Consider the following 44,251-nt stretch of genomic DNA (forward strand, 5'->3'; position numbering starts at 1 on the left):
CGCATAGCGTCACTTTTGAATAGCCGTCTCTCAATCGCCGGATCGCATTCAACAACCACTTCTTTAGTTTATCTTTCCTGTCTAACGATCACGCATGCGGCGATCAGCCATTCAAACCCTCATCATCGCCCTGATTTTTTCGGGGGCACCATCGCTGGCGCAGGAAGTGAATTTCGCGATCGTGAAAAGCGCATCCGAAAACATGAGCACACAAGTGCTCAACATGACACAGGACGCTCAAGGGTTTCTCTGGTTTTCTACACAACGCGGGTTGTTCAGATACGACGGTGCGTCCTATGTTGGCTATCACCACGAACCGTCCAACCCACATTCGCCGGCACAGGAAACCATTGAGTGCCTCACGGCAGACAGCGCGGGTTTCATATGGTCAGCGCCACAGTGGATGGGCCTTGATCGCCTCGATCCCGCATCGGGCACCTTCCGTCATTTCCGACACGACCCAACCAACCCGGCCAGTCTGGGCAACGATTCGGTCATGGCGCTCCTCACCGATCGTGAGGGAACGTTGTGGATTGGAACCTATCAAGGTCTCGACAGGCTGGACAAAGGAGCATCCGATTTTGTGCACTACCGCCACGATCCTAACGATCCTTCATCGCTGAGTTTTAATGCCGTGCGATCGCTCTATGAAGATCGACAGGGAACACTCTGGGTCGGAACGGGAAGTGTTTTTAATCAGGGCAATCCGCGATTCAAAAGTGCCGGCGGCCTGAACAAGCTCAACAGAGCTACGGGCAAGTTCACGCGCTATGTAAACGACGCTGACGATTCCCTTACGTTGACCGACAACCGCATCCGAACAATTTTTGAAGACAGCCGTGGCACGTTCTGGGTAGGCTCCGCCGGTGACGGACTGCACACGATGGATCGTGAAAAGGGGACTTTCAAAAGACATCGTTTCGACCCGTTGCATCCTGATAAACTTAGCAGACCTGCGCTGAAACCTGCCTTGTTCTGGTCGGAAGATCACATCGCCTTCATCACCGAAGATCACACGGGCAAAATATTGATTGGAACATTTTCGGCGGGCATCCATGTATATGATCCACTAACTAAAAAGGTAGCATGGTATGGTACAGACAAGAAGGCCTCCGGCAAACTTGAAGACGAACTTTTTTGGACAGCCTACAAAACGCGCGACAACACCGTGTGGATCAGTTCGTGGGGATCCAACCTCTATAAAATTGCGTCCGGACAAAATCCGGTGTCCTACAACAACACAAATAGAATAACCATAGGCTTTGTTGAAGACGACGACCACAATCTGTGGATCGGCACAAATGAAGGACTGTTCTGCAAAGACAAGACGGGCAACGAAGTGCAATACCTGGTCTCGCCACAAGATCCAACGTCGCTCACCAACCTCACGTTTCCCATAGACAAAGACGGCGACAGACTTTTGGTACAATCCACCTTCGGCCTCTATTTTTTCGACGTACAGAAAAGACAGTACACCAGGTTTCTCCATTACGATCCCAACAACCCAAACAGCGTTCCTTCCGACACGATTCCCCGCGTCAGAAAAACCACCGAAGGCAATTTGTGGATTGCCACCTATAAGGGGCTCGCATTTTGGAATGCAACGTCGGGGGCCGTCAAACGTTTTTTGAACGATCCACACGACAGCACCTCACTCATCAACAACCAGGTTGTGTGGATCGAGTTCGACAGCAACAAAAATCTTTGGATCGGAACAACGGGTGGGCTGTGCAAGCTTGAAACGAGTACAGAACGTTTCAAACGATATCCCGCTATTGTGGGTGTGCTCAACATCATGGAAGACAGCAAGGGAAATCTCTGGGTGGGTGGTCAGGATGGGCTTTTCAAATACGATGCCGGCAAGGATGTGTTCACCAAATTCAAAGACGAATTCTTCATCCTGCCGCCGCAGTTGCAGGCCGGCTGGCTCATGGAAGATCAGCAAAACAATTTCTGGATGGGCACATCCGAAGGCATCGTTCAACTGCGCACGGGCAACAACCTGAGGCCTGTAGTGTTTGGGAAACCATTTGGCGTGGATGGTCTGCGCCTCACGGGCGGCTATGTTCGCCAGGATGGAACGTTGGTGTTTGGCGAAGCCGCTGGCTATTTCGAAATAAACCCTGCCCTGCTCACACCAAACAACTCTTTTCACCAGGTTGCCATAACACATTTTTCACTCAACAACGAGCCCATGCTGCCCGGCACCGGCATACTTTTCGAGGCACTGGTCAACACGAAGGAAATAAAACTTGCTCACAATCAAAACACGTTCGCGTTCGAATTTGCCGGCATCGATTTCAACAGCGAACGCCAGGCACCTCATCTTGTATACATGCTGGAAAACTACGACAACACCTGGCGCAAGGCCGGCAGCGAAAAAACGGGCCACTACTTCAACGTCCCCGCAGGAACCTACCGCTTCAAGGTCAGGGCCTTCGATGCCATTGGAAATGCAGTGGAGAAAACCATGGTGATTATTATCACACCGCCGTGGTGGCGGAGCTGGTGGGCCTATAGTCTACTGTTCATTGTGATGGGCACCACGGCCTATGCCGCATACAGTGGCCGCGTGGCAAAACTGAAAGAACAGCAGGCAACACAGATTCGTGTCATGGTGGCCACACAGGAGCAGGAACGCAAACGCATTTCAAGAGATCTTCACGACGGCGTGGGCACCCGGCTGTCGGCACTCAAAATGTTTGTTTCCACGCTGCACGAAAAAGCCGCCCTGCAAAACGACAAAGAGATGACCACCCTTGCCAAAAGCTCGGAACAATTCATAACCGAAGTGATCTCCGACGTCAGAAGCCTGTTGCTGAATCTCAGCCCCTCCGTGCTTGAAGAGTTTGGCTATGTCACGGCCGTGGAAGGATTAATCAACAAACTGAACGAGACAAAACAAACATCTTTCTCACTAACCCTGTTTGGCATGGAGAACCGTCTGCAACAGGACTATGAACTTGCCCTCTACAGAATCACGCAGGAACTTATCAACAATGCACTGAAACACGCCGAGGCAAAACATGTTACCCTTCAGATTGGCCGCCGCGACAACAAGATCATTCTCATGATTGAAGACGACGGAAAAGGTTTCGATGTCACGGCCCACCGTCACGGCTACGGCTTGCAAAACCTGGCTGCCCGAACAAAACTCATGCAGGGCATCATCACCATCGACTCCATTCCCTCGAAAGGCACAAGTGTATCCATAGAGATCCCATATGAATTTAACACCCCATGAGCAGCTATACGTTTTCGTTGAACATATTGATTGTAGACGATCATCAGATGATAACGGATGGGCTGTCGCAAATCCTCCGGTCCGAAAAAACAATCGACCAGATCCACATGGCAAAGAATGGTTATGAAGCGATTGACATCGCGCGAACAGAAGCCATCGACATCATCATTATGGACATCAACATGCCGAAGCTCAGCGGCGCAGAAGCCACAAAAATCATAAAGGCAGAATATCCCGCCATCAAAATCATTGTGGTGAGCATGCTGGGCGAAGCGCCGGTGGTGAACAAACTCCTGAAGGCGGGCGCAGACGCATTCATCCACAAAGACGCCGGAAAAGCAGAGCTCATCAAAGCGATCGACAAAGTGATGCACAACGAAAAATATGTGAGCCCCGAAATTTCGATGAACCTCTTCAACCACCTCAACGAAACCGGAAAAACCGCCGCCACCGAAAAACACCTCACAAAACGCGAGCTTGAAATTATTGGTCAGATCTCCAATGGACTTACCAATAACGAAATCGCCGCAAAACTATTCCTCAGCAGCGTCACCGTCGACACCCACCGAAAAAACATACTCGCCAAACTTGGCCTCAAGAACACAGCCGCCCTCGTGCGATACGCCGTGGAGAACAAGCTGATCTAAACTGTTCCGTCATTTTATTGCTGATTGCCTCTTGGTGCTACTCCTTTTGGAGTAGGCGATAATTACACCAAAAGGTGTATTGAAACCCCTATGCCAACGCGACACCTTTGAATGTCTTGTTCAAGCATCCGAAGGTTATCTGCACAAAACGTCGCGCCGTTAACGTGTGACCCTTTGTCATCATGAACGTGTCCGCTCATGAGTGACTAGCCGGCGTGTACAGCACAAGCATCCTCGTAAAAAAAACAAAACCAACCACTCAGAAAATGAAACGAATTCCTGGCATCCTTTTCCTGATCGCACTGAGCGTTTCACTAAACGCCCAACCCCTGTCCACACAAGACCAACACGTTGTCGACAGCATCATGAACGCAAACTATAAACCCGATGAACCGGGCGCCGTTTTGCTGATTGCAAAAGCCGGCAAGCCCATCTACAGGAAAGCCTTTGGGCTGTCTAATCTGGAGTTTAACGTGCCAAACAAACCCGAGAACATTTTCCGGATCGCTTCCATGACCAAACAATTCACCGCAGTTTGTGTGCTGCAACTGGCGCAACGCGGAAAGCTGAATTTGCAGGACGACATTAAAAAATATTTGCCCGACTACAACAGCCACGGCCGGCGCATAACCATCGAACACTTGCTAAGCCACACCAGCGGCATACCCGACTTTGCAGAGAAAAAAGATTTTCCCGCCCAAATGGTCCTGACCCAATCGCCCGGCGAACTCATGAATTTTTTCATGAACGACTCGCTCACCTTCGAACCCGGAACAAACTGGGGCTACAGCAATTCAGGCTACGTGGTGGCCGGCCTGATTGTTGAAAAAGTTTCGGGCCTCCCGCTAAACGAATACATCCGGGAAAACATTTTTGCACCGTTGGACATGAATCACTCTGCAATAGGCAACTATGATAGCCTGGTGCGGAATGCGTCCTATGGCTACATCAATGCCGCCAGCGGAAAATACATGCCGATTCTCTACATGAGCTGGAGTTGGCCCTACGCGGCCGGCAACATCATCAGCAACGTAGACGATCTTCTGAAATGGGACAACGCGCTGTATACTGAAAAAATTCTGAAGAAGGAATGGACCGAAAAAGCCTGGCGATCGGTGGTGTTGCCTGACGGACAAAACGCCAACTACGGTTTCGGATGGACCAGCAACAACTATAAAGGCATTCAATTTATTGACCACGCCGGTGGCATGGCCGGTTTCAGTTCCGATGCCATACGCATCCCTTCAAAGCAGTTATACATGGTCATCCTTTCAAATAAACCCATTTGGACGGTGCCGGTCTTGTCGTCAATAGCCTTGCAACTGATACATGCACCAAGGCAACCCATCAACCACCTGACTCAAAAAGCACTCAACGACTACACGGGCGTGTATGCCATCAGCCAATCGTTCTATGCCAAGGCCCCGGGCGAAACCTTGTATCAATATTTCACGGTGCGTGATGACACGCTGTTTGCACAATCGCCGGGTTATCCCAAAAGCGTATTGGTCAATGTGGGCAAAGATCTTTTTGCATGGGCATGGTGGAAAAATTCGTATTGCGAATTCCGGCGCGACAAGAAGGGCAAGGTGATTTCGGCGGAGTTCTATAACGAGCCCGTCCAAACCGGTCCACGCAACGTGCAAAAGAAAACCGACCTTCCCCTTCCAAAAGCAAAACAGGCCGTCACCCTGGCCGCTGCAAAACTGGCGTTGTTCAGTGGCAAATATGATTTCACAGGCGGACTTGTTTTGTCTATAACAACTGAAGGAGACCGAATCTATTTCCAGATGCCCGGCCAGCAAAAGGAAGAGTTTTTTGCCGAGAACGAAACCAACCTGTTTTCAAAAGCCACAGACAGCACCATTGAATTTACCGAAGACAAAGGCAAAATATCCGGAATGGTCTTTAAGGTTCAAGGCACCCAATATCCCGGCAAAAAGATGGAATGACAGGCTTCGCCAACTACTGACCAAATTGATCTAACTTGATACTACCTGAGAAACAATGTTGTCGGATTTTTAAACCCTCAATCCTATGAAAAATAGTACCTTCCTGCTCACGTCCCTCTTTCTCTTGTTCGTCGGGTGCAAAACTGCCGCCGACAAAGCCGACGTTGCCACACCCGAGTCGCTGGGCATCTCGTCGCAAGCTATTTTGAATTTTATTGAAGCCGCAGAAAAGGAACGCAAAGATGAACTGCACAGCTTTGTGCTGTTGCGTCATGGACAAATTGCCGCGCAAGGATGGTGGAACCCCTACAACCCCGACACACCACAACAGCTTTTCTCTCTAAGCAAAAGCTTTACCTCCACCGCCATCGGCATTGCCCAGGCAGAAGGTTTATTAAACATCAACGACAAAGTGATCTCCTTCTTTCCCGACGAAACCCCGAAAGAACCTTCCGACAATCTGAACGCCATGCGCATTCGCGACTTGCTGACGATGACCACGGGCCACAACGACGACGCCACCGACCGGATGATGCAAGACACAACGGGCTGGCTCAAAGGATTTCTATCACTTCCCGTCGAGCACAAGCCCGGAACGCACTTCGTCTACAACAGTGCGGCCACCTACATGCTCTCGGCCATCATTCAAAAAAAATCCGGTAAAACCCTCTTCGATTACCTAACACCCCGGCTCTTCGAACCCATGGGCATTGAACACGCCTCCTGGGAAACTTCGCCCGCAGGAATCAACATCGGTGGCTGGGGCCTGAAGGTGCGCACCGCCGACATTGCACGACTCGGTCAGCTCTATCTGCAAAAAGGGATGTGGGAGGGAAAACAACTTGTGCCGGCGGCATGGGTGGAAGACGCTACAAAAAAACAGACCTCAAACGGCAGCAACCCAGACAGCGATTGGGAGCAAGGCTATGGCTATCAGTTCTGGCGTTGTCGTCATGATCTATACCGGGGCGATGGAGCCTTTGGGCAATATTGCATTGTGTTTCCTAAACAGGATGCAGTGCTGGCCATCACATCCGGCACCAACGACATGGGTGCCATCATGAACCTCGTGTGGGACCACCTGCTGCCGGCAATGAGTGAACAGCCCGTAGCAGAAAATACAAATGCCTTCACGGCCTTGCAAAAAAAACTTGGCGATCTAAACCTCTCCATAATAAAAGGAACGGCGGTTTCGCCACATATCGAAACCATGTCCAACCACGCCTACACCCTGCAACAAAATCCCGACGGTTTTGCCAGCATCACATTCGATCTCAAACCCGATGCTCCGGTCATCACGTTTAGCATGCCCGATAAATCTTTTACCATCCCCGTCGGAAACGGCGCATTGAAGACCGGCACATACATCGTTCCGTTTGTTGGAGAAACTCCCGTGGCATCAAGCGGTGCCTGGATATCGCCCGACACGCTGCTGTTCCGCACCTATTTCTACGAAACACCTTTATACTTCACACACAAGGTTGCGTTCAACAAAAACGACATAACCATTTTCCGCACGGGCAATCTGGAGTTTGGTCCGCTAACAAGAGTGGAGATGAAAGGGACACTGAAATAGCACCGTCACGAGTCGTCACGACAACTTGCGATAGAGAATCACTTCTCTTCGGTCTTTGTATTTTCTGATAGCGATCGCCATGAAGCTAGCGTGTAACGATGAAGTTGTTCAGAAAAGCCTCGTCGATGTCGCGGAGGAAGTGTGGTTCGAGATTAGACAACTGCTCAAAGCCCTCCGCGGCTTCCGGTTTTTGTCCAGAAGCGCAAATCTTTTTCCGCACGACCTATGTGTAATTCGAACACTTTGAGTATATTCGTTTCATAGAGCCCATCTATTCTGCAATCGACATTGCAGAGAGATGGGCTTTTTCATTTTCCTAAACCTGTTGATCCACCATGTTGTTTCCACCAATCCCGATCTGCTCGGGTGTCGCCGCTGATTTTAATGTCCATCGCTCATCCATTCCCTCCGAAACGCTCCCTGTTTTGAAAACCGGCACAACGGTCCACTATTCGCCGCGGCGTCTAAACTACTCCAACGATACTTTTATCAATGCATTAAACACCTAAACCAAACACCCTTATGAAAAAAAGTTTTTATTCACTCCTGGCGATGGCCACAGTATTCATTTTCATGAACTCCTGCGACATGGAAATGGTGGCACCCGAAAGGGACTCTACAGGAAAATCACTTACCGCCGACGGAGACATTTTAATACAGCCGCTGGCGTTGCCGGCCGTGGGGCAATCTAAAGTTGCCTACTATGCTTTTGATGCCACCCCCTCCGGCCAGGGAATTCTTCCCCTAACAACGTTTACCGACAATGCCAACGTAGTGATTGTGTTCGAAGGAACGTTGTGGGAACTGGCCGATACCGTTCACTACAACTCCGGCTGGATGAACAACGCCTACTATCACAGCAAACGACAAATTCTGGCCGACATCCAAACCCTGCGCGCACGGGGCGTGAAGGTGCTCATGAATGTTGACGACGCCGCGTCATGGAGCACGGCAACGCCCTTCACCACCTACAACGGAACGGCCTACAACGCCACACAGTTTGCGTCATTCATCAACACCTGCGTCACAACCGTCGGCTTCGATGGCATCTCGCTGGATGTGGAACACGGCGCAACGGCCAACACAAACTACCGGAATTTAATCGCCGCACTGGGCGCCTACTTTGGTCCGCTCTCCTCAAGTCCCAATGACAAAATGTATACGGCTGCCGTCTACTCCGGTGGCGCACCCGGCCCTAACTTCAGAGAAGTGTCCATGAGCCAGTATCTCAACTTTGTGATGGACATGGCCTACAGCACCGACAACTTCACCTACTGGTCTGCCACGCTCGGCAACTCGAGAGTGATGGAAGGATATTCGCATCAGCTCAGCCCCCTCAACACCGCCATTGCCAATGCACAATGGCATCCCACTCCGGAGAAAGCCGGCATCATGGTCTTTGCCGCGAACGTGAGCAAGTCCTATACAGACGCCATCTTTGCAGCCTTGAGCGGCGGCGGAACCACACCTCCTCCTGCCGGATCCGACATCACAAACTACGCCGGCACGCTCACCGCACAATACCAAACCGGTTCACCTTCGGGCGAGGACTACACCAAGGTGATCGACAACAGCACGGGAACAAAATACCTCACGTCACACAGTGCCGCATGGCTTCGGTTCCAACCGGCTACCGCAGCCGTTGTTGTGAAATACACCATAACCTCGGCGAACGATGTTCCGGCACGCGATCCCAAAAACTGGACACTCCAGGGCTCAAACAACGGAACGTCGTGGACCACCCTGAACACGCAAACCAACCAGACGTTTGCCACACGCCTGCTGACCAAAACCTACACATTCACCAACACAACATCCTATGCTTACTACAGGCTCAACATCACTGCAGTAGGCAGTGGCAGCATCATGCAAATGTCGGAGTGGGAACTGTTCAGAAACTAGACAGCGATATGCGTAGCTTGATCACGTAAAAAAAAACAAGCACTTCAAAAAAAGCCGGGTGATGAACCCGGCTTCTTTTTTTTACGGCGCGGGCAAACAACTACGCTGTCGTCATCCACCCTCCTTTTGTCGCAATAGCACTCGCCGCATGTTCGTGCAAGCCGATACTTTTGTTACGCTGAACACCTGTAAAAAAATTAGTATGAACACAACACTCAAAAGCATCGGCGCCGTATTAGCAGGCCTGATTTTCATCGTCATCTCACACACGGGCACAGATGCCATTCTCGAAAGCGTCGGCGTTCTTCCGAAAGGACATTTAAACGTAGGGCCAGCACTCATTCTCCTGGTCATTTTCTACCGCACGGTGTTCAGCATCGCGGGATGTTACATCACCGCCAGGCTGGCTCCTTCCAAACCCATGAAGCATGCATTGATCCTTGGCTCTATCGGCGTGTTGCTCAGTGCAGCGGGAGCCATTGCAACAGCCAACATGCAGCTGGGGCCAGCGTGGTATGCGTGGAGCCTCGTGGCCATTTCGCTGCCTGCAGCATGGCTTGGCGGCAAGCTCCATCAAGCCAAGGACTAGGGAGTTTGTTAAGAGACGATCGAAGCATTCCGTTGGAAATCCGGATGCGTCATCAATGCCGGGTTCGGCAGTTAGTTGAGAACAATATCATTCGGCCGATAATGGTTTTTTAATAATACCCTAACGAAGCAAGCTCAGCGTCCGGTTTGCTCATGCAAAATCATAGTCTCCGGAAAAAAGGTCACGGTTCCGATCGAAATGTCGTGCATGCCGCCGATAATACCTATTTGTCCCTTTTCTATCATTTCTTTTAAGATTGTACTTCTCTCCACAATCGATTTCACTGTCCGCTTCACATTGATGATGGCCACGTTTTCTACAAACTCTGCGTTGGTCGACGTGCGATTTTCTTTGGTCGTGGTTTCATCATCCACGGCCGGTCTGATTTTGGTGAGCAATGCGGTGAGGTTACCCATCTCAACATGATCGCAGGCACCTTTCACGGCCCCGCATTTTGTGTGTCCTAAAACAACAATAAATTTTGCTTCTGCCACTTTGCAACCAAATTCCATGCTGCCCAGAATGTCTTCGTTAATAATGTTGCCCGCAATGCGCACACTGAAGATATCACCCAGCCCCTGATCAAAAATCAGTTCAGCCGACGTGCGGCTGTCAATGCAACTGAGAATAACGGCAAAGGGATGCTGACCATCGGATGTTTCGTTGGCTTGCTGCAACAAATTCCGGTTCACTTTCAGATTGCTGACAAATCTTTTGTTCCCCTCCTTTAAAAGAGCCAATGCCGCAGTCGGCGTGAGGGCAGCCTGTATTTCCTTTGTCAGCGTTTTCATTTCTCCTTTGGTTTCAGATTCCATGGTCGATTGTCGAAAAAGTATGCATAGCCGAAGCCGATTTCTTTGCTCAGAGCAACGGTCAGCTACGTTCATACGGTCGCCATCGTCACATAATGGTCCAAATTACGCGCGGAGGTCATTACAAACAAAATACAGGCAAAGGAATTTATTCTTGCTTCAGGCACTCGGTCGGGTTTGTGCGCGATGCCCTCACCGTTTGAAGGGCTACCGTAAACAACGCAATCAGCAGGGCAAGACAGCCCGATCCGGCAAAGAACCACCATTCAAGCTCAATCCGATAGGCAAACCCCACCAGCCATTTGTGCGTGATAAAATAACTGAGCGGCAGGGCGATCACGATGGCAACGAGAATGGTTCTGATGAAGTCGCTTGAAAGCAACCGCACAATTCCGAAATCGCTTGAGCCGAGAATTTTGCGAATGCCGATCTCTTTTATCCGGCGTTGTGCCGTGAAGGCCGCCAACCCAAAAAGTCCGAGACAGGAAATAAGAATGGCAAGACCGGCAAAATATTTTGAAAGTGCGGACACGCGCTGCTCCGACGTGTAGAGTGCCTGGTATTCGTCGTCCAGAAACGTGTAGTCCAGAGGGAAGCCGGGATTGTAAGTCTTATAGAAGGCAGCAAGCCGTTGCAGGGTTTCTTTTTCCTTTCCCGCTTCCAGGCGTGCCATGATGAGGCTGGGCGGTGCAAAATGTTTACGGTGCATCACAAAGAGCTGCGGCTTCACTTCCTCGTGGAAAGATTCAAGGTGAAAATCTTTCACAACGCCAATGATTTCAAGATCCCCAAGGCCTTTCACATGTTTGCCGATCGCATTGTCGAACCCCATCGCCTTGGCGGCGGCCTCGTTCACCACCACCCGCGTGGTGTCGCTCACAAAATCGTTAGAGAAGAACCGCCCTTCCTTCACTTCAAGACCCACTGTTGAAAGAAAATCAGAATTCACGGCCATCAGCTCGGCCCGTGCCTTGTCGTCGTTTGCTTTGCCTTCCCAATTGAGGCCCACCGACCAGTTGTGCCCCGTCATGTCGCTGGTGGTGCTGGCCGCATTCTGTATGCCGGGAATTCGTTTTATCTCCGAAAGAAAAGTCTCTGCATTCTCCTTCACACGTCCCTCAATTTCAAAATAGATCACGTTGTCTTTTTCGTATCCCAGGTTTGTGTTTTGCACAAACTCAATCTGCTTATACACCACAAACACCGACACAATCAACACGATCGACAACGTGAACTGGAAGGCCACAAGTCCTTTGCGAACCCATAGCTCTCCGGTGGAAGTCGTCAACTTCCCTTTCAACACGGCAACGGGATTGAAGCCCGACAAGTACATGGCCGGATAACTTCCCGCCACCAGCCCGGTAACAAGCGTGATGCCCGTTAGCGCCACAACAAGCTGCGGCGTCAACGTGAACGCCAGTTCCTTCCCGGTTATGATATTGAATTGCGGCAGGGCCAAGACAACCAGCCCGATCGCCACCACCAGCGACACCAAAGTCATCAACATAGATTCGCCGATAAACTGGATCGCCAGTCGTTTCCGGCCCGCACCCAAGGCCTTCTTCACGCCCACTTCCTTTGTGCGCACAGCCGCCTTCGCCGTAGACAGGTTCATGAAGTTTATGCTCGCGATAACGAGTATGAACAGACCAATTGCCGAGAACAGGTTCACATAGGCAATGCGTCCTCCCGACTGCACACCATTTTCAAAATTGCCGTGCAGGTAGTTGTCCGAATAGCGCGTAGCGAGCAACTGCGGTGCGTTCTTGTCGCCGTTGTTCCGCGCCTGAAAGAAGGTTTTAAGTTTAGCATTAAAGGCAACGGGATCTGTGCCTTCACGCAGCACCAGGTAGGTGTGCGGCCCGAAGTTATCCCACTCCTTATACCAGGGTGTCACATCCAGATACGTATCAAAAGGAAGAACGAAGTCGAACCGAACCGACGACGCTGTCGTTGTCTTCGCGAATACCCCCGACACCATGTATTCCCGTTCGTGATTGATCGCAATGGTTTTGCCCACCAGCCCCTCGGTTGTGCTGAACAGCTTCATGGCCAGCTCGTCTGATATAACGATGGAGTTTTTGTCGGTTAACACCTGCTTGGCTTCGCCTTGCATCAACCCGTAGGAGAACATTTGGAAGTAGTCTTTCCCAGCATACTCTCCGGTGGCTTTTATATTTTGTTTATCGACCGTGAGAATAAACCCATCAAACCCGCGCCAGTTGGGAGGCGCCACGGCTGCCGCATATTCAATCTCGGGCATCTCTTCGGCCAGTGTCTGGGCAAGTGGTCCCGGTGTATCCACTACGGTATTCCATCCACCGTTCGCCGGCACGTTTGTCATCACTTGAAAAAGCCGCTCGTTCTTCTCGTGAAATTTATCGACCGACAATTCATCGTTGACCCACAGAAAAATGAGCAGCGCAGAGGCAAGCCCAACGGAGAGTCCGACCAGGTTGATAACAAATGTTCTTTTGAAGCGAACAAGTCCGCGGAAGATGATAACAAGGTTGTGCCGTAACATAGGGTTTGGTTTTGGACCTGGAGTAGCAATAAGGCTGCCCGAATAGAAAAGTCGCAAATCTGCCCGTGCCGGGAGGTGTGTGCTGTGTTGCATGTTCATTCATGCACAAGATTCGTCTGAAACTGAACAGTGCAGTTCGTTGTCACAACCACAGGCCGGGCATCAACAATCACGTGAATTATTCCCGGTGTTTTTATTTTCTTTTCATCTTCTTGTTTATTCTTGCTGTTCAATTCAAAGACCAGGAATATCACCGTGTGCCCCATCCTAACTTCACCCTTAAGAATCATGAATTTCAAACGTATTCTGTTTTCACTGGCGTTCTTTTCAGTGACAATAGCATCCTTGGCGCAGCAAGTGCTGCCCTATAAAAACCCCACCCTCCCCATCGACGCCCGCGTCAAAGACCTTCTGGGCCGCATGACGGTGGAAGAAAAATCGTGGCAACTTTTTATGATACCCGGCGACCTCGACAACGCCACGCCCGATCAGTATAAAAACGGAATCTTCGGTTTTCAAGTCAGCGCCGGATCGCAGGGCACAGACAACACACAGCAACTCCTCAAATACAACACCTCCGAAAATGGCGTGGCCCTTGCCCGCAAAATAAACGCGGTCCAAAAGCATTTCATTGAAAATACACGGCTCGGAATTCCCATCATCGCCTTCGACGAAGCCTTGCATGGACTGGTGCGCGAAGGAACAACCTGCTTTCCCCAGGCCATTGGCCTGGCCGCCACATTCGATACCACCCTCATGCGGCACGTGGCAAGTGCCATCGCACAAGAAGCAAGCATACGCGGCATCCGTCAGATCTTGTCGCCCGTTGTCAACATTGCCACCGATGTGCGGTGGGGTCGCGTGGAAGAAACCTATGGCGAAGATCCTTTTCTCACATCCGAAATGGGTGTCGCCTTTGTCACTCCGTTCGAAAAAAGAAACATCATCACCACACCCAAACATTTCATCGCCAACGTTGGCGACGGCGGCAGAGACAGCTATCCCATTCACCTCAACAATCGCTTTCTGCAAGAAATCCATTTCCCGCCATTCATAGCCTGCATCCGGCGCGGCGGTTCACGCTCAATCATGACCAGCTACAACACCATAGATGGCACGGCCGCCACCCTCAATGATTGGCTGTTGAACAAAACCTTAAAACAGGATTGGAAATTTCCCGGCTTTGTCATTTCCGATGCAGGCGCAGTGGGCGGATCGATTGTTCTGCACAACACCGTCGCAGACTATCCCGCCTCCGGCGAGCAGGCAATCAACGCCGGACTCGACGTGATTTTTCAGACGCAATACAAACACCACGCCCTGTTCAGCCCCGCCTTCACCAGCGGACACATCGATCCAAAAAAACTGGACGAAGCCGTGAGCCGCGTGCTCAAAGCCAAGTTCGAACTGGGCCTGTTCGAAAACCCCTATGTGAGCGAAGCAACGCTGACCGCACCCCAGGACAGCCGTTCTCACAAAACGATTGCCCAAAACGCATCCCTGGAGTCGATCGTCCTGCTCAAGAATGAGCGTCAGGTTTTGCCAATCGGCAAAAACATTAAATCGATTGCCGTCATTGGCAGCGAGGCCACGGCGGCACGACTAGGTGGCTATAGTGGTCCCGGAAACGGCGTCATCAACATAGTGGACGGCATCCGTCAGCGCGCCGCGGGCGTGCCAGTGTCTTATGCCGAAGGTGTTGGGCCAACCACAGTGGAATGGACCGTCATTCCCTCTCAATATTTAACCGATGGAAAACAACAAGGCCTTACCGGAAATTATTTTAACAACGTGACCCTGGCCGGAACTCCCGCGCTCACACGCTCCGATGCACAAATAGATTTTCTCTGGACCTTGTCTTCACCCGACAACGCCATCACCAACGGCTTCTACTCCGTGCGCTGGACCGGCGAAGTTCGAGCACCACAAAGCGGCACCTTCAAAATCGGACTGGATGGCAACGACGGCTATCGTATGTTCATCGACAACAAACTTGTCGTAGATCGTTGGAGCAAACAATCCTACAGCACACAGCTCGCCGACTTTCGGTTCGAAAAAGACAAACGCTATTCTATACGCATAGAGTTTTATGAGCCCACCGGCAATGCACACCTGAAGCTCATTTGGAACGTAGGCGTAGCAAACGACTGGCAAACTAAAATAGAGCAAGCCGTGAACACCGTCCGCAAAGCCGACCTTGCCATTGTAGCCGTGGGCATACAGGAAGGAGAGTTTCAGGACAGGGCCATGCTAAGCCTTCCCGGACATCAGGAAGAACTCATTCGCCAAATCGCAAAAACCGGAAAGCCCGTCGTTGTGCTGCTTGTTGGCGGAAGCGCCATCACCATGACAAACTGGATAAATGATGTCTCCGGCATTGTCGACATCTGGTATCCCGGCGAAGAAGGCGGAAAATCCGTGGCGGCCGTACTCTTTGGCGACTACAATCCCGCAGGCCGATTGCCCATCACGTTTCCTGTACATGAAGCACAACTCCCGCTCGTCTACAATCACAAACCAACCGGCCGCGGCGACGACTACAACAACCTCAGTGGTCTGCCACTGTTTCCCTTTGGCTTCGGACTCAGCTACACAACGTTTACCTACACCGACTGCCGCCTCGACAAAAAAATCATGACCCGCGGTGAGTCCACTTCGTTACGCGTAACAATCTCCAACACCGGCACACGCGATGGCGACGAAGTGGTGCAGCTGTACATAAAAGACATGCTCGCCAGCGTAGCACGGCCTGTGCTCGAGCTAAAAGGATTTCAGCGGATTCACCTGCGCGCAGGAGAACGCAAAGAAGTTGTTTTCAACATCACACCCGACCTGCTGCAGATGCTCAACGACAAAATGGAATGGACCGTAGAGCCCGGCGCCTTCAAGCTCCTTGTGGGCGCTTCCAGCAGAGACATCCGTTTGTCTGAAGCGCTAACCATTTCAAAATGATGGTTTCAAATAGAAAATGAGTTTCATAAGATAATACGTATAGAAATGGAAAAGAGCAACTTGAATTTGAGCGCGCGTTTCACCCGCAACACAAAGGGAAACCTGGCAAGGCTATGCTGTGCATTGATCGTGGGTGTGCTCGCCATGCAATGTTCACCACGCCAACCGTTGCCTGAGGAGCAACCGATAGCCCTCATCCCCCAGCCCATACAGCTGCAACCTGACGCTGGCCAATTCACGCTCAACAAAGAAACCACGCTGCACAGCAAAGGCAAAGAAGCATCCGGTGTTGCCGCATACCTGGCCGACATGATTTCCGATGCTTCCACGTTTGCCCTGAAATCTGACTCTACGGGAGATGCATCACAGAACAATTCAATCCTGTTAGAAATTTCGGGCACGGGAGGACCTGAACACTATTCCCTCACCGTCACCCCAACCCAGATTCATATTCAGGCTTCCGATGCTGTAGGCTTGTTCTATGGTGTGCAGACGCTGCGCCAACTGCTGCCCGCTGCTGTAGAGAAAAAAAATAAAGCAACAGAAGCCTGGTCTGTGCCCGCAGTGTCCATCCAGGATCAACCGGCCTTTGCCTGGCGCGGTATGCACCTGGATGTTTCAAGACATTTCTTTTCGGTGGAGTTCATCAAGCAGTTCATCGATCGCCTGTCGCTCTATAAGTTCAATACGCTCCACCTTCACTTGTCCGACGATCAGGGATGGCGTTTGCAAATCAATCGCTACCCCGAGTTAACCGAGAAAGGTGCGTGGCGGGTTTTGAATAATCAGGATTCGGTATGCCTCGACAAAGCCACCACCAATCCCGATTTTGCCTTACCCGAAGAGTTCTTCAAAACAGAGAATGGCGTGAAAGTATACGGTGGTTATTATTCCCAGGAAAACATTCGCGACATCGTGGCCTATGCCCAGAAGCGCTTCATCACCATCGTTCCCGAAATCGATATGCCGGGCCACATGAATGCAGCCATCCCTTCGTTTCCCGACCTGACCTGTATTGACCAGGGTGGCTGGGGGAAACTTTTCACCGTGCCCCTTTGTCCCTGCGAAGAAACCACCTACGCGTTTGTTGAAAATGTTCTTTCCGAAGTGGCGTCGCTGTTTCCGGGGCAATACATTCACATCGGTGCCGATGAAGTAGACGAGAGCTCGTGGCTGAAGTCAAAACCCTGCGCGGCATTGCTGAAAGAAAAAAAGTGGAAAACATCGCGCGAACTTCATAGCTATTTTGTGAACCGCGTCAATGCCATCGTAACCAAGCTCGGAAAAAAAACCATCGGGTGGGATGAAATTGTCGACGGCAAGGTCGACTCCACCATCACCGTCATGTATTGGAGAGGCTGGGTTCCCAACGCACCCGCCGTGGCCGCCAGTCGCGGACACAACGTCATCATGAGTCCAACGTCGCATTGTTATTTTGACTACGAGCAGGACGAGAAAACAACCGAACATGTCTATTCATTCAACCCCGTTCCGGAACAACTGACGGGAACAGACGCCACCAAAATCATCGGGCTCCAGGCCAACATCTGGACGGAGTATATCCCTACCGTTGCCCGTCTCGACTACCAGACCATGCCCCGCATGATGGCCCTGGCCGAAGCCGCCTGGAACACCACAAAAGACTGGAACAGTTTCAACGAACGTCTGCAACAACACTACAGCCGTCTCGACCAGATGAATATCAAATACCGGCTTCCGGATCTTCCGGCGCTGGAAAAACACGTTGTGTTCACCGACACGGCACAGCTTGCATTAACCCTGCCGGTCGGCGTTGTGGAGACGCGTTTCACTACCAACGGTGGAGAGCCAACCACACGCTATGAGCACCCGATCCGCATCGACTCCACCACCACCGTGAATTTGTTAACGGTGGGTTCCGGAGAAAGACCCGGCAATCGCTACACCATCCGCTTCGAACAACAAACCTACCTGGCGGCTGTCAGCACACAAGACCTCCTGCCCGGTTTGTCATGCCGCTATTTTGAAGGTCCCTCCTACAACTCGGTTTCCAAAATCGATGCAAAGGATTTCAAAAAACAAACTGTTGCACCCAACATCAGTCTCCCCACATATCCAAAAGCAAACAGCTTTGGCCTGATCTTCGAAGGATTTATTGACGTGCCGGCAGAGGGCATCTACACCTTCTACCTCACCTCCGACGACGGCAGCGTGTTGCAGATTGGCGACAGAATGGTTGTGAACGATGATGGATATCACAGTGCCCGCGAAGTAAGCGGCCAGATTGCCCTGGCAAAAGGCGTTCATCCGATCACGCTGAAATATTTTGAAGGTGGCGGAGGTGGCTCCCTGCGCCTGCTCTACAAAGGACCGGGCATCGACAAACAAGGTATCCCCGATGGCGTGCTGAAGCGAAGCAAATAAAAAAAACTCCCGGTTTCAGGCAACAAAACCGCCGTGCGGCTGTCTGTGAGTTTGATGGCGATCGACGCTCGTGGATCGTCATGCAAAAAAAATATTTTTAACTTTGGTTATAGAAGGTTTGGCACCTTCTATAGCCAAAGTAATATCGGAATGACAGATCTTGAACAATACATCAACTCCTACTTTTGGCGTAAGTCAGGACGACGCAAAAAAGATTGCCACTTCCTTTAAGCCACAGGCCATCAGGAAAGGAGTTTTTTTTAAAGATGGGAGAAGTGTGTGAACGAATGAGTTTTGTTGAAGCCGGATTGCTTCGGGTGTTTGTTTGCTTGGGGACTGGCCGTGGGGGCACTCTATTTTTTAGTGAAGAAAGATATTCGAGGAGCACTTGTTGTTGGTTTGGCCGTATTAAGTCATTGGTTTCTTGACTTAATTGTCCATGTCGCAGATTTGCCGCTCACGCCCTTTGGAGACACAAGGGTAGGCTTTGGCCTATGGAATCATGTGGCGCTGACGTTGCTCCTGGAAGGTCTGATATTTTTCATCGGACTCTACTATTACACCTCCACAACAACGGCAAAAAACAGAATTGGAAGCTGGGGACTTTGGTCATTGGTTACACTACTGATTCTATTTACACTATCGGGACTTTTCACACCGCCACCCACAGGACCCTTGATGAATCTTTTTCTCTCCTTCAATACCTTGCTGGCAATTATTGTGGCACTGGCCTATTGGGTCGATGCAAACAGAGTGAAAGCCTGATCTGAATTCGTCTTCCTCTTTTCTAAGTGATGATGTCCTGCCTTTGTTTTTTGTCTATTTCTCATCGCTGGAAGCGCGCAGGCAACGTCCTGTGGCATCGTTTTATGCCCGGCAATAGGTATCTTGCCAGGGCCCATGTGCCCGCACCTGAGGCTAAAATAAAACCAGCGGATGGATCTTATTCTTAAACGATACTTTTCACGTGCCTTCAAACCACTCAGGCGCTATCGCTACATTCTGTTGCTGATTGTGGTGTTGCTGGTTGCAGGTGTTGTTGTTCTCGTTGTTACCCGGCCCACCGATAGTCTGGTTACGCATCAGGTTAAATCAGAAGTCATCCAGGTGGAGTCCATCAATCAGGTGGAGTGGATTCAAAGTCCCCTGGTGAAACCGTTGCTCTACACTCACCTGTCTGGGCTCGACAAGCTGCCTGTGCGTAAAGCCAAGGCAAAATTTATTGCCGCCGTGCTTCCATCGGTGCTCGTGGCAAAGCATGAAGTGGAGCAGCGCCGAAAAAAAATTCTCTGGCTGCGCGATCACCCCGTTTGGACAGACCAGGACAGTGCCTTCTATCTCGACATGAAAGGACGCTATCGGGCCCACGACATAAACGATCTGCTGGTGCGCACGGCCACGCTGCCCACAAGCCTCATCCTGGCGCAGGCCGCCGTGGAAAGCGGCTGGGGCAAGTCGCGCATCTTTCTGGCAGGCAACAACCTGTTTGGGGTCTGGTCCTACAACGCAAAAGATCCGCGCATACCAGCACTGAAGCCCCGAAAAAATAAACGCACCTACCTTCGGTCCTACCTCGACATGTCGCAATCCATTGTCCACTACTTCGAAATCATTGCGCGCTCCAGATCTTATCGCTCGCTGCGCGAGGCGCGGCAGCAAACTGAAAATCCATTCGAATTACTGCCGCATCTATCTCATTTTTCAGAGCGCCGCACAATCTACACGAACGAGCTCAAAAAAATTATCATCAACAACAACCTCACACAGTTCGATACCTACCAGATCGACCCGCTATACCTGGTAGAAAACTAATGTAAAAACATCATGTCTATCGCCCGGTTTTCATATTGCCTGTTTTTCCTGAGCACCTGGCTGGTGCAGGGGTGCGCAGGCAGTCATCGTGATCCGGAAAATCAATCAGCCACGCAACCCGAGAAGGAGGTGTTGTGTTTTATCTACCACCGGTTCAACGACAGTCGCTACCCCACCACCAACACACCGGCCCGCGACTTTGAAACACACCTCGCCTATCTTACCCAGCAAGGATTTACTTTCTACACGTTCACAGACGCCGTCAAATATTTACAGTCAGACGAAGCCCCAAAAAAAATTGCCGTCATCACAATCGACGACGGATACCTCAGCTTCTTCAACCACGGCTTGCCCCTCCTCAAAAAATACCACGCACCGGCCACCCTCTTCATCAACACCAAAACCGTTGGCAGCGGCGACTTCATGACCTGGGCCGATCTGAAAACGTGCATGGACAATCAACTGGAAATTGGAAACCACACACACTCGCACGACTATTTTCTAAACAAACCGGAAGGCACGCGCTACCAGAACTTTCGCGACGAAATAACGCTGAGTCAATCGCTCATCGAAAAACATCTGGCGGTGAAATCAACAGCATTTTCATATCCCTATGGCGAGTTCGACACGCGCATGAAAACGATCGTGAAAGAAGCAGGCTTCATCGCGGCCGCCGCACAGAACTCCGGGGTGATGTATAGCCGTGGAGATTTCTTCCAGTTTCCCCGGTTCCCCATGTCAGAAGCCTATTCCGAAAAGTCCAAGTTCATCGAGAAGGCAAACATGCACGCCATGCCGCTAACGGCAATAGATCCCGACAACACGGCACTGCCGGCAAACAAGCAACCCACACTAACGCTCACCCTCAATCCGGAGAAGCTGCAATTGAAAAGACTGCAGTGTTTTGTGCAGGGAGGCACATGCCGCTTCACCGTGGTGGATAAAAACAAAGGCATCGTTTCCATCCAGGCAACACAACCACTAGCAAAACGGCGCAGGACGTTGTATACCATCACCATCCCCGACAAGGATGGAAAGTGGCACTGGTATAGCCACCTGTGGATCAATCCGAAAATGAAATAATCCCAGCGGATTCGGACGGTATAGAATCAAATTGTGCAATCAAACAATTGCCACATTTGTAGATATTGTGGCAATTGTTTGATAATCCCCCGTCGCTAACCCGAACCGAAAAAACAAAAGCCCAAATATTATTGAACGACAAGGAACGCAGTGATCTCGGCGATTGACACGTTCAACGTTTGTCATTTCAAAAATGACGACTTCGCCTTTCATCAAACAAATTGTTCAACTCACCATAATTTTAATATATTCGAAAGCTAATTCCTTCAATACCATCAAATATCTCCCATCATGCAAAAAAACAATAAACTAAAAGGTGATTTTTCGCGCAGAAAATTCCTCAAACAAAGTCTTGTTGCGTCATCCGTTTTCATAGTGCCCAGGCACGTGCTGGGAGGTGTGGGTTTCACCGCGCCCAGCGATCAGCTTGTCATTGCCGCGATTGGCGCAGGAGGAAAGGGCGCCAGCGACATCAAGAACGCTTCGGTGAACGGACGCGAAAGAGTTGCTGCGTTGTGCGACGTTGACTTTTCAGGATCAGCAAAACGCTCCGTAGAAAACTTCCCGAAAGCCAAGCTGTACAACGACTACCGAATCATGCTCGAACAGGAGAAGGATATCGATGCCGTAACCATTTCCACGCCCGATCACGTGCACGGACCGGCTGCAGCATTTGCCATGCAGCGCGGCAAACACGTCTATGTTCAGAAACCCATGACCCACAACATCCGCGAGGCACGCCTGCTCACCAAGATGGCCCGCGACAAAAAAGTGGTAACACAAATGGGAAATCAAGGCGGCTCAAATCCCTTGCACAGCATGGTGCAGCGCTGGATAGATTCCGGAAGCCTCGGCAAAATTTCGAAAGTACAAATCTGGACAAACCGTCCCGTGTGGCCTCAGGGTTCCGCCATGCCTGCGCCCGACGAAAGCAAAAAACCAAAAGACCTGTACTGGGATCTTTGGCTCGGTCCCGCTGAGTTTAAGCCCTACACCCCCAACCTTCATCCCTTTAACTGGCGCGGCTGGTGGGACTACGGCACGGGTGCGCTAGGCGACGTAGGCTGTCACCTCATCGACATTCCCTTCCGGGCACTCGGACTCAAATACCCCACTGATGCAGAATGCAGCGTGAGCTCCATCTACTCGCAAATGTGGACACCCGACTATCATCCCGAAGGCTGTCCTCCCTCATCGTTCATCACCCTTCACTTTGCGGCAACAGAAAAAAGCAAATCCCCAATCGAAATGACCTGGAGCGACGGTGGCCTCCGACCATCACGGCCCGAGATCATTCCGGCAGACAAAGACTTTGGCGGCGCCAACAGTGCCAACGGTGTGCTCATCATCGGCGAGAAAGGACTGATCACCACAAACATCAACGACAGTTCGCCCATGATGCCCAAACTTTACCTCAACGACGGCACAACGGAGTTCGGTCCCGAGACCGCATCTACGGAAGAGCCCGAATACGGTCACCAACGCAAATGGGTCGATGCATGCAAAGCAGGCTTCGGCAGCAAAGAGCACAAGGGCCTCACGTCATCGTTCGACTATGCCGGACCAATGACCGAAACGGTGTTGATGGGCAATCTTGCCATCCGCAGCTACATGCTGAAAAAACAAACGGGCAATGACGTACAGTTCTACGGCCGCAAAAAGTTGCTGTGGGATGGCGACAACATGAAAATCACCAACCTCGAAGAAGCCAACCAGTTTGTAGGAAGAACCTATCGCAAAGGCTGGGAAGTGTAGCAACAGCGCGGATGGCAGATCATTTCCAACACTGAAAGTATCGCCGCCCGGCATTATTTCGATTTACATCATTCTCAATGAGGTCCTCCCATTTTAGTGTATACTAAAATCGGGAGGACCTCTTCGTTTCTCCCCCTTCCCCATTTGGAATCATCCGGTTGGGCGGAAAATTAACAGACCGTTACAGACTGCTGTTCAACCGCTTACAAAGAAACCGCTCCAACCTCACGATAATTTTTCTCATTTCATGAAACCTCCATAAAATGTGTTCCGTCTAATACATAAGAATATTATGTATTAGACATTTATGCATTCGCCAGAACTACTGAAAGGAACACTACAAACCATAATACTTAAGGTATTAAAAGATCATGGCAAAATGTATGGCTATGAAATCACCCAACGGGTCATGGAGCTATCCGATGGACGCATTTCACTCACAGAGGGCGCCCTCTATCCCACCCTTCACAAGCTGGAGGCCGAAGGCATGCTAAACACCGAAGTGGTTAACATTGGCAAACGCGTTCGCAAATACTACACCCTCACCGCCGCGGGCAACGCCACGGCCAAAGACAGGGTGAGTGAGTTTCTCGATTTCATCGAAACCATGTCGTCTGTCTTACAGGTAAAGTTTTCGTAAGCCAAGGCAATGCCCCAGCTCACCAACGACCATATCGACTACATCATCAAAGACCTGCACTACCGCGGCGTGGTGCTCGATGGATTTCGTGAGGAAGTGATCGATCACATTTGTTCTTCGGTCGAAGCGGAGATGCTAAACAACAAACGTTTCATCGATGCCTATCACCACGTCCTGAAAAAATTTGGCCACACCCATGGCCTTCGAACCACGCAACAGCAAGTTCTTCAAACAGACAATAAAACAGCGAAAATCATGCTTAAGAACTATTTCACCATCGCGCTCAGAAACCTCAGCAAACATCGCTTCTATACATTCATCAACATCACAGGCCTGGCCATCGGCATAGCTTCGTGTTTGATCATCACCCTTTACATTTCACAGGACCTTTCGTTCGACAAACATTTTGCAAACGCCGACCGGATCTACCGCCTCGATTCAGAAACACATTTCAACGGCAACCACTTCAGCCTTGCCGTGGCTCCTCCGCTTGCCGCACCAACCCTGCTGCACGACTATCCTGAAATAGAAGCCACTGCAAATTTCCGTCAATGGGGATGGCGTAGAGTGAGGCGCACAACCGACAACATAAAGGAACAATACACGGTGTTTGGCAGCAATGGAATATTCAAAACATTTTCGTTGCCGCTGCTCCACGGAAACGCGGCCAACGCCCTCACCGAACCCAACACGGTGGTCATGAGCCGAAGCAAAGCCGAACAATATTTCCCCGGCGAAAACCCGATCGGCCAAACCCTGATCATCGACAACAAAGACAACTATAAGGTCACCGGCGTCTTCGAAGATTTTCCCGCCACCACGCACTTCAAATTCGATTTCATCTTTGCCATGCCCGGGCTCGAAGACAGCAAAGACAATTCCTGGCTCAGCAGCAACTTCAACACCTACATACTTCTCCGAAACGGTGCATCGCCAAAAGACCTTGAAGCCAAATTTCCAAAAATGGTCGAGACCTACATTGGCCCCCAGGTAAAGTCATTCTTTGGCAACGATTTTTCGATGCAAGACTTTGCCGCCAAGGGTAACAAGATTCAATACATGCTCACGCCCTTGCTCAGCATACACCTGCATTCCGACAAAACGGGCGAGCTCGGCACCAACAGCGACATAACCTACGTCTATCTGTTTGGTGCGGTGGCTTTTTTCATTCTCACCATTGCCTGCATCAACTTCATGAATCTGTCCACCGCACGCTCGGCCAATCGCGCAAAAGAAGTGGGCGTGCGAAAAGTGTTGGGTTCACTGCGGTCGCACCTGGTGCGTCAGTTTCTGATGGAGTCTATCTTGTTAAGCTTTTTCTCTTTCATGATCGCCCTGGCCATTGTCTACCTGGTGTTGCCGGCCTTCAATGTGCTGGCAGAGCGCAACCTTGTGGTTCCCATAACACCGCTGTTCGTGGCCACGCTGGTGTTGGCCGCCCTGGTCATTGGCCTGCTCGCCGGCATCTATCCTTCACTATTTCTGTCTGCATTCAAACCGGTCAATGTATTGAAAGGCAAAGTGGCGTTGGGCATGAAGAGTGGCGCGGTCAGAAGTTCGCTGGTAGTGTTTCAATTTATGATCTCAATCTTTCTGGTCATCGGAACCATCACCGTGACCAAACAAATGGATTTTATACAGAACAAAAAACTCGGATTCAAGAAAGACCAGGTCATCATACTTCACAACGCAGAGCTTCTCGAAAATCAACACGAAACATTCAGGAACGAAATGCTAAAGGTCGCCGGAATAACCAACGTGTCGGTGGCCGGATTTCTGCCCATTGCAGGATGGGGACGTAACGACAACAGCTTCTGGCCCTATGGCAAACAACCCTCACAAGAGAACCTCATCTCCATGCAAAATTGGGCGGTCGACACAGACTACATATCAACGCTGGGAATGGAGATCGTCCAGGGACGCGATTTTTCAAGAGCATTTCCATCCGACTCCACAGCCATCATCCTCAACGAATCGGCCGTGAAGCGCTATGGATTTAAAGATCCCATCGGCGAAAAAATTGTTACTGGAAACAACGGCGATTTCGGCCACACCATCACCTACACCGTCATTGGCGTGATGCGCGATTTTCATTTCGAATCGCTCAAACAAAACATCACGCCCCTGGGCATTCACCTGGGCAAGAGTGGCTGGAGCATGTCCATTCGTTTTGCATCGTCAAACACAGCCAGTGTCATCCAGGACGTAGAGAAAACGTGGAAAAAATTTCAACCAGGCCAGCCCTTCGAATACACCTTCCTCGACCAGGCCTTTGGCAAAATGTATACGGCCGAAAAACGACTCGAGCGCCTCTTCGGAATTTTTGCCGCCCTCGCCATCATGATCGCCTGCCTTGGTCTGTTTGCCCTCACAGCCTTCACCGCCGAACAACGCACCAAAGAAATAGGCATCCGAAAAGTATTGGGCGCCTCCGTGGCCAGCATTGTGCTGCTACTCTCAAAAGAATTCGGAAAACTGATTGTGATCTCCTTCATTCTGGCAGCGCCCCTGTCATGGTATGCCGTGAACCGGTGGCTGGAGAACTACACCTATAAAACCGAAATCGGCATTGCCGTCTATCTGTTTGCCGGAGCGGCCGCCTTTCTCGTGGCATGGCTCACCATGGGCTTTCAATCCGTGAAGGCTGCACGCAGCAATCCGGTTAATTCATTGAGGAGTGAGTAACGACAACATCCCTTCAAGGAAAATCCGCTGCGTCAGCAATACAAGTTTATACAAAAAACAGCGTCACTAGCTTCCAGCCTGCCGCGGCAACTCCCATGCTGCTGCAGGCTTCAAAAGCTTCATGGGCAAGCTCAAGGCTTGGCACTAGTTGCCCGGCGGCAACAAAAATCCCCCGCAATCAGCACCACCCCAAGTTCTCAGCGGCACCTGCAAGGCCAGCATGGAAGTGTTTGAAAAAAAATCTAACTTGTATGTAATGCATGTACAGGTGAAAATGAGCAATAAAAAGCATGTCCTGATACTGTTGGCGACATGGGCACATTTGCTTTGTAGTGCGCAATCTCAAGGTCTCGTCCCTGAGCAGCTATTCTTCAAGCGGATTTCTACTGACCAGGGCTTACCACAACCATCCGTAAATAGCATCCTCCGCGACACACGTGGCTTTGTGTGGATGGCTACCGAAGACGGCCTGAGTCGTTTCGATGCTGCCGAGTTTCGAACGTTTCGTCACGATCCGTCAGACTCCACTTCCCTGAGCCATAACGTGGTTCATTTCATTCAGGAAGAAGAGGCTACTGGCAATCTGTGGATTGGAACCGTGTCTGGCATAAACTATTTCGATCGCTCGCTTGAACGATTCAAAGTATTTAAAGCAAACAACCCTCCCGGTACAGTCTACACCAATGCCACGCTCGACAAAAAAAGGCAACGCTTGTGGTTGGCCTGCACTGTCGCCGGGTTGAGGTACATCGATCTGTCAAAGCAAGTCATCGTTGATTATAAAAGCCCCGAACTCGACCATGAAACGGTATGGAATGTTCAGCTGGCGGGCGATAGTCTATTGATCGCCACACTTCGCGGTGTAAAAATTCTGAACCTGCAAAACCAACACGTTTATCCATTCTACACCGGGTCGCCGGTGAGGTCGCTGCTGGTCGACAAAAACGATCTGTGGTTCGGAACAGAGGGGCACGGGCTTGGAAGATTTGATCGCGTCACAAAAAACACAATCTATTATAATCGTGAAAATGGCGGAACCAACAACAATGATATCTGGTCGCTTGCAATAGACAAAGACCATAATCTATGGATCGGCACAGATGGAGGTGGACTAAATGTACTCATGCGCGGAACCAAAATTTCCCGCTGCTATGTGCGCTCAGAATTTAACGATCGCAGTCTAAGCTACAACACAATCCGTTCGATCTTCATCGAACCCAATGGAGGTGTGTGGCTTGGCACCTACAACGGCGGTGTGAACTATCATGAAAACAAGCCCATTCAATTTCGTTTGTATCGCGAAGATATCTTTAACGAACATTCATTGCGCAACAACACGGTGTCCGCGTTTGCCGAAGCAAAGGATGGAACAATTTGGGTAGGCACAGACGGAGGCGGCCTTCACTACCTGAAGGATGGCATCGTACATCGGTATTCATTGCCCGCAAAACTGGCAGGTGTAAATGTGATAACAGCGCTGCAAAGTGACGGACAGGGACTATGGGTGGGCTCGTTTCAGAATGGATTGATTTATCTTGATGGGCATGGCGGCTCGAAGCAATTCAAACACAAACCCGGCGACCGCACTTCGGTTGCCGCCAATACCGTGTGGGCCATCCAGAAAGATTCGCTGGGCTACCTGTGGATAGGGACTAATCGTGGCGTCAACCGGTTTGATCCAAAGACAGAAACGTTCCATCACATCGATCACCCGCTGAACGGAAACATCGACAAGCTTTTTAAAGACATTCAGGCGCAAACAATTCTTATCTCTTCCGATCACACCATGTGGGTTGGATCGTATGGTTTGCTCATGGCATACCTGCCGGCATCAGACTCCGTTATCGAGGTCAAAGGACAAGATGAAAAAATACGGTCACTGCCCGATCTGCGGGTAAAAACCTTACTGGAAGATGACGGGAAAATATGGATCGGCACCTACGGAAGCGGCCTCTGCCAATACAACATTGCAACCCACTCCCTCCACGTCCTCGACGAACGCGATGGACTGCCCGACAACATCGTCCTTGCCGTGGAAAAAGGAGAGCCCGGAAGTTTATGGTTAAGCACCAACAAAGGCCTGGTTCACTTCAAGGAAGCAGACACCATTTTCACCGTGTTCGATGCCAACTATGGCGTGCAGGGCACGACCTTTAACCGGAACGCTGCTTTGCGAACATCAGACGGTCGTCTGCTGTTTGGGGGCACACATGGTTTCAATATATTCACACCACGTGCCATCACAGACAATCATAGTTCGCTGGAAGTTGTATTCACCGACTTTAGTATTTTTAATAAACAGGTAAAACCGGGGAGCGATCTGTTAAAACAAAGCATAACCGAGACACAAAAACTTGACTTGCCACACACAGATTCGCGCTTGCTGACGTTCCACTTCTCGGCTTTTAACTTTTCGTCGCCCGACAAAATAATCTACGCCTACAAGCTGGAGGGTTTCAACGACGACTGGCAAAAGGTAGGTAACGATCATAGTGTCACCTTCACCAACCTTGATCCTAAATCCTACACACTCACGGTGAGGGCCTCCTTTAACGGAAAAGTATGGGGACCGGAGAAATCGCTCACCATACATATTCAAACACCCTGGTGGCGCACGGCCTACTTTCGTTGGTCCGTACTTCTTCTCTTTGTTATCGGGGCCTATAGTTTTAATCGCTATCGCATCTATGAACTCAGCCGGCGAAAGAAAGAACTGGAACATCTGGTAAACCTGCAGGGCCAGGAAATTAAAAATCAAAATCACGACCTTGCGGCACAAAACGAAGAACTCATAGCACAAAATGACGAGATGGCTGCCCAGCAGCAAATGATCACCGAGCAGAACATCCAGCTAAGCGAAGCAAAACAACGCCTCCAAACAATCAACCAGTCCCTGGAAGAGGTGGTCGGTCAACGCACGGAGAAGTTAAACGAAACTATCCTTCAACTTAACAAAACCATCAAAGAACTGGATGCCTTTGTCTATAGTGCCTCACACGATCTCATTGCGCCTATGAAATCTGTGACCGGGTTGATCGAACTGGCCCGAAGACAAAATCAGAACCCGGAAGTCAGCATCCTCATCGATCACATGGAACGAAGCGTCAAAAAGCTCGAAGACGTAGTCCTGAACATGATTCAATACTCGCAAAATTCGAATTTGGAAGTAAGCTATGAACCCGTAAACGTCTATGATCTGATCCAGGAAAGCATCGCCGATTTAAAATTCTATCCCGGAATGGAAGCCATGAATTTTGCCATCGATTTCAATAAGGATGCCAGCGTAATGATCGACAGGAAAAGGCTTAAAATCATTTTGAACAACCTGATCGGCAATGCCATCAAATACCGCGACGATCGAAAAGAGTCAAATACCGGACAAATAACATTCGAGAATGGGAAAACGATCTGGAAACTTGAAATCCAGGACAATGGCATCGGCATTGACAAACACTACCTCTGCCGCGTGTTCGAAATGTTTTTTCGCGCCACCGATCGCTCGCAGGGCTCCGGCCTCGGCCTCTACATCGTAAAGGAAACCGTCGAAAAACTTTATGGGGAAATCTATGTCGATTCCGAAAAAGGCAAATGGACCAAATTCACAATAGCCATCCCCCACGAAAACATCTACGTCCGGAAAAAATAAACCCCGAAAGGCATCAAAGACACAAAAACCGCGCGACGTGAATAAACCCTATTCCGAACGGGAAGTATACAGAAAAAAACACAAGAAAGATATGCGGGAAGTTAGGACAAAGCAACATCACAATGACACCACTTGCCAGCGATAGTCGATCAGGGGCGCGATGACGACGTGAGTTGACTTGGGAGGGAGTTTAAATCCTGCGCGCGACATATTTTGCTGCTGCCCTGAATCTTTTTGTGTACCCAAGCCGTTGCAATGAAGAAGAACTTTCTTCACGCAAAAGGCTTCGAATCAAGAGCCGTCACACCAAAATTTTTTCCGATACCAAAAAATGGTACATCGCTAAATTCAGGGATAACTAAAAAGTTTCCAGAAGGTCATCAGATTTCCACAACACCCTCGCCCTTCTTTTTCGACACGCCTTTTCCAGCCAGGAAAAGATACATTCGTTGTGTCGTCCAATTTTTCCGACCAAAGATCGATTAATACGTTGGTGTCGTGACCACATTTCATAATGCGATCCTCAACTCGAAAGAGCGTTTTTCTCAACTCATTTTAGCATACTCAGGTAAAGTTTAAGCAATTCTGCTTTTAGACAAAAAGCCGGATAATGTTACAAGTGCACAACGAATTTTCGATGTGGGGGTTATGTGCCTATATAAACATAAACGCATAATGAGAAGAAGGATTTTTGGTTTGTTAGGGGCTCTGCTCTTTCCGGTGGCGGTTATGGCCCAGAGCGGCTGTAAGTTCACAATTTCTACCGCAGCAACGGAGTGGCAATTTGATGGAGCCGCCAAAGGCGTGAAACCCGGCGATAGAATTTGTTTCAAAGGAGGAACCCGCACCGGCATTAAACTTATAAATATCCATGGCACGGCAGCCCAGCCGGTCATTATATCGAACGAAAGCAACAGCTCGGTCATCATTAACGCGCCAGTGTCTTACGGAAACGTGGTTGAGGTCGATAACGTCACCTACGTGAAGTTCTCGGGGGGCAACAACCCGGCGGTTAAATACGGAATTGAGATCATCGGCGGACAGATGGGCATCAACTTCCAGCAGCTGAGCTCCGATTTCGAAGTAGACCACCTCTATGTTCACAACACGGGTTGTGTGGGCATTGTGGCCAAGACCGACCCCACATGCGACGCCACCACCTGGAAAGGCCGTTTCACCATGAGGAACACATCGTTTCACGACAATCTCGTCAGCAACACCGGATGCGAAGGATTTTACATCGGCAACTCACACTACGACTCGGGCGTAGGCATGACTTGCAGCGGCACCAACCTCACGGTGATGGAACACGATGTGGTGAACGTGAAGGTCTATAATAATACACTACAAAACATCGCCAGCGACGGCATCCAGATCGGGTCGGCCATTTCGGGCTGCGAAGTGCACCACAACTCCGTTACCAACTACGGCACAAGCAATAACTATGGACACACCAATGGCTTCCAGGCCGGCGGCGGCACCACACAGGCAAAAGTACACGACAACATCATTGACACCGGCAACGGCTATTGCTTCTGGGATTCAGGAGGGGGTGGCATCTACTACAACAACATTGCCCGCAACGGCTTGCTGGGAGGTTTCTCCTTAATTGACTATGCCGGCAACTACGCACCCACCGGGTTCATGGTAATGAACAACACCATCGTGAACTGCCCGCAATTCGATATCCTTATGTATAGCGAAGCCCCGGCAACGTCGCGCATTGCCAACAACATCTTTGTCACGAACCAGGCCAGCGGCTACACGTATATCAAATACAACAGCCCCACGGCAAAAGCCCGCACGGTAGAAGCCAATAACCTGATGACAAACAACATTGCCAGCGTCAAGTTTGCCAACGCGGCCGCCATGGACTATCACCTTTTGTCGGGCTCACCGGCCATCAATGCAGGCACAGATTTAACATCCTATGGCGTGACCGTCGACAAAGACGGCAAGGTGCGCATCGGCGCCTACGACCAGGGCGCTTTTGAATTTGGAGGAGCATCCAATCAGTCTCCCGTGGTCAATGCAGGTGCAGATAAAACCGTGACACTGCCCACATCTACGGTTGCCATCACCGGCACCGCCTCCGATCCCGACGGCTCCATCAGTTCCTACACCTGGACAAAGGTATCTGGTGCAACCGCTACATTAACAAACGCCACCACAGCCACCTTGAGCGTGAGCGGCCTGGCAGCCGGCACCTACGTGTTCCGCCTCACCGTGAAAGACAACGCCGGAGCCACAACCAGCGACGATGTGACCGTGACGGTTAGCGCAAACAAAATTCCTACGGTAAGTCTAGGCGCAACACTAAACATCACCACCACAACAGCTACGCTCACGGGCACGGCCAGCGATGCCGACGGCACCATTGCCTCCTATGCGTGGACAAAAGTATCGGGCGGCGCGGCAACACTCACCAATGCCAACACGGCCACATTGAGTCTCAGCGGCCTTGCCACCGGCACCTATGTGTTCCGCCTCACCGTGAAAGACAACGCCGGGGCCACCGCCTACGCCGACAGAACAGTGATCGCCGTCATCACCGGCACCAACGCAGCACCAACCGTTAGCGCCGGCGGAACCAAAAACCTGATGTTGCCCGCCAATTCAGTTGCCCTGGTGGGAAGCGCGTCCGACAGAGACGGCACCATCTCATCCTACACATGGTCAAAAGTTTCCGGCGGCACCTGCACACTTTCCAACACAGCGTCATCAACAGCTTCGGTAAGCGGCATGGCAGAAGGAGCATATGTGTTCCGCCTCACGGTGAAAGACAATGCCGGCGCAGCAGCCAGCGCCGATGCATCGGTGAGCGTTTCTGCAGGCGCCATCACCCGTTTCAGCTTCAGGCCCACGGCAGCCAGCATCAGCGGCTGGATTAGTGTGGCCGGTGCACCCCACGCCAGCGTCATCTCGGCAACCGATCCGTCCACCAAAATCACCGTCAGCAGCGTAGCCACCGGCCAGTGGAACCCCGCCGTCTACGGCACATCAACCAGTTCCTATGCCGGTGGTGTCGCCAACGGCACGATTCAACCGGCTGCCGTGGTGCAGAACAACTGGTTCAACTACAACGCAGCCTATGGCACCACCGTGAACGGCGTGCTGCAAGGCGACAACCTGAAACTGACCCGCCTCAACCCCACTCACAAATACACCATCCAAATGGGTGCATCGCGCGCCTCAGGCAACGGCACCCCCGATCAATACGGCACCTTCGAATACCGCGTAGGCGGCGTGATCAAGACCCTGAACGTAACCAACAATGCCACACTGCAAGTGGAGTATGCATCCCTCACTCCCAACGCCAGCGGCGAGATCGGCATCAGCGCACGCAAGATGGCGGGCAGCGCCATGAACTTTGGCTACGTAGGCTGGGTAGTGGTCATTGACCTGACACAAGAACAAGCGCTTAGCGCCAAAGGCATCAGCGTGGCTCGCTCTTTTGATGCAGACCCCGTTCCCGTAGCGCCTGCAAATGACTACCCTGGGATTGACTCGACAACCACAGTCACCACACCATCGGAAGATGACTTTGTGTTTCTGGACAACCATTATCCCGCTGGTTACGACTACACCGTCGTCATCTTCAACGGCTCCGGTCGTCGCGTATATCAGGGTAAGTGGAGTCCTGAATTGTACACGCAGATTTTTATACCGGGTGAGTTGTATATCTATCACGTTATTCAGAATGGTAAGAGGATAGATACGGGGAAGACGGCGATTGTGAATTAATAGCAAAACGCACGCACCCGAGATTGGGTGCATGGATAAAAGAGTTATCGCGAAAGCTACTAACAGCTTTCGCGATAACTCTTTTTATGGGTAGCTGGTGATAAGCCTAAGCGAATGAAAGGAAGCAAGATTTAATGGGCGAATGCACTTTGTTGTTAGCCGTTTTCTTCATCTCCGTCCTCTCCTTAGAACACCGATTCTGTTAAAGTCGATCACCTTCGTCAGCATCGCGTCCCACAGTTGAAAATTCTTTTGTCCTAGCAATACTTTGATTAAAGTCTTGACTTCGTCTTTGGGTGTTGTCCCGAAGATCGTCTATCGTTGATAAGGTGCAGTGTGGTGAACGTATTGGTTTCGCGGGCGGTCAGGGTGAGCGGGGCGAAATTATCGCGATGGCCTTTAAGGGTCTTTCACATAGCCATCGAGATAATATTTATTGAGGGTGTTATTCGATAAGATTTTGCTTGTTTCAAAAAATCCATTAGATCGACTCTTTAATCCAATTCATAAAAGGTGTCGCCTTAATCTTGCTGACTATTATCGGTTCCGGGGTCTTAAGAAAAAGCTTAGCAATAAATTTTCTTGAGAAATACCTTTCAATTTCCTGAATGCTATTCCGATGAATCAGGTACTGGCGATTGACGCGAAAAAAGGTTGACGGGTTCAACTTTGACTCGAGATCGTCCATCGTTTCCTGGATAAAATACTGCTGTTGATTGAAGAGGTAAACCGAAACAACACCATTGTTATAATACAAGTAAGCTACATCTTCGGCTTTCACCGGCATGATCTTATCCCGCACGTTGATAAGCAAGGTAGTCTGATAGGAAGGTCGGAGTTGTCTTATCAATGCTTCCAGTTGATTAGCTGATGGCTGCCTCTTTGAAAAAGCAGCTTTGAGTTCGTCATATTTGCGGAGACTTTCCTCCACCTTAGCGGGCGTCATCGGTTTAAGCAGATAGGAAATTCCATTCGCCTCAAACGCCTTCAAGGTGTATTCGTCAAATGCAGTGCAGAAGATGATGGGTGATGAAAGGTCTATGTTCTTGTATATCTCAAAGCTCAGTCCATCGGACAATTGGATATCCGAGAAAATGATATCAGGCGGGTCGTTCTGTTGAAACCATTCGGAGGCTTCCTCGATGGATCCCATTGTTTTAACGATCACAATATCTTTTCGGATCTGCTCGAGTATATCCTTCAACTCGTTAGCCGCCTTCGGCTCATCTTCTATAATGACGGCGTTAATCATACCAGCACCGGTAATTTTACTATAAAATGCGTAGCCGTTTTTTCAATCACAATTTCCTTGTTAGCCAGCAATCCATAGCGCTCATGAATATTTTTCAGACCGCTCTGTGATGAATCATTGGGCAGGGAGTGTTTCAATTGAAGATTATTTCTAACCACGATAAACTCATCATTGTCGGTTATTTCAAGGTAGAGTGGTCTGGCGGGTGACACGATATTGTGCTTTACCGCATTCTCCACCAGGGTCTGCAATGCTAGCGGAGGCAGAGAGGTTTTCCGGGTTCTCTCACCAATGCTGATCTCCACCTGCAATCCACTTTCAAACCGTTCGCTTAAGATGTATAAGTACGACTCGGTAAACTTCAGTTCATCCTCCACCGCAACCATGTCGTTCTCTTTGTATTGAAGCAGGTAGCGATATACATTGGATACCTCACCGATATATTCTTTTACCTTCTTTAAAAAAAGATATGGTTCCGGCATTAACTAAACAGGGGTTGAAACAGCGAAGGAAATACAATCTGGCAATCGGGGTGGTTGTATCTCTGTTCATCTCCCTGTTGGCTACCGTTCCCCGGATTTTGAGGACAGAGGAATGCTCAATCTTTGCTCAACACCCACGCAATCATGGCTTCGGCGAGGAACGCGTTTTCCTGGTATTGATTGTAGGGGATGCGTTTTCCTCCTTGCAAATCGAAAGTCAAGATACTCAAAACTCCCGTTTGCGAAGCTTCATAGGTTTCAAATTTACGCTTTAGCGAGTACCCTCCTCGAAGGGTGACCAGCCAATGCCGGGTAAGTTGATATTCGACCCCGCAACCAGCATTCCATTGTTTTTTTTGGAAATAACGGGATTCATAGTCTTTCCTGGACAGTCGGTAGGTAGCATTATCGGGCTTAAGAAAGAAAGTTAACCCAACCTTAGGCCTAAGTGCATACCGCAGTTGGGTATTTAATGGTAGAGGCCCCGTCATCCTTAGCCGTGGGGTAATACGCCAGTGGAAGTCAATGAACGGCGCCACAAGCACACCGAAAAACTGCTTGCTAAAGGCGATGCCATACCACATGGTGAATTTCTCGTGAAGCTTGGTTTTGTACCGCATACCGACCGAGTAACGGAAGTCTTCGTTCGATACATCCTTGAAATCCGAATAGACACCGGCTGAAGCAAAGCCGAGAAGCGCATGCCCGTTGTCAAAATTCCGATTGAAGAGGAATTGAGCTGATATTCCCTGAACACTGAGGTCGCCAATCAACGGGCCGCGGTTTGTCCAGAGTGACTCGTACCCAATGCCGCCACCAAACATACTACGACCCTTCATTTTCAGGGGAAACTTCACGTTGAAATCCACCGCGTGCAGGGCATCGCGCTCGCCATTCAGCATGACGGGCGATATAGAATATTTTACATGAAAAACTTCCTTGTCGAATTGCGCCATGGCATGGGAGGAAAGACAGGAAAGGATCAGCATTAACCTTTTCATTCTATTTTCCAAGTATAAAGAGCAGACCTACCAGCATGGTTTGTTGGGTACTCCCACGGTGCCGCCGCACGCACGAGCGCCGGGTGCTTCCGTTGAAAGGCTTCCGCCAGGAAAAACGCGTTCCCCATGCCCAGGATAAATACCCGCGAGATATCCGTTCTGAAATTTTGCTGAACCTGGAAAATGATTTTTAACAAGAAATTTTCATCCCATCGCAGCGAATCTGCATGATTGCCGGATGCCCATTGGTTTCTTAGTCCCACCGGAAAAACAATCAGTGCTGGCTGGCTTAGTTGCGACCAGTCCAATTTTGCCAAGGCCATGGGAAGTATATGGCTATCGTGCAATAAAATAACCATCGGCAGGTTAGACACTTCCGGCGCGGGAGTCTCCAGCAGGTAGGATCGCGGGAGACTATCGGACTCAATCGAAAAAAAATGCTGTGCTTCTACGGCAAGGTTGCACCCGGAAAGAAAAGTAGCGATGACAAAACCTGCGAACCTCATCGCGTATGCTGATTGACGATGACACCGTCGGACATTTCGATGATGCGGTCAGACTTGGCCGCAAAATCGTTGTCATGCGTTACGGTGATGACAGTCTTCTGCTGCTCCCTGCAAAGTTGCTGAAGCATGTCGAACACAATGGCGGTGTTGCGTGTGTCGAGGTTTCCGGTTGGCTCATCGCCCATAACAATGTCTGGATTGTTGATCAAGGCGCGGGCAATGGCCACTCGTTGCTGCTGCCCCCCGGAGATACGCGAAGCAGTCTTGAGCGCCTGATGTCCCACGCCCAATAGTGTTAACTTTTCATAAGCTTGTTCCTCGATCTGCGCACGGGAAAGCTTCCCAAGCCTTAAGGCGGGAATCATGACATTCTTCAAACAGGAGAAATCTGGCAACAGGTAGTGAAATTGAAATACAAATCCCAGGTGCGCATTTCGAAATGCAGCCAGCGCGTCCTGCTTTTTACCGGTGATATTTTCACCGGCGAGCTGCACGCTGCCGTCATAGGCTGTATCCATCGTGGATAGTATGTAAAGAAGTGTCGATTTTCCACAGCCGGACTTGCCAACAATAGAAACAAATTCGCCTTTCTTCACCTCAAAGGAGATGTCTTTCAATGCTTGAAATTTATCAGGAGCATAGAAGTACTTATTGATGTGATTTGCTTGTAATGCCATGATCATAATTTTTATCCACGAATGATTTCAACAGGGTCAACATGGGATGCACGTAATGCCGGCACATAGCCTGCAAAGAAGGACGTGATGATTCCAAACAGGGCGCCCTGGATATAGTGCTTCGCATAAAAAGATACGGGTAGGTACTCCAGGTTTCCTTTTCCGATATATATCATGGAGCCGGTTTTAGACAGCAGCCAGCCCAGGAGTATACCGGTGAAACTTCCAAGAAGTCCGATAAAGAGTGCCTGGAAAATGAAAATGGCCACCACATGCCTGCCTGCAAACCCGGTAGCTTTCAGGATCGCGATCTCTTTAATTTTCTCATAAATCATCATATTAAGGATATTGTATATACCAAAGCCCGCGACAATGAGGATGGTAATTACTACCGAGTTGGCAATCATGTCTCGAATCATCCGGGCGGCAATGGACTGCTCATTGGCAGATTGCCACGTTTCCACGCGGTAGCCCGTGACCAGCTCGAACTGCTTTCCAATACGGTTGGCCTTTGTATAGTCCTTCAGGTTTACATAGATATCGGTGATGTAGCTGCGGTCTTTTTTTAGCAACTGCTGCACGACTGAAAGGTTGGCATAACATTTTGTTTGGTCCACATTTTTGATGGTGGTCCGGAATATCCCTGAAACGTGAAGCACCTTGGTGGAACCCTTCGACGTGGTTAATGTAATATTATCTCCCGTCTTCAGGCTCAGGTTTTCCGCCATACCAGAGCCGATGATGATACCGTTGGGATCGGTGCTCAGGTCCTTTACCGTGCCGGCGATCATCGTCGAGGTGATGTCGAACATTTTATCCTGCTCCAGGATGTTTACACCCGATACATTCCCGTTCTCTTGGAGACTGCCGTTCGAGCAGATTATCGTGGCCGTAATCTGGGGCGACACGGCCAGAGACGCCGGGTTCGTTTTTAATGCCTGTAACAGTGTGTAGGGGTCGTCTATGCGTTCGTCGCTGTTGACCATCTTCGGATTACTGATGAGATTTGTAGAGGCCTTGCCGAGGAAGTGGTTAAGCCGGTCGCTGTTGCTGATCTGATGATCACGGTACAGGCGGATGTGCGGCGTGGCACTTAACGTCATTTTTTCAAAGTATTCATTGGTTCCGCTGATAAGTGAGTTCATGAAAATATACATGCTGATGCCAAACGTGACACCCAGTGAGGCCACAAGTGTTTGCTTCTTCTTTGCGATGAGGTAGGTCAGTGCAACCTCGGAATTAATGTTGATGCTCATCGTTTAGGAGTGTAGAGGAAACCTATGCTGAATCCGTTACTGTCATGACCGGGGTTTCTGTCATCGCTGGGATGATCCCCGTTTGAAACATGCACGTGCCTGACACCAACGATAAGAGCCAGGGATCTTTCGAGCGTGATTTCTGCGCCAACGCCGTATTTAGGTGACCCATTAAAGTGGGTTCCCATACGCTCGTCCCCGAAAAACCCGGAGGGTTGTGGAAATTCATCCAAGAACACAATAAGGCCTGCACCGCTTTCAAAATACAATCGCCACTTTTCCTGGTGCACCAGGTAGAACCTCACAAATGGACGGAGGCCAAACCCCCAGGTGTCATTCACATTATCGCGTACGTGGTATGCCGAAACCTCACCTCCAAGCGCCATCCATCGCCTGGCAAAAAACAACACTCCGGTATTGTTCTGAAAAACAGACGTTTTGTTGGCATAATAGCCTCGAGAAATTCCGCTTTCGTTGAAATAGGCAAACCGTGCTCTTTGGGTTGAGTCTTGGTGAGTAAATAGCAAAATCGCTGCGGCTGCGATGGCGGGTATCCATAGGCCATTTCCCGTATGAAGAGAAATGGGAGAAACTCCCAACGGATTTTGATACCACTTGGTGAAAGGTGGCAACTGGCCTATTGATGGCTTCGCAGATTGGCCATGCACAAATCCGCTCATCAGAATCAGGAAAATGATGGAGCCGTACCTCAACATATTTAAAATGGTTTTAAGATTTTATCCTCCGGGGTAACTCCGCTGATCACTTCTACCCACTCGGTTGAGATGATCCCGGTCTCCGGCGTAATGGTGTCCCTTACATTTCTACGCAAGACGACTACCTCGCCATTGGGGCCGAGGCAGGGACGGGGCATGAGCAGCGTTTTGGCTTTATGGTTCACAATGATATCGCCCTGAAGTAGAGTTCCTGCGATTGAGCCCGGCAGTAATTCATCAACGCTGGCTTCTACTCTGAAGGATTGTGTTTCAGTATCAAAGTAGGGATAGATGCGGGACACTTTAGCCTGGTAGCTTTTCCCTTTAGCCGTGTTGAGTTCTATCAGCACGCGTTGGCCTAGCTTTATTTTCGAGATACTCCCCTCATCTACGAATAACATCACGATCAAGGAATCGGGGTGACCGAGCAGAGCAACCGCATCGCCTTTACGTACAAGCTCACCCGGTTTCTTGAACACTTGATAAACTCTCAGCCAGTCGGGTGACCGCAAGGTATAGTAGTGATTCCCCACTGAAGAGGATTGATACTGGCTTTGGGCCTGAACGAGCGATTGCTGGAGATTGAGTTGAGTAGCCTCAATATTTTCGCGGATAGACTTTTCATTGTTCACGTCCAGTTCATACTCAAGTTTTGCTTTATCGAGGTCTACCTGGGCCACAGACTTCGTTTCGAACAAGCGATTTAACCGCGCGTACTGCAGCGAGTCGAGGGCACGTTTTTGTTGAGCCGTCTTCAAATCAATCCGTAACTTTTGCAACACCGGAGATTGAGGTGAAGTGTTTTGAACGGTCAATTGCAGATTCTTTTCCGCCGCATCCTCCTCGATCGCTTTTGAACTATTGTCGAGGGTAAATAACACAGCGCCATTTGCTGCCACATCAGACTCTTTCACGAAGGCATGCCGAAGATATCCTTCCGTGAACGAGGTGAGTACTCGCTGCCCGACCGGTTCAAGATGCCCTGTGGCGAAAATTGCTTCCGTGATAGGTGCCTCCCGCGGTGTGACCCATGTGTCTTTCTCCTTGCAGGAATTACAAAAGAGAACCACCAACGGTAAAATAGGGACTAGATAGTTTTTCATGTCAGAAAGTTTTTAATCGAACCTGTACCTGCGCGTAGCGGATGAAATAATCAGATAGGTACTGGAGGTATTGATTTCTGTAGGTGATGTAATCCTGATAAACCTCCAGCCGCTCATCCACTGAAATCTGACCTGCATCCAACCGATGAGCGGCATGGCTGTCATTTAGGTGATACAGTTCCAGAATCTCCTTGGCGCCTGCCAAGGCGGTGTAGGCCTGCGTGAAATCATTAACCAGGTTTACATCGTCAATGGCGGTATTGGATAAAATGCTCTCATATTGCCTTTGCTTTGACTCAAAATCGATTTTAGATCGGTCAAGCTGATACGACCTGGTGTGATGCGCCATGATCGGAATGCTGAGGCGTAGCCCCCAATACTGTTGCGGCAGGCTGTTGGTATTGCCAAACGTCATGAAATCATTGCCGGTCACCTGAGCGTTAAAAGCATAGACTGCGGAAAGAACCGGACTAAATGCAGACCTTGAGGATTGGACCGTATTTCTGGCCGTAGCCATCTGGGCGTAGGCTAGCTTCACTGCCATTGCCGAAGAAGGCTCAAGTGATAGGTCTTCTATGTTTTGTCGTGCGACAGTATCTGCCGGAAGATTTAGTGAATCATCCAACGGCAGTTCCAGCAATTGCTTGAGTTGGTTCAAGGCAGTTTGCCCGTTACTCCGGGCAACATGAAGGGTTAAGGCTGCCGCCTTCACCTGGATGGTTGCCAAATTGAGTGTGACTTCACTTACTTGTCCCAGCGCAAACAAATGAGCTGTGTGTTTCAGGGTCTCATTGGAGGCGGCCAGACTTTCCTGTGCCAACGCCTCCGCCTCGTGCATCAAGTGATAGGTGAAATAGACCTGCGCCGAAAGCTGATAGACCTCCTGCTTGCTGATCTTCCACTGGCTTTCGCTGATCACCTCATTATACCTGGCTCCCCGCACGGTATACCAGTTTGAGGGATTAATCAAATCAAGTTGGGCGTTCAGGCCTGCGGTATAGTTGTAACGCTTTCCGAATTTCTCCTCGACATAAACGCCGGGCTCGCCCCCAAACAATTCGGCCGGAACCAGCGTGGGCTGAATGGTGACATTATCTGTAAATGCTCCGTTAAGGCTGATGCTGGGAAGTAGATTTCCATAAGCCTGTCGCACAGCACCCGCCGCAACCTGCCGCTGGGCTCCGGTGGTGACTACCTGAACATTGTGCTGTTCAGCATACGCCCACACTTCCTCCAGCGATCGGAATACATGTTGGGCGCGAAGCTGACCACACCAAGCCAGCAGGAAAACAAGCAACGCGAACCGTACTTTCATGACCTTACTTCACCCTTGTCCAGTAGACCGATTTTGACATGCCCCCTTTCGAAGCGGTGATTTTTAGTTTATCATCGCCCTCGAAAGAAATCACACATGACAGATCACCTCGGGCAGGCGTTACCGCAGTGCCGTGAAATTTCTTTCCGTTCCAAACGAGTTCTTTGAAAAGCAGGTCACCCGCTTTCAATTTTGAATCATCGGACACCCATACCAGCTTTCCAAAATATTTACCTTCGACTTCATAAAAATCTGTTTTGCGCGTGCCCTGCTCATTGGTCCAGATACCCTTTAATTTCTCTGGGACCTGAGAATGGCCTTGAAGTGCCGCCATAGACATCAGCCAGGTCAGACCAGTGGTAATGAGGTAATTCTTTGCTATCATTTTCATTTCTGTTCAGTTTTTATGCAAGTGTACGGCACCGGTGGCGGCAGATTCCGGAGAACCTGTATGAAATGGACAATGTGCCGGATGAAAAGGACAGGCCGTCAAAAACCATAGTGGTAGAGAAAACAATCGCAACACTCAACGCCGCCGTTTCCAGGGAATATAAAGTGGTGGCAGAAATAGTAACAATCGGACAGCCTACGGAGATACCAGGCGTTACAACAGCTGATCAGCAGTGTAATGAGTAGCCACGCCAAAGCGAGGCCGAGGTCGTCTTTCTCCTTTTGCTTCATCTTGAGGATAAAATCCAAGGTTACCGGAAACCAGTTTCAGTGTTCTTCCAAAGTGAGATGAAGCAGACAAAAGGCGGGATGAGATGGCCTTCAACGGGGGAGGAAACTCCTCCCTCATGCGACGCCGTGCGGGTAATTCACGGCCACTATGATTGAGAATTATGTGATCATGCTATTGCATATCGAGCAACCAACTATTACCTCACGCTCAAATCCTGATTTTCCTCACCGCTCGAGACAGGCCAAGTCTCCGCAGCATCAACATTTGCCCTTTTCAATTCCGGCCTTATCCAGAATCAGTTCCAGTGGGCAAAATCGGGTGAAGGAAGATTGCAAGAGATTGAGCCCGACAAATGCGGTCATCCCCAGCCAATAGATACTTACAAAATAAGCCAGGGTGATGCTGATCAGTATCATTATCCCGGCCACCGCTCTTACAATTCGTTCTCTCATATCAATGCATTTTTAGTTTCAATGTTAATTTCCGTGTACGTCTGCCTTCTTTGTTACTTCGCAGCGCTTTCAATTCACTGCATGCCCGCTTGATTGCATCCTTCCCGGAACAGCAACAGGAGTCACTCGTCTAGTCCTTAGTTGATGTAGTGGCTGATGTCCGTTGTTATGATGCTATGGGTAACTTGATTTATCGACCGGCAGAATAAAAGCATGAATCAGAAACCCTGTTTCGTCATCAGCATTGAACTTCTTTACCAACGCCAAAGCTTTATCCGCTTTTTCTTCATCGGTGAAGCTGAATAGAAAAACAGAGTCAAAATTCTCGCCACCACTACTGAACCAGTTATCCAGCAGGTTAGGCGTACGATGATCCTTGAATCCAATGGTTTCTGTTATACTGAATACGCTAATCCCCGAAAGGTCCATGATTTGCGCCACCTTCTTTTGATGTTCTTTTAAGCTCGTTATCATCAGGAGTTTCATATCTCTTTGTGTTAACGTTATAGCTGTTGTTTAGCGGTCTGCTTGCGCATCATTTTGAAGTACAAGAGCGGCACGACCAGCAGGGTGAGAAACGTTGAGGTAATGGTTCCGCCCATCAGGGAGATCGCCAGTCCCTGAAAGATCGGGTCGAACAGAATGATGACGGCGCCCAACACCACAGCACCGGCCGTTAACAGGATCGGTGTTGTACGAACGGCTCCGGCTTCAATGATAGCCTGTTTCAACGGAATACCGTCTTCCAATCGGATGTTGATAAAGTCAATGAGCAAGACTGAATTTCTAACCATCACACCCGCGAGCGCTATGAATCCGATCATGGACGTAGCCGTGAAGTAA

At 50.0% G+C, this 44,251-nt stretch carries 33 protein-coding genes; 16 read left to right on the forward strand and 17 right to left on the reverse strand.

Annotated elements, in window-relative coordinates:
* Nucleotides 1-94: 94 nt before the first annotated feature.
* The 4 genes from JI741_RS31760 (at nucleotide 95) to JI741_RS31775 (ending at nucleotide 7,419) form a co-directional block, all read left to right on the forward strand.
* The gene (locus tag JI741_RS31760; protein WP_202016539.1) at nucleotides 95-3,244 is read left to right on the forward strand and encodes a sensor histidine kinase; all 3,150 of its coding nucleotides are present in this window, start codon (nucleotides 95-97) and stop codon (nucleotides 3,242-3,244) included.
* Nucleotides 3,241-3,891 (forward strand): response regulator, encoded by a 651-nt coding sequence (locus tag JI741_RS31765; protein ID WP_202016540.1) that lies wholly within the window; start codon nucleotides 3,241-3,243, stop codon nucleotides 3,889-3,891. Before JI741_RS31760 ends, JI741_RS31765 begins: the two co-directional genes overlap by 4 nt.
* A gap of 266 nt (nucleotides 3,892-4,157) precedes the next feature.
* Complete coding sequence (locus JI741_RS31770; protein ID WP_202016541.1) at nucleotides 4,158-5,843, forward strand: serine hydrolase; 1,686 nt, start codon at nucleotides 4,158-4,160, stop codon at nucleotides 5,841-5,843.
* An 85-nt stretch (nucleotides 5,844-5,928) separates the two neighbouring features.
* Nucleotides 5,929-7,419, forward strand: a complete 1,491-nt coding sequence (locus JI741_RS31775; protein WP_202016542.1) for a serine hydrolase domain-containing protein — start codon at nucleotides 5,929-5,931, stop codon at nucleotides 7,417-7,419.
* 85 nt (nucleotides 7,420-7,504) lie between these two features.
* Here JI741_RS31775 and JI741_RS32935 read toward each other — a convergent pair whose 3' ends face one another.
* Nucleotides 7,505-7,639, reverse strand: a complete 135-nt coding sequence (locus JI741_RS32935) for a hypothetical protein (RefSeq protein WP_255534606.1) — start codon at nucleotides 7,637-7,639, stop codon at nucleotides 7,505-7,507.
* A 302-nt stretch (nucleotides 7,640-7,941) separates the two neighbouring features.
* Here JI741_RS32935 and JI741_RS31780 point away from each other — a divergent pair, with 302 nt between their 5' ends.
* Together JI741_RS31780 and JI741_RS31785 are read left to right on the forward strand one after the other, a co-directional pair.
* A complete protein-coding gene (locus JI741_RS31780; protein ID WP_202016543.1) occupies nucleotides 7,942-9,321 on the forward strand; it encodes a glycosyl hydrolase family 18 protein in 1,380 nt (459 codons plus the stop codon).
* A 202-nt stretch (nucleotides 9,322-9,523) separates the two neighbouring features.
* Nucleotides 9,524-9,910: a hypothetical protein gene (locus tag JI741_RS31785; RefSeq protein WP_202016545.1), complete on the forward strand. Its 387-nt coding sequence runs from the start codon at nucleotides 9,524-9,526 to the stop codon at nucleotides 9,908-9,910.
* A 134-nt stretch (nucleotides 9,911-10,044) separates the two neighbouring features.
* Here JI741_RS31785 and JI741_RS31790 read toward each other — a convergent pair whose 3' ends face one another.
* The 3 genes from JI741_RS31790 to JI741_RS31800 all read right to left on the reverse strand — a co-directional run bounded on the left by JI741_RS31790 (nucleotide 10,045) and on the right by JI741_RS31800 (nucleotide 13,545).
* Entirely contained in the window at nucleotides 10,045-10,701 is a 657-nt protein-coding gene (locus JI741_RS31790) for a carbonic anhydrase family protein (protein WP_202016547.1), read from the reverse strand.
* A 169-nt stretch (nucleotides 10,702-10,870) separates the two neighbouring features.
* On the reverse strand, nucleotides 10,871-13,246 hold the full coding sequence (locus JI741_RS31795; RefSeq protein ID WP_202016549.1) for an ABC transporter permease: 2,376 nt from the start codon (nucleotides 13,244-13,246) through the stop codon (nucleotides 10,871-10,873).
* A 95-nt stretch (nucleotides 13,247-13,341) separates the two neighbouring features.
* A complete protein-coding gene (locus tag JI741_RS31800) occupies nucleotides 13,342-13,545 on the reverse strand; it encodes a hypothetical protein (RefSeq protein WP_202016550.1) in 204 nt (67 codons plus the stop codon).
* On the opposite strand from JI741_RS31800, the gene JI741_RS31805 reads away from it, so the two are divergent.
* From JI741_RS31805 to JI741_RS31850, 10 genes are all read left to right on the forward strand, one after another.
* Nucleotides 13,535-16,198, forward strand: coding sequence for a glycoside hydrolase family 3 protein (locus JI741_RS31805; RefSeq protein WP_202016551.1), 2,664 nt, complete (start codon nucleotides 13,535-13,537; stop codon nucleotides 16,196-16,198). The two genes, JI741_RS31800 and JI741_RS31805, sit on opposite strands and share 11 nt — an antisense overlap.
* A 45-nt stretch (nucleotides 16,199-16,243) precedes the next feature.
* Nucleotides 16,244-18,601: a family 20 glycosylhydrolase gene (locus JI741_RS31810; RefSeq protein WP_202016552.1), complete on the forward strand. Its 2,358-nt coding sequence runs from the start codon at nucleotides 16,244-16,246 to the stop codon at nucleotides 18,599-18,601.
* A gap of 294 nt (nucleotides 18,602-18,895) precedes the next feature.
* On the forward strand, nucleotides 18,896-19,366 hold the full coding sequence (locus JI741_RS31815) for a hypothetical protein (RefSeq protein ID WP_202016553.1): 471 nt from the start codon (nucleotides 18,896-18,898) through the stop codon (nucleotides 19,364-19,366).
* Nucleotides 19,367-19,537: 171 nt separating this feature from the next.
* On the forward strand, nucleotides 19,538-20,413 hold the full coding sequence (locus JI741_RS31820; RefSeq protein WP_202016554.1) for a glucosaminidase domain-containing protein: 876 nt from the start codon (nucleotides 19,538-19,540) through the stop codon (nucleotides 20,411-20,413).
* Between the two features lie 12 nt (nucleotides 20,414-20,425).
* Nucleotides 20,426-21,496 (forward strand): polysaccharide deacetylase family protein, encoded by a 1,071-nt coding sequence (locus JI741_RS31825; protein ID WP_202016555.1) that lies wholly within the window; start codon nucleotides 20,426-20,428, stop codon nucleotides 21,494-21,496.
* A gap of 291 nt (nucleotides 21,497-21,787) precedes the next feature.
* Nucleotides 21,788-23,251, forward strand: coding sequence for a Gfo/Idh/MocA family protein (locus JI741_RS31830; protein WP_202016556.1), 1,464 nt, complete (start codon nucleotides 21,788-21,790; stop codon nucleotides 23,249-23,251).
* 307 nt (nucleotides 23,252-23,558) lie between these two features.
* Nucleotides 23,559-23,891, forward strand: coding sequence for a PadR family transcriptional regulator (locus JI741_RS31835; protein ID WP_202016558.1), 333 nt, complete (start codon nucleotides 23,559-23,561; stop codon nucleotides 23,889-23,891).
* A gap of 9 nt (nucleotides 23,892-23,900) precedes the next feature.
* The gene (locus tag JI741_RS31840; RefSeq protein ID WP_236676381.1) at nucleotides 23,901-26,576 is read left to right on the forward strand and encodes an ABC transporter permease; all 2,676 of its coding nucleotides are present in this window, start codon (nucleotides 23,901-23,903) and stop codon (nucleotides 26,574-26,576) included.
* 451 nt (nucleotides 26,577-27,027) lie between these two features.
* Entirely contained in the window at nucleotides 27,028-30,222 is a 3,195-nt protein-coding gene (locus tag JI741_RS31845; protein ID WP_202016560.1) for a sensor histidine kinase, read from the forward strand.
* Between the two features lie 675 nt (nucleotides 30,223-30,897).
* The gene (locus tag JI741_RS31850; RefSeq protein ID WP_202016561.1) at nucleotides 30,898-33,966 is read left to right on the forward strand and encodes a right-handed parallel beta-helix repeat-containing protein; all 3,069 of its coding nucleotides are present in this window, start codon (nucleotides 30,898-30,900) and stop codon (nucleotides 33,964-33,966) included.
* A gap of 481 nt (nucleotides 33,967-34,447) precedes the next feature.
* Here the strand turns inward: JI741_RS31850 and JI741_RS31855 are convergent, their stop codons facing one another.
* The 13 genes from JI741_RS31855 to JI741_RS31915 form a co-directional block, all read right to left on the reverse strand.
* Entirely contained in the window at nucleotides 34,448-35,218 is a 771-nt protein-coding gene (locus JI741_RS31855) for a LytR/AlgR family response regulator transcription factor (RefSeq protein ID WP_202016562.1), read from the reverse strand.
* Nucleotides 35,215-35,700 (reverse strand): sensor histidine kinase, encoded by a 486-nt coding sequence (locus JI741_RS31860; protein WP_202016563.1) that lies wholly within the window; start codon nucleotides 35,698-35,700, stop codon nucleotides 35,215-35,217. The genes JI741_RS31855 and JI741_RS31860 overlap by 4 nt, the downstream gene beginning before the upstream one ends.
* Before the next feature lie 116 nt (nucleotides 35,701-35,816).
* Nucleotides 35,817-36,689: a DUF6268 family outer membrane beta-barrel protein gene (locus JI741_RS31865; RefSeq protein ID WP_202016564.1), complete on the reverse strand. Its 873-nt coding sequence runs from the start codon at nucleotides 36,687-36,689 to the stop codon at nucleotides 35,817-35,819.
* Between the two features lie 8 nt (nucleotides 36,690-36,697).
* Nucleotides 36,698-37,207 carry a hypothetical protein gene (locus JI741_RS31870; RefSeq protein WP_202016566.1) on the reverse strand — a complete coding sequence of 170 codons (510 nt, stop codon included), beginning with the start codon at nucleotides 37,205-37,207 and terminating at the stop codon, nucleotides 36,698-36,700.
* Nucleotides 37,204-37,890 carry an ABC transporter ATP-binding protein gene (locus tag JI741_RS31875; protein ID WP_202016569.1) on the reverse strand — a complete coding sequence of 229 codons (687 nt, stop codon included), beginning with the start codon at nucleotides 37,888-37,890 and terminating at the stop codon, nucleotides 37,204-37,206. The genes JI741_RS31870 and JI741_RS31875 overlap by 4 nt, the downstream gene beginning before the upstream one ends.
* 5 nt (nucleotides 37,891-37,895) lie before the next feature.
* Complete coding sequence (locus JI741_RS31880; RefSeq protein WP_202016574.1) at nucleotides 37,896-39,140, reverse strand: ABC transporter permease; 1,245 nt, start codon at nucleotides 39,138-39,140, stop codon at nucleotides 37,896-37,898.
* On the reverse strand, nucleotides 39,137-39,856 hold the full coding sequence (locus tag JI741_RS31885; RefSeq protein WP_202016576.1) for an acyloxyacyl hydrolase: 720 nt from the start codon (nucleotides 39,854-39,856) through the stop codon (nucleotides 39,137-39,139). Before JI741_RS31885 ends, JI741_RS31880 begins: the two co-directional genes overlap by 4 nt.
* A gap of 2 nt (nucleotides 39,857-39,858) precedes the next feature.
* Nucleotides 39,859-40,959 carry an efflux RND transporter periplasmic adaptor subunit gene (locus tag JI741_RS31890; RefSeq protein ID WP_202016578.1) on the reverse strand — a complete coding sequence of 367 codons (1,101 nt, stop codon included), beginning with the start codon at nucleotides 40,957-40,959 and terminating at the stop codon, nucleotides 39,859-39,861.
* Between the two features lies 1 nt (nucleotide 40,960).
* Entirely contained in the window at nucleotides 40,961-42,274 is a 1,314-nt protein-coding gene (locus JI741_RS31895) for a TolC family protein (protein WP_202016580.1), read from the reverse strand.
* A gap of 4 nt (nucleotides 42,275-42,278) precedes the next feature.
* Nucleotides 42,279-42,665, reverse strand: a complete 387-nt coding sequence (locus tag JI741_RS31900; protein ID WP_202016582.1) for a DUF2147 domain-containing protein — start codon at nucleotides 42,663-42,665, stop codon at nucleotides 42,279-42,281.
* 548 nt (nucleotides 42,666-43,213) lie between these two features.
* Nucleotides 43,214-43,408 carry a YgaP family membrane protein gene (locus JI741_RS31905; RefSeq protein ID WP_202016584.1) on the reverse strand — a complete coding sequence of 65 codons (195 nt, stop codon included), beginning with the start codon at nucleotides 43,406-43,408 and terminating at the stop codon, nucleotides 43,214-43,216.
* Between the two features lie 174 nt (nucleotides 43,409-43,582).
* Entirely contained in the window at nucleotides 43,583-43,894 is a 312-nt protein-coding gene (locus JI741_RS31910) for a hypothetical protein (protein WP_202016585.1), read from the reverse strand.
* Nucleotides 43,895-43,911: 17 nt separating this feature from the next.
* The coding region (locus JI741_RS31915; RefSeq protein WP_202016586.1) for an efflux RND transporter permease subunit at nucleotides 43,912-44,251 on the reverse strand (340 nt) is incomplete at its 5' end.

This window comes from Chryseolinea lacunae, from assembly GCF_016735595.1.
GTDB classification, from domain to species: Bacteria; Bacteroidota; Bacteroidia; order Cytophagales; family Cyclobacteriaceae; genus Chryseolinea; species Chryseolinea lacunae.

Bases quoted from the DNA above. Each gene is read 5' to 3' on its own strand.
- JI741_RS31760 (WP_202016539.1), top strand. From the start codon at position 95: ATGCGGCGATCAGCCATTCAAACCCTCATCATCGCCCTGATTTTTTCG.
- JI741_RS31845 (WP_202016560.1), top strand. From the start codon at position 27,028: ATGGCTACCGAAGACGGCCTGAGTCGTTTCGATGCTGCCGAGTTTCGA.
- JI741_RS31895 (WP_202016580.1), bottom strand. From the start codon at position 42,274: ATGAAAGTACGGTTCGCGTTGCTTGTTTTCCTGCTGGCTTGGTGTGGT.
- JI741_RS31790 (WP_202016547.1), bottom strand. From the start codon at position 10,701: ATGAAAACGCTGACAAAGGAAATACAGGCTGCCCTCACGCCGACTGCG.
- JI741_RS31835 (WP_202016558.1), top strand. From the start codon at position 23,559: ATGCATTCGCCAGAACTACTGAAAGGAACACTACAAACCATAATACTT.
- JI741_RS31785 (WP_202016545.1), top strand. From the start codon at position 9,524: ATGAACACAACACTCAAAAGCATCGGCGCCGTATTAGCAGGCCTGATT.
- JI741_RS31875 (WP_202016569.1), bottom strand. From the start codon at position 37,890: ATGATCATGGCATTACAAGCAAATCACATCAATAAGTACTTCTATGCT.
- JI741_RS31865 (WP_202016564.1), bottom strand. From the start codon at position 36,689: ATGCTGATCCTTTCCTGTCTTTCCTCCCATGCCATGGCGCAATTCGAC.
- JI741_RS31840 (WP_236676381.1), top strand. From the start codon at position 23,901: ATGCCCCAGCTCACCAACGACCATATCGACTACATCATCAAAGACCTG.
- JI741_RS31780 (WP_202016543.1), top strand. From the start codon at position 7,942: ATGAAAAAAAGTTTTTATTCACTCCTGGCGATGGCCACAGTATTCATT.
- JI741_RS31910 (WP_202016585.1), bottom strand. From the start codon at position 43,894: ATGAAACTCCTGATGATAACGAGCTTAAAAGAACATCAAAAGAAGGTG.
- JI741_RS31900 (WP_202016582.1), bottom strand. From the start codon at position 42,665: ATGAAAATGATAGCAAAGAATTACCTCATTACCACTGGTCTGACCTGG.
- JI741_RS31855 (WP_202016562.1), bottom strand. From the start codon at position 35,218: ATGATTAACGCCGTCATTATAGAAGATGAGCCGAAGGCGGCTAACGAG.
- JI741_RS31905 (WP_202016584.1), bottom strand. From the start codon at position 43,408: ATGAGAGAACGAATTGTAAGAGCGGTGGCCGGGATAATGATACTGATC.
- JI741_RS31825 (WP_202016555.1), top strand. From the start codon at position 20,426: ATGTCTATCGCCCGGTTTTCATATTGCCTGTTTTTCCTGAGCACCTGG.
- JI741_RS31830 (WP_202016556.1), top strand. From the start codon at position 21,788: ATGCAAAAAAACAATAAACTAAAAGGTGATTTTTCGCGCAGAAAATTC.
- JI741_RS31890 (WP_202016578.1), bottom strand. From the start codon at position 40,959: ATGAAAAACTATCTAGTCCCTATTTTACCGTTGGTGGTTCTCTTTTGT.
- JI741_RS31795 (WP_202016549.1), bottom strand. From the start codon at position 13,246: ATGTTACGGCACAACCTTGTTATCATCTTCCGCGGACTTGTTCGCTTC.
- JI741_RS31880 (WP_202016574.1), bottom strand. From the start codon at position 39,140: ATGAGCATCAACATTAATTCCGAGGTTGCACTGACCTACCTCATCGCA.
- JI741_RS31810 (WP_202016552.1), top strand. From the start codon at position 16,244: ATGGAAAAGAGCAACTTGAATTTGAGCGCGCGTTTCACCCGCAACACA.
- JI741_RS31860 (WP_202016563.1), bottom strand. From the start codon at position 35,700: ATGCCGGAACCATATCTTTTTTTAAAGAAGGTAAAAGAATATATCGGT.
- JI741_RS31770 (WP_202016541.1), top strand. From the start codon at position 4,158: ATGAAACGAATTCCTGGCATCCTTTTCCTGATCGCACTGAGCGTTTCA.
- JI741_RS31870 (WP_202016566.1), bottom strand. From the start codon at position 37,207: ATGAGGTTCGCAGGTTTTGTCATCGCTACTTTTCTTTCCGGGTGCAAC.
- JI741_RS31805 (WP_202016551.1), top strand. From the start codon at position 13,535: ATGAATTTCAAACGTATTCTGTTTTCACTGGCGTTCTTTTCAGTGACA.
- JI741_RS31775 (WP_202016542.1), top strand. From the start codon at position 5,929: ATGAAAAATAGTACCTTCCTGCTCACGTCCCTCTTTCTCTTGTTCGTC.
- JI741_RS31850 (WP_202016561.1), top strand. From the start codon at position 30,898: ATGAGAAGAAGGATTTTTGGTTTGTTAGGGGCTCTGCTCTTTCCGGTG.
- JI741_RS31765 (WP_202016540.1), top strand. From the start codon at position 3,241: ATGAGCAGCTATACGTTTTCGTTGAACATATTGATTGTAGACGATCAT.
- JI741_RS31885 (WP_202016576.1), bottom strand. From the start codon at position 39,856: ATGTTGAGGTACGGCTCCATCATTTTCCTGATTCTGATGAGCGGATTT.
- JI741_RS31820 (WP_202016554.1), top strand. From the start codon at position 19,538: ATGGATCTTATTCTTAAACGATACTTTTCACGTGCCTTCAAACCACTC.